This is a genomic window from Shewanella piezotolerans WP3 (assembly GCF_000014885.1).
GTDB lineage: Bacteria > Pseudomonadota > Gammaproteobacteria > Enterobacterales > Shewanellaceae > Shewanella > Shewanella piezotolerans.
This window is the reverse complement of sequence record NC_011566.1, coordinates 3,836,955-3,894,625: the sequence shown is the minus strand read 5'-3', so window position 1 is coordinate 3,894,625 and position 57,671 is coordinate 3,836,955. Positions and strand designations below refer to the sequence as shown.

At 43.0% G+C, this 57,671-nt stretch carries 48 protein-coding genes and 1 pseudogene (2 of these 49 cut by a window edge); 20 read left to right on the top strand and 29 right to left on the bottom strand.

Annotated elements, in window-relative coordinates; genetic code table 11:
* The 8 genes from SWP_RS16400 to SWP_RS16365 all read right to left on the bottom strand — a co-directional run.
* Window positions 1–1,592 carry the 5' portion of a DUF885 domain-containing protein gene (locus SWP_RS16400; protein ID WP_020913712.1) on the bottom strand. It extends 253 nt beyond the left edge of the window, so 1,592 of the gene's 1,845 nt are visible here — the first part of the coding sequence; the start codon lies at window positions 1,590–1,592; its stop codon lies beyond the left edge, outside the window.
* Between the two features lie 125 nt (window positions 1,593–1,717).
* Entirely contained in the window at window positions 1,718–2,854 is a 1,137-nt protein-coding gene (hemW, locus tag SWP_RS16395) for a radical SAM family heme chaperone HemW (RefSeq protein ID WP_020913711.1), read from the bottom strand.
* Window positions 2,854–3,453 (bottom strand): RdgB/HAM1 family non-canonical purine NTP pyrophosphatase, encoded by a 600-nt coding sequence (gene rdgB, locus SWP_RS16390; protein WP_020913710.1) that lies wholly within the window; start codon window positions 3,451–3,453, stop codon window positions 2,854–2,856. The genes hemW and rdgB overlap by 1 nt, the downstream gene beginning before the upstream one ends.
* 222 nt (window positions 3,454–3,675) lie before the next feature.
* Window positions 3,676–4,110: a DUF4426 domain-containing protein gene (locus SWP_RS16385; RefSeq protein WP_020913709.1), complete on the bottom strand. Its 435-nt coding sequence runs from the start codon at window positions 4,108–4,110 to the stop codon at window positions 3,676–3,678.
* Between the two features lie 83 nt (window positions 4,111–4,193).
* A complete protein-coding gene (yggU, locus tag SWP_RS16380; RefSeq protein WP_143711207.1) occupies window positions 4,194–4,481 on the bottom strand; it encodes a DUF167 family protein YggU in 288 nt (95 codons plus the stop codon).
* Entirely contained in the window at window positions 4,481–5,029 is a 549-nt protein-coding gene (locus tag SWP_RS16375; RefSeq protein ID WP_020913707.1) for a YggT family protein, read from the bottom strand. The genes yggU and SWP_RS16375 overlap by 1 nt, the downstream gene beginning before the upstream one ends.
* 31 nt (window positions 5,030–5,060) lie before the next feature.
* On the bottom strand, window positions 5,061–5,879 hold the full coding sequence (gene proC / locus SWP_RS16370) for a pyrroline-5-carboxylate reductase (RefSeq protein ID WP_020913706.1): 819 nt from the start codon (window positions 5,877–5,879) through the stop codon (window positions 5,061–5,063).
* A gap of 119 nt (window positions 5,880–5,998) precedes the next feature.
* Window positions 5,999–6,736 (bottom strand): YggS family pyridoxal phosphate-dependent enzyme, encoded by a 738-nt coding sequence (locus SWP_RS16365; RefSeq protein ID WP_044556010.1) that lies wholly within the window; start codon window positions 6,734–6,736, stop codon window positions 5,999–6,001.
* Window positions 6,737–6,771: 35 nt separating this feature from the next.
* On the opposite strand from SWP_RS16365, the gene SWP_RS16360 reads away from it, so the two are divergent.
* The 3 genes from SWP_RS16360 (at window position 6,772) to hemH (ending at window position 10,363) form a co-directional block, all read left to right on the top strand.
* Window positions 6,772–7,809, top strand: coding sequence for a type IV pilus twitching motility protein PilT (locus SWP_RS16360; RefSeq protein ID WP_044556009.1), 1,038 nt, complete (start codon window positions 6,772–6,774; stop codon window positions 7,807–7,809).
* Between the two features lie 13 nt (window positions 7,810–7,822).
* Entirely contained in the window at window positions 7,823–8,935 is a 1,113-nt protein-coding gene (locus SWP_RS16355; RefSeq protein WP_020913703.1) for a PilT/PilU family type 4a pilus ATPase, read from the top strand.
* Between the two features lie 414 nt (window positions 8,936–9,349).
* Complete coding sequence (gene hemH / locus SWP_RS16350) at window positions 9,350–10,363, top strand: ferrochelatase (RefSeq protein ID WP_020913702.1); 1,014 nt, start codon at window positions 9,350–9,352, stop codon at window positions 10,361–10,363.
* A 782-nt stretch (window positions 10,364–11,145) separates the two neighbouring features.
* On the opposite strand, the gene SWP_RS16345 is transcribed toward hemH, so the two are convergent.
* The 5 genes from SWP_RS16345 to SWP_RS16325 all read right to left on the bottom strand — a co-directional run bounded on the left by SWP_RS16345 (window position 11,146) and on the right by SWP_RS16325 (window position 17,713).
* Window positions 11,146–11,535: a DUF3192 domain-containing protein gene (locus SWP_RS16345; RefSeq protein ID WP_020913701.1), complete on the bottom strand. Its 390-nt coding sequence runs from the start codon at window positions 11,533–11,535 to the stop codon at window positions 11,146–11,148.
* Between the two features lie 106 nt (window positions 11,536–11,641).
* Window positions 11,642–12,409, bottom strand: coding sequence for a flap endonuclease Xni (gene xni / locus SWP_RS16340; RefSeq protein WP_020913700.1), 768 nt, complete (start codon window positions 12,407–12,409; stop codon window positions 11,642–11,644).
* Window positions 12,406–13,758 (bottom strand): nucleotide 5'-monophosphate nucleosidase PpnN, encoded by a 1,353-nt coding sequence (gene ppnN / locus SWP_RS16335; RefSeq protein WP_020913699.1) that lies wholly within the window; start codon window positions 13,756–13,758, stop codon window positions 12,406–12,408. The genes xni and ppnN overlap by 4 nt, the downstream gene beginning before the upstream one ends.
* A gap of 78 nt (window positions 13,759–13,836) precedes the next feature.
* Window positions 13,837–15,393 (bottom strand): GGDEF domain-containing protein, encoded by a 1,557-nt coding sequence (locus SWP_RS16330; RefSeq protein WP_020913698.1) that lies wholly within the window; start codon window positions 15,391–15,393, stop codon window positions 13,837–13,839.
* Window positions 15,394–15,544: 151 nt separating this feature from the next.
* Window positions 15,545–17,713, bottom strand: coding sequence for a tetratricopeptide repeat protein (locus SWP_RS16325; RefSeq protein WP_020913697.1), 2,169 nt, complete (start codon window positions 17,711–17,713; stop codon window positions 15,545–15,547).
* 132 nt (window positions 17,714–17,845) lie between these two features.
* On the opposite strand from SWP_RS16325, the gene SWP_RS16320 reads away from it, so the two are divergent.
* Window positions 17,846–19,651: a M61 family metallopeptidase gene (locus tag SWP_RS16320; RefSeq protein ID WP_020913696.1), complete on the top strand. Its 1,806-nt coding sequence runs from the start codon at window positions 17,846–17,848 to the stop codon at window positions 19,649–19,651.
* Between the two features lie 59 nt (window positions 19,652–19,710).
* Here the strand turns inward: SWP_RS16320 and SWP_RS16315 are convergent, their stop codons facing one another.
* Entirely contained in the window at window positions 19,711–19,965 is a 255-nt protein-coding gene (locus SWP_RS16315) for a YfhL family 4Fe-4S dicluster ferredoxin (RefSeq protein WP_020913695.1), read from the bottom strand.
* A gap of 492 nt (window positions 19,966–20,457) precedes the next feature.
* On the opposite strand from SWP_RS16315, the gene SWP_RS16310 reads away from it, so the two are divergent.
* The 3 genes from SWP_RS16310 (at window position 20,458) to SWP_RS16300 (ending at window position 23,886) form a co-directional block, all read left to right on the top strand.
* Window positions 20,458–21,837: a metal-dependent hydrolase family protein gene (locus tag SWP_RS16310; protein ID WP_020913694.1), complete on the top strand. Its 1,380-nt coding sequence runs from the start codon at window positions 20,458–20,460 to the stop codon at window positions 21,835–21,837.
* 108 nt (window positions 21,838–21,945) lie between these two features.
* Complete coding sequence (locus SWP_RS16305; protein ID WP_048908473.1) at window positions 21,946–22,632, top strand: DUF3299 domain-containing protein; 687 nt, start codon at window positions 21,946–21,948, stop codon at window positions 22,630–22,632.
* A 39-nt stretch (window positions 22,633–22,671) separates the two neighbouring features.
* Window positions 22,672–23,886 carry a carbohydrate porin gene (locus SWP_RS16300; RefSeq protein WP_044556008.1) on the top strand — a complete coding sequence of 405 codons (1,215 nt, stop codon included), beginning with the start codon at window positions 22,672–22,674 and terminating at the stop codon, window positions 23,884–23,886.
* 124 nt (window positions 23,887–24,010) lie between these two features.
* On the opposite strand, the gene trhP is transcribed toward SWP_RS16300, so the two are convergent.
* Window positions 24,011–25,378 carry a prephenate-dependent tRNA uridine(34) hydroxylase TrhP gene (trhP, locus tag SWP_RS16295; RefSeq protein ID WP_020913691.1) on the bottom strand — a complete coding sequence of 456 codons (1,368 nt, stop codon included), beginning with the start codon at window positions 25,376–25,378 and terminating at the stop codon, window positions 24,011–24,013.
* 381 nt (window positions 25,379–25,759) lie between these two features.
* Between trhP and SWP_RS16290 the strand changes: the two genes are divergently transcribed.
* Both SWP_RS16290 and SWP_RS16285 read left to right on the top strand, forming a co-directional pair.
* Window positions 25,760–26,602 carry an HDOD domain-containing protein gene (locus SWP_RS16290; RefSeq protein WP_020913690.1) on the top strand — a complete coding sequence of 281 codons (843 nt, stop codon included), beginning with the start codon at window positions 25,760–25,762 and terminating at the stop codon, window positions 26,600–26,602.
* A 462-nt stretch (window positions 26,603–27,064) separates the two neighbouring features.
* Window positions 27,065–28,552 (top strand): putative bifunctional diguanylate cyclase/phosphodiesterase, encoded by a 1,488-nt coding sequence (locus tag SWP_RS16285; protein WP_020913689.1) that lies wholly within the window; start codon window positions 27,065–27,067, stop codon window positions 28,550–28,552.
* Window positions 28,553–28,561: 9 nt separating this feature from the next.
* Here SWP_RS16285 and SWP_RS16280 read toward each other — a convergent pair whose 3' ends face one another.
* Window positions 28,562–29,008, bottom strand: coding sequence for a thioesterase family protein (locus SWP_RS16280; protein WP_020913688.1), 447 nt, complete (start codon window positions 29,006–29,008; stop codon window positions 28,562–28,564).
* Between the two features lie 259 nt (window positions 29,009–29,267).
* On the opposite strand from SWP_RS16280, the gene SWP_RS16275 reads away from it, so the two are divergent.
* The 3 genes from SWP_RS16275 (at window position 29,268) to SWP_RS16265 (ending at window position 34,637) form a co-directional block, all read left to right on the top strand.
* A complete protein-coding gene (locus SWP_RS16275; protein ID WP_020913687.1) occupies window positions 29,268–29,711 on the top strand; it encodes an OsmC family protein in 444 nt (147 codons plus the stop codon).
* A 322-nt stretch (window positions 29,712–30,033) separates the two neighbouring features.
* Window positions 30,034–33,132, top strand: a complete 3,099-nt coding sequence (locus tag SWP_RS16270; RefSeq protein WP_020913686.1) for an EAL domain-containing protein — start codon at window positions 30,034–30,036, stop codon at window positions 33,130–33,132.
* A gap of 164 nt (window positions 33,133–33,296) precedes the next feature.
* Window positions 33,297–34,637, top strand: a complete 1,341-nt coding sequence (locus SWP_RS16265; protein WP_020913685.1) for a DEAD/DEAH box helicase — start codon at window positions 33,297–33,299, stop codon at window positions 34,635–34,637.
* A gap of 71 nt (window positions 34,638–34,708) precedes the next feature.
* Here the strand turns inward: SWP_RS16265 and SWP_RS16260 are convergent, their stop codons facing one another.
* The 5 genes from SWP_RS16260 to sigZ form a co-directional block, all read right to left on the bottom strand.
* On the bottom strand, window positions 34,709–34,999 hold the full coding sequence (locus SWP_RS16260; RefSeq protein WP_020913684.1) for a hypothetical protein: 291 nt from the start codon (window positions 34,997–34,999) through the stop codon (window positions 34,709–34,711).
* 509 nt (window positions 35,000–35,508) lie between these two features.
* Window positions 35,509–35,658: a hypothetical protein gene (locus tag SWP_RS24235; RefSeq protein WP_187148509.1), complete on the bottom strand. Its 150-nt coding sequence runs from the start codon at window positions 35,656–35,658 to the stop codon at window positions 35,509–35,511.
* Between the two features lie 65 nt (window positions 35,659–35,723).
* Window positions 35,724–36,893, bottom strand: coding sequence for a MalY/PatB family protein (locus tag SWP_RS16255; RefSeq protein ID WP_020913683.1), 1,170 nt, complete (start codon window positions 36,891–36,893; stop codon window positions 35,724–35,726).
* Window positions 36,894–37,057: 164 nt separating this feature from the next.
* Complete coding sequence (locus SWP_RS16250) at window positions 37,058–38,518, bottom strand: glutathione synthase (RefSeq protein WP_044556007.1); 1,461 nt, start codon at window positions 38,516–38,518, stop codon at window positions 37,058–37,060.
* 201 nt (window positions 38,519–38,719) lie between these two features.
* Window positions 38,720–39,256, bottom strand: a complete 537-nt coding sequence (sigZ, locus tag SWP_RS16245; protein WP_020913681.1) for an RNA polymerase sigma factor SigZ — start codon at window positions 39,254–39,256, stop codon at window positions 38,720–38,722.
* Window positions 39,257–39,522: 266 nt separating this feature from the next.
* Here sigZ and SWP_RS16240 point away from each other — a divergent pair, with 266 nt between their 5' ends.
* The 3 genes from SWP_RS16240 to SWP_RS16235 all read left to right on the top strand — a co-directional run bounded on the left by SWP_RS16240 (window position 39,523) and on the right by SWP_RS16235 (window position 40,783).
* The gene (locus SWP_RS16240; protein ID WP_020913680.1) at window positions 39,523–39,975 is read left to right on the top strand and encodes an energy transducer TonB; all 453 of its coding nucleotides are present in this window, start codon (window positions 39,523–39,525) and stop codon (window positions 39,973–39,975) included.
* Window positions 39,976–40,137: 162 nt separating this feature from the next.
* Window positions 40,138–40,311, top strand: coding sequence for a hypothetical protein (locus SWP_RS24510; protein ID WP_228371076.1), 174 nt, complete (start codon window positions 40,138–40,140; stop codon window positions 40,309–40,311).
* A gap of 124 nt (window positions 40,312–40,435) precedes the next feature.
* Window positions 40,436–40,783, top strand: coding sequence for a hypothetical protein (locus tag SWP_RS16235; RefSeq protein ID WP_228371075.1), 348 nt, complete (start codon window positions 40,436–40,438; stop codon window positions 40,781–40,783).
* A gap of 35 nt (window positions 40,784–40,818) precedes the next feature.
* On the opposite strand, the gene SWP_RS16230 is transcribed toward SWP_RS16235, so the two are convergent.
* Window positions 40,819–41,715: a mechanosensitive ion channel family protein gene (locus tag SWP_RS16230; protein WP_020913676.1), complete on the bottom strand. Its 897-nt coding sequence runs from the start codon at window positions 41,713–41,715 to the stop codon at window positions 40,819–40,821.
* On the bottom strand, window positions 41,716–44,073 hold the full coding sequence (locus SWP_RS16225) for an AAA family ATPase (protein WP_020913675.1): 2,358 nt from the start codon (window positions 44,071–44,073) through the stop codon (window positions 41,716–41,718).
* Window positions 44,074–44,280: 207 nt separating this feature from the next.
* Here SWP_RS16225 and SWP_RS16220 point away from each other — a divergent pair, with 207 nt between their 5' ends.
* A complete protein-coding gene (locus SWP_RS16220) occupies window positions 44,281–45,348 on the top strand; it encodes a CobW family GTP-binding protein (RefSeq protein ID WP_020913674.1) in 1,068 nt (355 codons plus the stop codon).
* A 165-nt stretch (window positions 45,349–45,513) separates the two neighbouring features.
* Window positions 45,514–46,626: an energy transducer TonB gene (locus SWP_RS16215; protein WP_020913673.1), complete on the top strand. Its 1,113-nt coding sequence runs from the start codon at window positions 45,514–45,516 to the stop codon at window positions 46,624–46,626.
* A 93-nt stretch (window positions 46,627–46,719) separates the two neighbouring features.
* On the opposite strand, the gene SWP_RS16210 is transcribed toward SWP_RS16215, so the two are convergent.
* The 6 genes and pseudogenes from SWP_RS16210 to nadK form a co-directional block, all read right to left on the bottom strand.
* A complete protein-coding gene (locus tag SWP_RS16210; RefSeq protein WP_020913672.1) occupies window positions 46,720–47,289 on the bottom strand; it encodes a LutC/YkgG family protein in 570 nt (189 codons plus the stop codon).
* 4 nt (window positions 47,290–47,293) lie between these two features.
* The gene (locus SWP_RS16205) at window positions 47,294–48,667 is read right to left on the bottom strand and encodes a lactate utilization protein B (RefSeq protein ID WP_020913671.1); all 1,374 of its coding nucleotides are present in this window, start codon (window positions 48,665–48,667) and stop codon (window positions 47,294–47,296) included.
* 8 nt (window positions 48,668–48,675) lie between these two features.
* Entirely contained in the window at window positions 48,676–49,419 is a 744-nt protein-coding gene (locus tag SWP_RS16200) for a (Fe-S)-binding protein (RefSeq protein WP_020913670.1), read from the bottom strand.
* A gap of 414 nt (window positions 49,420–49,833) precedes the next feature.
* The gene (locus SWP_RS16195; protein WP_044556004.1) at window positions 49,834–52,653 is read right to left on the bottom strand and encodes an FAD-binding and (Fe-S)-binding domain-containing protein; all 2,820 of its coding nucleotides are present in this window, start codon (window positions 52,651–52,653) and stop codon (window positions 49,834–49,836) included.
* A gap of 93 nt (window positions 52,654–52,746) precedes the next feature.
* Window positions 52,747–54,390: pseudogene (locus tag SWP_RS23585) on the bottom strand (L-lactate permease).
* Window positions 54,391–55,061: 671 nt separating this feature from the next.
* A complete protein-coding gene (gene nadK / locus SWP_RS16185; RefSeq protein ID WP_143711205.1) occupies window positions 55,062–55,940 on the bottom strand; it encodes an NAD(+) kinase in 879 nt (292 codons plus the stop codon).
* 99 nt (window positions 55,941–56,039) lie between these two features.
* On the opposite strand from nadK, the gene grpE reads away from it, so the two are divergent.
* The 3 genes from grpE to SWP_RS16170 form a co-directional block, all read left to right on the top strand.
* On the top strand, window positions 56,040–56,642 hold the full coding sequence (grpE, locus tag SWP_RS16180) for a nucleotide exchange factor GrpE (protein WP_020913663.1): 603 nt from the start codon (window positions 56,040–56,042) through the stop codon (window positions 56,640–56,642).
* Between the two features lie 217 nt (window positions 56,643–56,859).
* Window positions 56,860–57,489, top strand: a complete 630-nt coding sequence (locus tag SWP_RS16175) for a hypothetical protein (RefSeq protein ID WP_044556003.1) — start codon at window positions 56,860–56,862, stop codon at window positions 57,487–57,489.
* Between the two features lie 21 nt (window positions 57,490–57,510).
* Window positions 57,511–57,671, top strand: the 5' portion of a protein-coding gene (locus tag SWP_RS16170) for a hypothetical protein (RefSeq protein ID WP_020913661.1). 883 nt of this gene lie beyond the right edge of the window; only the first 161 of its 1,044 coding nucleotides appear in the window; the start codon lies at window positions 57,511–57,513; its stop codon lies off the right edge, out of view.

The following is a 57,671-nucleotide window of genomic DNA, read 5'->3' as shown; positions in this document are numbered from 1 at the left end:
TAGTTTATAGATTGTTCACGGGTCCATTTTTTAGCATGAATACCGGTATCAACCACTAAGCGGCAGGCACGCCATAGCTCCATTGCTAAACGACCGAAGTCAGAATATGGGTCGGCATACATTCCCATCTCTTTAGGGAAATATTCGCTGTATAAACCCCAGCCTTCAATGTATGCAGTGTAACCGCCATACTTACGGAACTTAGGGACTCCCTCGAGCTCCTGTGCAATCGCTATTTGCATATGGTGCCCTGGAGTACCTTCATGGTAAGCCAGCGCCTCCATTTGGTATTTAGGCATTGCTTTCATGTCATATAGATTGGCGTAGTAGGTTCCTGGGCGACTTCCATCAGGTGATGGATTGTTATAAAAGGCTTTACCTGCTGACTTTTCTCGAAAGGCTTCGACCTGCTTTACTATCATCGGTGCCTTTGGCTTAACCTTAAATACTTCATCAAGTCTGCCACTCATGGTATCAATAAGTGCTATAGCTTCTTGCAAGTAAGCCTGGCGACCTTGATCGGTATCGGCATAGTAAAATTGTTGGTCATCACGCATAAAGGCGAAGAACTCTTGAAGACTGCCTTCAAAGTTAACCTTTTTCATTATATCGCGCATTTCACTGTGAATTCGTGCCACTTCAGATAGGCCAAGCTTATGGATCTCGCTGGCGCTCATATCTGTTGTGGTTGTCCGTGCTAGTGCATTGTTATAATAAGTTTCGCCCTGTGGAAACTTCCATGCGCCATCGCGTGTGTCAGCTTTGGTTTCTAGCCTACCCATGTATCCAATAAGCTTGTCATAGGCAGGTTTTACGTCATCAACTAATGCTTCTTTAGCTGCAGTTAACAATTGCTGTTGTTCATCTGAACTGATTGATAAGGCGCTGACTTTTCGTTTAAAGTCTGCCCATAGCGCACTGTCTTCACCCTCATCAAATGGAGCACCTTTAACAATGTTTTTGCTATCAGAGATAACATATGGAAAGACAAATTTTGGTGCAATAATGCCCTTTTTGGCACGTATTTCAAGTGCTGTTTGCAGCTGTGAAAGGCGTTTAGGTACACCGTTTAGACGACTAATATAGGCTTTAGCATCTTTAATATCGCTGATCTGATGTTGGTTGATCAAGAATGACGCTATTTGTGAGTGGCCACCATACATCTGGTTGACAGGGTAGCTATGGTAACGCCACTGATCATCTTTTATCTCTTGCTCAAGCTTTTGAGTCAGTAGTTGATAACTCAATTTTGATTGTCTATCGAGTTTATCTACATTGAGCATATTTAGCTGGGCTAAATGTTTTTTGGTGCGCGCTAACTTTGCATCTGTTGCCGCATCGCTCATCTCATCCCATTTGTCATAATCGGTTTTTATACCGAGATAGGTTTGAGATATTGGGCTGGCCTGCACATTTTCCATGAAAATGGTTTCAAACAGCGCATTGGCTTTTTCTGATTCACTATTAGTTTTTTGAGCCACTGGCTCACTTGGACTTAAATAGGGAGCTGACGTCGGCGCAGCATATACTGCAGAACTTAAGCAAATAGAGAGGGACAGAGCGACTACAGTTATTTTTGTTTTTATTGGCATTTTTAGACTTCCTTAGAATTATGATTGTTATCCTAAAGAAGCCTAGAGTTAATTTTTTGATCTAAGTGTTAGAAAATGTTTCTGTTGAGCTGTTTTGTTTAGTAATGACGAATATATTCAATGCTTTATAAGAATTGTGACAATAAGTCATTTACAAACATATGCCCTCTAGGGGTGAGTTGCCAATGCTCTTGGCTTTGTGTCATAAGCCCTTTAGCACAAGCTTGTTCGATTCCTTGAGAAATAACACTTCGCTCCAAGCCAGTTCTTTGTTCAAACTCTTCCTTAGGGATTGGAGTCATCAACCTCAAACGATTCATTAGGTATTCCAGCGGTCTGTCTTCCTCTTCTACAATAGTGGTATCAGAGGTGTAGTCACTTGCTGCTAGGTAACCTTTTGGGTGTTTAATTTTTACCGTTCGCAGTATTTTGTTGTGCTTGAGTTGAGTAATTTTTCCGTGCGCACCACAGCCTATACCTAAGTAATCACCGAACTGCCAGTAATTAAGGTTGTGTTGACACTGGAACCCTTCTTTCGAATAGGCCGATATCTCATATTGAACGTAACCTAGTTCAGCAAGCCTTTTCTGCCCTTGCTCGTAGATCCGCCATAGTTTTTCATCATCGGGTAGCTGCGGAGGTTTGGAGTGAAACAGCGTATTAGGCTCGATAGTGAGCTGATACCAAGACAGGTGCGGCGGGGCAAGTTCTGCAGCGGTTTCTATGTCGGCGAGTGCCTCATCAAAGCTTTGATTTGGCAGGCCATGCATCAAGTCCAGGTTAAAGCTGTTATAACCAGATGTCTTTGCTTTTTTAGCTGCGACCTGTGCTTCTGTTTTATCATGAATACGACCAAGCAGATTGAGTTTATCACTGGAAAAACTCTGAACTCCAATTGATAAGCGTGTAACGCCTGCTCGCTGATAAGCCTCAAAATCATCATGTTCTAGGGTGCCAGGATTGGCCTCCATGGTGATCTCTATGTTGTCTTTAAACTTAATCAGTTTATCAACCTCTGTGAGTAAACGCTTTATCTGCGCAGCATCAAACAGAGAGGGGGTGCCACCACCAATAAAAATGGTATGTAGTTGCCGACCTTGGACATAGTGTAAATCCTGTTTTAAGTCGGCAATAAGCGCGTCGACATATTCCGTCTGTGGTAGCTCTCCATGTTGACCATGGGAGTTAAAGTCGCAGTATGGGCACTTCTGTACGCACCAGGGGATATGAATGTACAAGCTTAATGGTGGCAGGGTTAACATTAGCTAAAAATACCTTGTTGCTTCATTGCTTCAATCAGTAAAACCAACGCTTTACCACGGTGGCTCAATAAGTTCTTCTCATCACTACTCAGTTCTGCAGCACTACACTTATGTTCAGCAGGAATAAATATAGGATCGTAGCCATGACCATTGTCACCAAGTGGGCTAAAGCCTATGCTGCCCTCCCAAGATGCTTGGCAAATGATAGGAGTAGGATCTTTAGCATGGCGCATATACACCAATACACACTGAAAGCGGGCACTGCGTTGTGTTTGGTTATCTAGAGCTTTCAGCAACTTGGTATAATTTTGCTGATCTTTAGCTCCTTCGCCTGCGTAGCGCGCAGAATATATCCCTGGTGCACCTTGCAGAAAATCGACCTCTAGCCCTGAATCATCAGCAATCGCCGCATGACCCGTTATCTCTGCCGCATGTCGCGCTTTTATAATGGCGTTCTCGACAAAAGTGGTTCCCGTCTCTGCAACTTCAGAAACGTTAAATTCACTTTGGGCGAGGATCTCTACACCATAATCGGCCATCAGTTCGGAAAATTCTTTGAGCTTACCTTTGTTGCCACTTGCGAGGACGATTTGGTTCATGGGGGGCCTTCAATCTGTCTGAAAATATGGCGGCAATAATAACGAACCGTGCCATTAAATGCATCACTTAAATCTGGCTGAAAAGCTATAAGGCTGGGGATATGAAACTTCTGGCTTGCTGATGATTAGGTTATTGCAATTTCCACTGCTAGCACATAGCACCTTCATTCAGCTGAGCTGCAAGCTTGACAGATAGAGTGGGGGATCGCTCCCCCTGCAAGACTACTCAACGTAGAACTTTTGTTTGAACTTAAGCTGCGTATTGAGTTTAGAACCATGTTTAACTGCGATGTTAAAGTTTATCTCTTGATCATCACGATAAGGCACTTCAGCGATGTAATAGATTGATTCGCCTTCGCGGATCTCCCTGAACTTCAATTCTACCCGTGCATCGAGCAGGTTGTTGGCTATGCCAGTGATTTCAACCGGTACCGCTGGATTTCCGTCAACACTGGTATCTAACACCGAAATATTTAAGATCCCTGAATAACTACTGCGCTTGATGCCGTAGGATTTGGCAATGCTGGGAGTTAAAAAGGTGCTACTGAGGGCGATATAATGAATATCATAGTTGCCGACTTTTTGTTTCTGTTCAGCAAATGCGCTACTGGTTAGGCATAGACTGAGCAGCATAACGGCTATTAGTGAGCGGAGCATATTGGCTTTCCTTAGGTATTAGCTTTGTTATTAGTATAGAACTTAAGTGTGGTAAACGCCTTATACTTCTTATAAGTATAAGGTTACAAAAGGTTTTGTATTTCAGGAGGGATAACCTTGGGCGAGGAGATAAGCACTTGCTTATGACGTCCTGTGAGGCCTTTAAGTATGTCAATGTCGCCCTTTGGGACCTTGAATGCTTTAGAAAGATATTTAGCCAGATGAATATTCGCTTTGCCATCAATAGGTGGTGCGGTAATGGCTATTTTTAGCTCGTTGCCATGCAGCCCGACTATCTGATCTCGACTAGCTTTAGGCTGAACGTAAAGTTGAAGCAGCAGGTTTCCCTGCTGCATACAGACTGCTACCACTATACGTTTGCCCAGAAAGGTACGTATTGGGCAAGTAGGATGTTGAGGAAGTTCAGAATAATCATCATCACTAATAGTGATAAATCTAAGCCACCCATTTGTGGCAACATGCGACGTATTGGCGCTAAAAGAGGCTCTGTTAATTGCCCCATGACCATTTCTATAGGATTGTGGCCTTGGCTCACCCAGCTCAATATTGCCCTTAGGATCAGCATCCAAAACAGCAATACTCCTGCTTCTTTGAGCACTGATACTAGTGAAACGAGTAAGATTGTTGCTATATCTATCGCAGCGCCAGCCATCAAACTAAGCAGTACGAATTTGGCAACCACGACTGTAATTGCGAGTACAAATGAGGCTGTATCAAAGTTGCCAAATGAGGGAATAACACGTCTTAATGGGCCTACGATAGGGTGCGTTGCTTTTACGATAAATTGGCTAAATGGATTATAAAAATCGGCTCGAGCGAGCTGTAGCCAGATCCGTAAAATGACCACCATTAAGTATAAATCGAATACTGTACTTACTAGAAAACTAAATGCATTCATCTGTTTACTCTACTTATCACGTTTAATAAAATTAGTATTGCTTTGCCATCTCTTGCGCCCGCGCAATGCAATTTGTCATCGCATCATCAACTAGGCCTCGTATATTACCCTGTTCAAAAGTGGCGATCGCCTGCGCTGTAGTGCCGCCTTTTGAAGTGACGTTATTTCTTAGTTGCGTTAAGCTCAAATCTGGGTTCTGTTTAACCATTAATGCTGCGCCCAATGCCGCTTGTTGTGCCATCTCTCTTGCACTAACTTCAGCCATGCCACTCTTAACGGCACTTTCAACCATAGCTTCTAAAAACAGGAAGAAGTATGCAGGTGAACTTCCTGCTAAAGCGATGACCTGATTTAACTCTTCTTCTTTGTTGACCCAAAATACTTCACCACCGGTTGCCATCAGTGTTTCGCATAAAGTTTTATCTTCGGCAGAAATATCATCCCCCGCAAATAATCCCGTTAAGCCTACACCTATCTGAGTTGGGGTATTAGGCATAGTGCGTATTAATTTGATCTCTTGCTTAAAATAATCACTATAGCGTTTAGCTGTTACACCTGCAGCGATGGTGATTATCAACTTATTTGAAAGATCTAAATCACTTAACTGCTCACCAACTAATGCCATTAAGTGCGGTTTTACACCTAATACGATGACATCAGCAGATTTTGCGGCTTCTATATTATCGTTAGTGATGTTAATGCCAAAATCTTGTTGTAGCGCATCAAGTTTAGGCTGGCTTGGGTTGGCAGCCGTAATGTGCTTAGGGGAGTAACCACTTTTCACTAAACCACTTACGATGCTGCGTGTCATGTTACCAGCACCAATAAAACAGACATTTTTTTGTGACATTGAGTTCTCTTTTTATTCTAGTTAGGACGACACATTTCTACGACTCGAAAAATATTACCAGTATAAAGCTTAATATTTAGCTAAGGTAGCCCAATAACAAGCCCTGTCGTTATTAAACATTATTTATCTAAGCGTTGAGCTTGATTGCTAATGGCTCCATTTTTGGGGTAATCGCGTGCGCCAAATATAGCGCTACCGATCCGTACCATGGTTGATCCATGGGCGACTGCCAATTCAAGATCATTACTCATGCCGACGGACAAAGTGTCTACACTCGGGTATTTAGCTGACAAACGCTGATATTGCTTTTGTAACTCGGCAAGTTCTGCGATTGCAGTGACATTATCAACGCTGGCTGATGGGATTGCCATTAACCCACGCAAGTTTAAATTAGGCAGTAAGTGGATTTTCTCTGCTAAGGCCGCAATTTCAGCCGTAGTCACTCCTGACTTACTGGCTTCTTGACTGATATTGACTTGAATGCAGACATTCAGTGGGCTCATGTGTTCAGGTCGTTGGTCATTTAGCCTGCTAGCAATTTTCTCTCGCTCAACGGTGTGCATCCAATCAAAAAGGCCTGCAATTATTTTGGTTTTGTTTGATTGCAAAGGGCCAATGAAGTGCCACTCGATATCGGGGTAATCTTGACTTAGGCTTTTTACCTTTTCCTCCCCCTCTTGCACGTAGTTTTCACCAAAACGTCTTTGACCTGCAGTATAGGCCTCTATGATCTGCTCATTTGGCTTGGTTTTGCTCACCGCCAACAGTTGTACACCTGCTGGGTTCCGTGAAGAATTTTGTGCTGCTTGTTTAATCCTGTGCTGGGCGAGCGCTAGTCTGTCTGTTATTGTTGTCATGTTGTATATTTTTGGTTGAATGGATATCCCAAACTATGGAAATCACAGAGTTACTTGCCTTTAGTGTAAAGCACAATGCATCAGATCTACACCTTTCTGCGGGGGTTTCTCCTATGATCCGTGTTGATGGTGAAGTGAGGAAGATAAATCTTCCCGCTTTAGACCATCAAGGTGTTCACAGTCTTGTGTACGATATTATGAATGATAAGCAGCGCAAAGATTATGAAGAACATCTAGAGATAGATTTCTCATTTGAAGTGCCTGGCCTTGCCCGTTTTCGTGTTAATGCCTTTAACCAATCTCGTGGTTCTGCAGCTGTATTTCGTACCATTCCAAGCGATATCTTAAGTTTAGAACAGTTAGGGGCGCCAGAGATCTTCAAGAAGATATCGAGTTTCCCGCGCGGACTGGTTTTGGTAACCGGCCCTACGGGGTCAGGTAAAAGCACCACCTTGGCTGCAATGGTTGATTACATTAATGAGAATAGACACGACCACATATTAACGATTGAAGACCCGATAGAATTTGTACATCAAAACAAACAATGCTTGATCAACCAACGAGAAGTGCATCGTCATACTCACAGTTTTAATGCTGCTTTGCGTAGTGCATTACGTGAAGATCCAGACGTTATTCTCGTCGGTGAAATGCGAGATTTAGAAACCATTAGACTGGCAATGACCGCTGCTGAAACTGGTCACTTGGTATTTGGCACCTTGCATACGACCTCTGCCGCAAAAACGATTGACCGTGTAGTCGATGTATTCCCTGAAGGTGAAAAAGGCATGGTAAGGACTATGCTATCCGAATCACTGCAAGCGGTGATCTCTCAAGCGCTGATCAAAAAAGTGGGTGGTGGTCGAGTTGCTGCGCATGAGATCATGATGGGCACACCAGCAATACGTAACTTGATCCGAGAAGATAAAGTCGCGCAAATGTATTCAGCTATTCAAACGGGGATGGCACATGGGATGCAAACATTGGATCAGTGTTTACAAAACTTAGTCAATCGCGGCCAAATTAGCCGTGAAGACGCGCTGCTCAAGAGTTCAAATAAGCAAACCAATTTTTAATAGGTAAATACTTATGGATGTTCGTCCTTTTTTAAAGGTCATGATAGATCGTAAAGCATCAGATCTGTTTATTACAGCGGGTTTCCCCCCGAGTGCAAAGATAGACGGTGAACTACGCCCTCTTAGTGAGAATGCATTTAACCCTGCACAAGCATTGGAGTTTGTTGAGTCACTTATGACCGACGTGCAAAAAGTGGAGTTTCATGAATCTCGTGAGTGTAACTTCGCATTTGCGGCTAAAGATTTAGGCCGGTTTCGTGTCAGTGCTTTTTGGCAAAGGGAGGCACCAGGTTGCGTAATGCGCCGTATTGAAACTCAAATCCCAGAAGTTGATGATTTAATGCTGCCGCCTATCTTGAAAGATTTAGTAATGAGTAAGCGTGGCTTAGTCATTATGGTGGGTGGCACAGGAACGGGTAAATCGACATCGCTGGCAGCACTGGTTGGCTACCGAAATGCACATGCGCGTGGCCATATTCTGACCATCGAAGATCCTGTCGAATTTGTTCATGATCACCGCCAAAGCATTATTACCCAACGGGAAGTGGGCATTGATACTGAATCTTTTGATGCGGCGCTTAAAAGTTCACTGCGTCAAGCGCCGGATGTGATCCTCATTGGTGAGATCCGTAGCCAAGAGACAATGGAATTTGCGCTGTCTTTTGCTGAAACGGGTCATCTTTGTATGGCGACACTACACGCCAACAACGCTAACCAAGCACTTGACCGTATTATGCACCTAGTACCAGAGAGTAAGCATCATCAGCTGTTATTTGATTTGTCGCTTAACTTACGTGGGATTGTGGCGCAGCAACTGGTACCTAAAAGTGATGGAACCGGGCGTAGAGCTGCAATTGAAGTACTCATTAATACGCCGCGAGTGGCGAGCTTGATTGCTAAAAACGAACTGCATTCGTTAAAAGAAACCATGTCTAAATCTAACGAGCAGGGGATGCAAACGTTCGATCAGGCATTGTTGAAGTTATACAGTGAAGGCGAGATTAGCTACGCTGATGCATTGCACCATGCTGATTCACCCAATGACTTAAGGCTAATGATTAAGCTGCAAAGCTCAGATACCACGAGTACATCATCAATGGATGGCGTCACACTTAATCTTGATTAACAGCAAAATGTTATTGATTTGAGCTGTTAGGCACTAGAGATAAGCGTAATACACCTATGGTAAAGACTAGGGGGGGGGATCTTTCGAGCTTAGTTTTTGTTCAATTCAATGCTGCTAGTGCAAGGCTTGAGCTCTTCGCTTAGTTAGCTAAGTGAAGAGTTCATAACGCAGTAATAGAAGCAATGAAACGAATCCAATGGCCAATAAATTGCTGTAAAAACAACCATGAAAGATCAACAGACCCTAAGCTGGCAATATACTGTATTGGCAGCTTTTTATTGTAAAAAATTGATCTTTCTATGTATCTGAACGTAGTCGTTGTATCAGTAACGCTAAAATGCGTTAGGTATTAAAATACCACTGCTATTCTTGTTTCGGCTTTCTATTTCAACATTAAATTTTTAAGGAGTTCTCTTGGCTAAGTTTTCTGGGTTATCCAAGGAAGAAGGGCATAAAAAACGCGGTAAAACAGGTGTGTTGCTAGTCAATTTGGGGACGCCAGACGAAGCGACACCATCGGCGGTAAGACGCTATTTGGCAGAGTTTTTGGCCGATCCACGTGTTGTCGAAATTCCAAAGTTAGTATGGATGCTCATCCTACACGGTATTATTTTGCGAGTGAGGCCTGCCAAATCAGCAGCACTGTACCAGCAAGTTTGGACAAAAGATGGCTCACCATTGATGGACATCACTAAACGTCAAACAAAGAAGTTAGTGGAGCATTTTGAACGTTCTGGAGAGGATGCCTCTGTGCGGTTCTGCATGCGTTACGGCCAGCCGTCTGTGGCATCGACCTTACAAGATATGCACAAAGAGGGGATTGATAAACTAGTCGTATTACCGCTCTATCCGCAGTACGCTGCACCAACTACGGCTTCAGCGTTTGATGCGATAGCGAAGGAACTAATGACTTGGCGATATTTACCTGCCTTACATTTTATTAATACATACCACGATAACCCCGATTTTATAGATGCACTTGCTGCATCTATATCTAAAGATTTTGAGCTTAATGGACAACCACAAAAACTAGTATTGTCATACCACGGTATGCCCGAGCGTAACCTTCATCTTGGTGATCCCTATTACTGCTTTTGTATGATCACCACTAGGTTGCTGGTTGAAAAACTAGCACTAACTGAAGAGCAGTATATTACGACGTTCCAATCTCGTTTTGGTAAAGCAAAATGGTTGATGCCATATACTGATGCAACCATGGAGTCATTGCCTAAAGATGGCATAACTGACATTGCGGTAGTGTGTCCGGCTTTCAGTGCTGATTGTTTAGAAACCTTAGAAGAGATAGCTGGAGAGAATAGGCTCATTTTTGAAGAGGCTGGTGGTAAGAGTTTTAGGTATATTGCGGCTTTAAATGACAATGATGACCATATTAAAATGATGGCCAATATCGTTAAACCTCACCTTTAACGCAGGAGCGGTACTAACTCTGACAAGTTTAGTTGAGAGCTTGTCAGAGTGTATCTACCCATCCCGCTTGAAAATGCTCGTTTCAGAGGTGTTGTGCTAGTTCAATGCTAGGCGCGTTAACGTGGAAATGGTTATTCCCTTTTAATACCAATTGCATTAAGTATTTGACCAGTTCAGAGCCCCCTCAGTCTTTTCAATTCAAAGCGCTTTGGTAAAGAAATGGTCATTCCCTTTTAAGACAATGCAAAGCAGAAGTGGAAAGACTGAGGTGCTCACGAAGTGCGGGTTTCAAAACGTTGTATGCTTCATTATAGGATTTGGATATACGACTAAATGGATTTAGGAGGTAGAGCGAAGCAGGATGCCAGAGCCGAGAATAACTATTAGCTCAAATCCCACTACTTGCCTACAGCATTTTGAATTCCCGCTGAATGGTCAAACTTTTAATGCAATTGGTATAAGTTGCCGCAATAACGAAGTGGGCTTGCACAACCCCTTCTTCGATGGGCGTTTCTTATATAAAAAGCTTGGGCTTTACTCTGTGTTATTGATTTTACCAAGGGAGCGACCATTAGCTGCAATCAATGCCTCGCCTACATGGCCTAGTATGTTCCTGACATGCTCAAGGCATTCCCTCCATCCCTGGAGGCCAGATGTAGGTGCTTAGGTTCTGCATGGAGCAATGAACCTGTGACTAAAGCCCATTAAACTCCCACAAATCCTGCATTTTCAGGCAGGATGGGTATATATTACCTGTGAAATGTTAACTTTAATGCTTGGTATTACAAACTGTCTATTCGGCTAGTTAAGTATTGCTGATAGGTATCTTCACCCCATGCAACAAGACTTCCTTGCTTAAATAGTAGAGGAGTACATTCCTCCTTCGTTGTTTCACCATCAGACTCTTTGTGATGAGTGCGGTAAAATAGTATCTGCAAATTTTGTTGGTTTGAGATCTTAGCTTCGCTGAAATCAGCTTTACCAAACATAGCTTTTATTTCATCGATACTCTGTCCGATAGCAAGTTCTGTCATTTGGGCTCGATTGTAAGCTTGTCTATCTTCCCAATCCATTTCATCTGGAGTTGGGTCATAAGAGACCATAATGACAGCCACAAAGGCAATATAGGCAACAAATATAGATCCTATGATTACGGGGACTTTGGATTTCATTTGTACTCGGGTTCCTTGAGAGGCAATTCCAATTACTGGCTACGATACTATGCAAACTCATTGTGGTAAACGCAAAAAGACAACTTTTTGTTAACAGTTGTAAGTGTTAGCTATTAGCTTTTGGTAGTCTAAATTGCTTTAGGTTAGCATTAAGCGGCATATCTAATTGAAGTTGCACTAATTTATAACTCAGTCTAGCCAAGTGTTTGCCTGCTTCGAGTTTTTTCGCTTGTTTGGAGCCTACCTGTTCGATAGAACTGTAAATGTTAGCGAGTGATCTAAATATTTTTAACAATTCAACGGCTGATTTCGGCCCAATGCCAGGCACTCCTGGGATCTTATTACCGCTATCTCCAGCTAGTGCGAGGTAATCGATAAACTGCTTGTGCTCTACTCCGAGTTTTTGCTCCATTGCTTCAACTGTCATATAGGTTTGGTTAAAGTGATCCCATTGTTTAATGTTGGGGTGTTTTAATTGGCAAAAGCCTTTATCGGTGGATACTATGATAGCTTCACCGCCAATACTGACGAGCTTAGTGGCTAAGGTCGCGATAACGTCATCGGCCTCGGAATCCGCCTCTAACGAGGCTATATGATGTTCAGCAAGGTAGCTTTTTATATCACCGAGGCCGTTAGATAAGGCTTCTGGCATGGGTTTACGACCTTTCTTATAATCTTCATATAACGCTTTACGCCAAGAGATCGCGTTTCCATCCCAAACTATTGCTACATGAGATGGTTGGTGGAATTTCAATAGTTTCTTACAAGCGCCATGAACTCGCTCTTTGAGTCCACTTATATCTGCTTCGTTAGGTTGAGCGGCGTGGATGCGCCGCACTAAATTCATACCGTCTAGAATTAAAAATTTGTTCATTTAATTACTTTGTAGCAGGGAACGTAAGCGCTTCCTGGTAACTTCATTCGTTGTTGTGAAACAAAAGCGTTAAGGAGCTGATCCATTAATGCCATGAGTTTAGGCTCGCCTTTTAGCTCAAAGGGACCTTGTTCTTCAATTCTCTTAATGGTTTCCATTTTGACGTTGCCAGCGACAATACCGGAAAATGCTTTTCTTAGATTGGCCGCAAGCTCAGCCTTGTTGGATTGTTCATGTAGATCCAAATTGCTCATCACCTCATGAGTCGGCTCAAAAGGTAGCTGAAATTCAGGTTCTATTTTTAATGACCACTGGTATTGATAGGAGTCGCCATTATCTTTACGAAATACCTTAATTTTTTCCATCGCTTCTTTTTGAATGCGCGCCACTTCAGCTGGATTATCGATCACTATTTGATATTTGCTTTGTGCTTCTGGTCCGAGTGTTGCTGCAATGAACTCATCGATACGAAGGAAATATTCTTCACTCTCTTTTGGACCGGTTAACACCAGTGGGAAGGGAATGTCTTGATTGTGCTTGTTCAGTAAAATACCCAGTAAATAGAGTAACTCTTCTGCCGTGCCTGCACCGCCAGGAAAAATGATGATGCCATGGCCAAGTCTAACAAATGCTTCTAAACGCTTTTCAATATCCGGCAAGATAACCAGCTCGTTTACGATCTGATTTGGTGGCTCTGCAGCAATAATACTAGGTTCTGTTAAACCGATATATCTCGCATGGTTGACCCTTTGTTTAGCGTGGCCAATTGCAGCCCCTTTCATCGGACCTTCCATTGCACCTGGTCCACAACCTGTACAGATGTCGAGTTTACGTAAACCGAGCTCGTAACCGACTTCGCGAGTATATTGGTACTCTATGGCGTTGATGCTGTGCCCTCCCCAACATACTACGATATTAGGATCAAACATTGGCATGGTTCTGGCGTTACGTAATATATCGAACACAACGTTTGTGATGTGATTGGCGTTGGTGAGGTTGATATGTTTTAAGTTCTCATATCTGTCATAGATATAGACAATATCGCGTAAAACTGAAAATAGATGTTCCTGTATGCCCGCAATAATTTCGCCATCAACAAAGGCTTCTAAAGGGGGATTGGTGAGCTCTATTTTTATGCCACGCTCTCGCCTTAATACGTTGATGTTAAAATCAGAAAATCGGCTAAATAGGTCTTTAGCATTATCGCTTTGCAAGCCTGAGGCTAGTACAGCAAGCGAGCAGCTGCGATAGAGCTGGTAAAGCTCACTTTTTGCATTTTGTTTGAGACGGTCAACTTCGAGTTGCGAAAGCTGATCTAGGCTTCCTCGAGGACTTATTTTCACTATCATAGCAGCTCCTTAGCAGTGATAGTTTGGCTGTCCCTCAAAGATAGCTGGCGTTAAGAATGGGAAACGCCTGGGGAAAGCTTATGAGTCAATGATGACCCTATCTCTGCTTTGATGTTTGGCTTTATACAGCGCTGCGTCAGCTCGTTCAAAGGTTTCTGTAATGAGCTCATTTTCAATAATTTGTGCTGCGCCTATAGATACTGTAACTGTAATTCTCTGATTTTTAAACTTAAAGGGAATACTTTTTACTTTTTCCCTTACTCTATTCAGCAAAGGTTTGATATCACTTTCGCTAACATCTGGTAGCAGAAATACAAATTCTTCCCCCCCAAATCGCGAGACAAATTCAGTTTCTCTTAAAGAGTTTTTAAGAGCCATAGCAATGACTTGCAACGTTTTGTCGCCTGTACTGTGGCCAAAACTATCGTTAATCGATTTAAAGTGATCAATATCCGCGACAGCAACCCATAAAGGCTGTTTAGTGCGTTTATAGTTGCGGTATTCTATTTCCATACGTTCTTGCAAAGCAGCTCGATTTGGCAATTGCGTTAGCGTATCGAGTAAGTTTAGCTTTTGCTGTTCGAATAGACGTTCTTTATAGTTCTCTGTTTCTTTACTCAGTTCGTTAAGCTCGCGGCGCAGTGCATCGACTGATTGCCTTAACTGGATCTGCTCTCTATTTTCTAGCGCTTCTTTCCGGCTTAATGCAGTTCGTAGCGCCAGTAACTGCTCTGTTACTTGGTTTTTCAAGTGATTGATGTCATTGATATCAGTCACAGAACCATCGATATTATCTACTTGGCTATTTATCTCGCCGTTGAGTTTCTTTGCAACTTGAAAACTTTTGACTGAATGGCTGTATGAATCGGTAACGACTTCTCGTACGTTGCTTAGGGCGCCGTTGAGTATGTAAAGGAACTCTTGAGATGCGGTTTTCTCTTTAGCGATATTATCGAGCAGTAGACTGAGAACAACTTGATACGCGCTTAATAGCGTGTCGAGTTCGAATTCATCTGTTAACGATAACTTTATTGAAGAAATCTGCTCTTGTTGCTCTTTTCTAAATTCGATTTCCGACAACATTTGAGCCAGCTCTTGAGCTGATTGGCGATGTTTAGGTAACACTTCAAATTTGTCACCGAGCTTTAGCTGCTCGTTAAGGATCTCATTGTAGAAATATACAATTTTTTCAACTTTAGGAATGTAATCCCAATAGGTATGGAAAGGTTTTACTAGCTCTTTTTTAAAATAAGAGATCTCTTTCTTTAGCTTAATAGGAAGAGAATCAAGTCGCTGGATTTGGCTGATAATACTGGATAAGGAGCCGCGGCTTTCTTCTAGTTGCTGCATTACCCGGCCATATTGTTGCTTCAATATGCCATCGACCTCTTCGAGATCTGCTAGGGATTCATCTATTTGGTTAAAACGACTTAACTTGTGACGCAGTTTGGCGAGCTTGTTGTCCAGCTCAATATTTTGCCCTTTACACGCTATGCTTAATTGCGCGATAAATTGCAAAAGTAGTTGTAGCTTTTCATTGTAGTCTTCACTCATATCATCAAGGGCTTGCCTTGCTGAATACAGTTTTTGCTGTAATACACTTAGCTGAGACGTGCTGGCGACTGCGTCCTTCATTTAATTAGATTTTCCTTTATCAACACGTATAGACTCAATTTACAATTGCTTCATTAACAACTATGGCCGTTGTTTTTGAAGGCTAAATGTATATTTATTTTAACAGTAGTTCCCTGTAACTTAAATGCAAATTGGCTTTACATGAGATTGATTAATCTAACTCTGTGCTCAAGTTGACATTTTTATGACTTTTCCACCTTGGCCAAACAATATCACTCTTATGGCCATTGGTCTCTATTTTGATGATGCCACGTATTATACTTTTCTCAATATTGAGATATAGCGGCGGGACAAATATACCTGATGATGCAAATTTAAGCGGTTTTAATGTTACATAATAGTCTTTATCACTGCCAAGGGTAACTGCGGCCGATAGCATCATCTGCAAAGCGCCAAAATGTTGCTCTGCAGAAAGCTTAAGCGCTGGGTTGGTCAGCAAAGGCAGACTGACCAATCCCATGTGTAAGCTCGTATCGCCATAGTTATCATGTAAGCTATTTCTAACATTGCTTAATAGCGTCTCGGGGTTAACGTTAATATCGAAATTAAGCAGAAAAATTCCAGGGCGAATGAAGTAAATAATGCATCCTAAGTCATTAGACAGGGCGGTTAGCTGCTGTTTATTCATTTTGGTATTACATTCATACCCTTGAGCGAGGTCAGAGTTAAGCTGATCCGTTAACGATATTAAAGCGAGCGTCTTAAAGGTATTGCTATAGTAGCCAAAGTCGCGGATAAAGGCGGCATGGTTAGCTGTTTGGGTTAACGGGTCTAATAGGCTACTTCTCTCCAACTTAACAAATTTTGTTCTTAAGGTTTTCTTAATACGCCATAGATATAGAGATAGCATCGTCATTAAAGATAATGTTAACAAAGTGAGAATAAGGACTAGCTGACTGTTTGATAGCTCATCTTTTGTTTTTTGTAGGTCGCTCTTAGTTTGGCTCTGTTCAAGCTTTATTTTTTGCAGCTGAAATAGTGTTTTTGCCTGATCTTCATCATTTGCTACATGGGTATCTTTGGCTTGCAGAGTCGATATTCTTTTAATATGTTGATAAGCCGTCTTGAAGTCACCCAGTTGTTCTAAAGCCGTAGCGCTATAGTTTAATGCTTCGATATGCTCATCACTCAGTTTCATATTATCGGCTATGTTGGCGGCGGAGTTGGCGTACGTTAAAGCCTGCTCCCATTCTGAGAGGCTGCTATAAACCTGAGCAAGTAATAGATGATTGTAAACTAGGTAATGGTTACTGTTGCGCGATTCAAAGATATCACTGGCACGTAGTAGATGTGATAGCGCGTTTTTAGTGTCTTCTATTTTGTAATAAGCTTCGCCGAGGTTATGAAAGTTCAATGCCTGGGCCATATAATTGCCAAGTTTAGCGTCAATTTGTTGAGCATTTAAGTAGTAGTCAATGGTTTTATACCATTGCCCTTGCTCAGCATAAATCATTGCCATGACAGTCATCGCTGAAGATACATATGTTTCTTTGCCAAGGCGTTGATAAATATCGGACGCGCCAGTAGCGTAAAGTATTGCATCATCCCAGGACTTCAGCTCTCGATAAACCCGTGCAAGTTGCAGTTGTATATGAGCATCCTGGGTCGGATTATCCTTTGCCTTAGTATGTTTAATGGCTTCAGAGTAATGTGATAGCGCCTTTCCAAATCCTTTCTGTTTGTAATAGTACTTTCCAAGTACAGACTCTGCATGAGCACGCATATAGGGATCAGATAGCTCTAGCGCAACATCTCTTGAGCTTATTAGATACTGAAGAGCGGGCTCTTTTTGCCGCAATATCATATGGAGTACACCTAAGTTCTCATAGATGGTGAACAGCAAAACTTGCTCTTTGATATTTCTAGCTGCTGACAACTCATTGGCTGCTTGCTTATATAGCTCAATTGCAGCTTTAAAGTCCTGTTTGTTTTTGCCTGTGTAGCGACCATTTAACATCAGCACGTAACTTCTATCAAAGTCACTTTTAGCTACCAGTTCGAGCTGTTCAATGATTTTCTTAGCTGTTATATATCGCGCATTGTCTTTAGATGATAGATCGAGTGATAACCTAGCTAGCAAGCGTAATTCTTGCTCTACTTCAGCGACAGAAACACCTTTTTGAGCTGCAAACTGACGAAGTTCATTTTCATCGGTAAATTCGGGAATAATAGGCAGGTTTTTATTGACTGATTGGCGTAGTTTATTTGGATATTCTCTAAATTCCCGTTCCGTTGCAACAGCATCTCGGCTTATCGCATAAGCGGATTGGCACAGGGAAAATGATAATATTATGAAAAAGAGGGTGAACAAACTTCGCATGGGAACGTAATTCCTTGCTCTAAGCATCTGCTAAGGAGCTAAATATTTTTGTTATTTTAATTGGTGTAATTAAGCAAAATGTTATACTTTTCGGCTTAATTAAAAAAACAATAATAACAGAAGGAAGCGAGAGTGAAACCAGTAGTCCCCCTAATATTAACTTTTAGCGCATTAATTTCTCCAGCAGCGATTGCAGACGTTGATTACACAATAGATTTACTTAATCCTGAACATCATTTAGCTAAGGTCGAAGTAAGCTTTCCTAAAACATCATCATCTGCGCTAGTGGTAAATCTTCCAGTTTGGCGAACAGGTAAGTACGAAGTGTTGCCTCTGGCCGACTCTGTAAGGCTTTTTAAGGCTAAAGATGCAAGTGGAAGTGAGCTCCCATGGACAAGAACAGCAAGTGGAGAGTGGACAGTTGCGCTTGATAAGCCAACGGCGGTGACGGTTTCTTATCAATTGTACGCCAATAAACTAGGTCAAAGAGTCAACCATATTGATGCATCCCATGCATTTCTTGATGCGAGTGGTACATTTGTTTACAGCCCTGAATTTAGAGGCGAACCTATCAATGTAAGTTTGTCAGTACCTACCCAGTGGAATAGTTACTCTGGTATGGATAAAGGACAAACTGCGCATAGTTTTGCTGCTGCTAATTACGATATTTTGGTTGATTCTCCAATAGAAACTGGGATCAGCGAACATAGAGAATTTAAGGCTGACGGTAAGCAATATGAGTTGGTTATTTGGGGGGAAGGTAATTACGACATCGATAAGATGGTTGAAGATTTGAGCAAACTAAGTGGCCAAGCAGAGGTCATTTGGGACGACTATCCTTTCGAACGATATGTTTACATGGTACATGCAACCAGCGGAGCTCGTGGCGCTACCGAACACTTGAACTCAACCATTATTCAGCGTCCACGCTTCAGCTACCGCGATCGTAAAGATTATCTTGGTTTTATTAAGACGGCTTCCCATGAGTTTATTCATACCTGGAATGTCAAAGCTTACCGTCCACAAGGGTTAGTGCCTTATGACTACCAAGAGGAAGGGATTACACAATTGCTTTGGATAGCGGAAGGCTCTACCAGTTACTTTCAAAGCCAATTGCTGTTGCGTGCAGGTGTCATAACCGCAAAAGAATTTTTTGAAGATTTAGCCAAAAGAGTCGCGCAAAGCGAACAAACGCCAGGGCGAGAGATCCAGTCAATTGCCAGTGCAAGTGCCAACCAATGGGCAAGTACTGGTGGCGATTATGCTGTAAACCACAGCACCAATATTTATTCTGAAGGCTATTTGACATCATTAGCGCTTGATTTTTCATTGCTAAGTGAAACTAAGTTAAAGCATTCATATCGAGACGTTCATCGAGAGCTGTACCAATCGCATCGTATTCCTGCGGGGTATAGCATTGAAGATGTGAAGAGCATCTTGAAAAAAGTGTCTGGAACAAGCTATGAGAAGTGGTGGCAGCAGCATGTTAATTCTCCTATAAGTTTAGATTTTGAGTCTATGCTGAAGCAAGCTGGATTAATTGTAGGCTATGGCGAGGACGCGAAATCAGAGCCTTTTGTTGGGGTGACGCTGGCATCAGATAGTTTGATATTGTCACGCGTATTACGCAACGGGCCAGCATGGAATGCAGGTATCGTGCTTGGCGATGAAATCGTTGCTGTTAATGGCTTAAAAGTGACTGCTGCAGGTTTTGACTCTCGTATCAAAGACTTTAAAGCTGGTGGAGAGATCACCCTGACTTTGTTTAGTAATGACAGACTAAAAGAGGTCAAACTGACACTAGGCGAACAGAAGAGCGGCAAAATGGCGATTAGTAGCGTTGCTAAGCCAAACCGTGCTCAGAAGGCATTCCTTAAAGCCTGGTTAGGAATTGATTGGCCGTTTGATAAGGATGGGAAGTTAACAAGCGTTGACTAACGATAAAAAGGCGCCCTAGGCGCCTTTTTTACTTAAATAACTGGCTGATACTACTGGTATCAAATCGTTTTTCCGGTAATTATTTGGTATTTTACTAACAACTCCTCATCAGATTCTTTGTTGTCTGGGTCGACGGCAATACAATCGATAGGACAAACTGAAATACAAGTTGGTTTGTCGTAATGGCCTTTACATTCAGTGCAAAGTAGCGGTTCAATCTCATAGATCTCTTCGCCCATGGTAATAGCTTCATTTGGACATTCAGGTTCACACATGTCGCAGTTAATGCAGCTATCGTCGATTAATAATGCCATTGCTTGGTAGTGCCTATTTGATGGGGATAAAAAGTGTTGTTAGTACTGCTTGGCCAGTTTTATACCGAGCAGCTGTTAATTATACCACATTGCCTGCACTGTACTATCGCTTCCAATCTTTGCTGAGATTTAAACATCTTTTCTGAGCTTTGAGGCACACAATGTCGCTCCTCTTAAGCCAATATTATCCTCGATAGCAGATTGCTCTTGTGTGAATTTAGGCTCTATTTCACACCAATTCGCTAAATGAACCGCGGTTTACAGCAAAAGCCTTCGTTCGAGTGTATTAAATTACAAATGACTCTACTGTCGTCAAATGGCAAATTGTTAATCTTGCAACATGATAATATTCGTTCTAACTTGTAAGGTGTTAAATAATTGTTATTTTTCGTAACTGGCTACCAATTTGATTCATTTTAATAACGCTTACTTAGTATTGAATATTACGCGAGGTGAAACATTCACTGCGCTCGGACGATTAAGGTGTCAATAATGAAATATCAGTCTCTAAAGCTATCGGCTATTGCTCTATCATGTTCAATCGCCGTTTCTGTTCAGGCAGCTTCTACCGTGTTTATTAACGTAAACGTGTTTGACGGTAAGCAGGATAAGCTCCTTGAAAATTATCAAGTATTAGTGGTGGATAATAAAATTAATCAGATCTCTAATGGAGTTATTTCAGCACCGGGTGCTGCGGTAATTGATGGCAAAGGAATGACCTTAATGCCTGGGCTTATCGAGGGACATGGACATTTGCAGATGAATGGTAACTCTCTGCCTGATATTGAGAATAATCGTAACTGGGAGGAGTTAGCTGCTCGCTCAGCTGCACGTGCACAGTCAGCATTGATGTCCGGATTTACGACATGGCGTGATGCTGGAGGCATGGGAGCTGGACTGAAAAAAACGATCGATAGCGGTGAGTTGATCGGTCCTAGAATCTACCCATCTGGCGCATTCATTGGTCCTACGGGTTCCCACGCTGATTTTCGTAACTTCACGACACCGAACGAATCCTTTTACGGGCGTAACTCTTCCGGCGGGCGCTTAGGGATGAGCTGCACTGCTGACAGCATTGGGGATATCAAAGCATGTGCCAGACAAAACTATATGCAGGGAGCGACACAAATTAAGTTGATGTCTAGTGGTGGTGTTGCCTCCTCATTTGATCCTTGGCAGCTGAACGCGTATTCATTAGAGGAGCTTGAAGCAGCCGTCGAGGTTGCTGATGCTTATGGCTCTTATGCTATGTCTCATGCTTACAGTAAGGTTTCGCTGTTACGTAACTTAGAAGCGGGTGTGAAAACACTAGAGCATGCGTTTATGTTTGATAAGGATGTCTACAAAGCAATGAAGAAAAACGATGCGTACATGACGACTAATATGACCGCATTTTCACCTTATTTGGGGCAAATTGAGGCTATTAACTCGAATCCAGCTTCGGCACGGAAAGCTAAAACTGCTCAAGCAGCGTTTGGTAATTATATTGATAATGTAAACAAGTATCAGCCCAAGCTTGGTTTTCATGTTGACTGTGTTGGGGGAGTAGCGGCTTGTGAGCAACAATCTGATCACTCAATTTATCTGAGTGGGAAATTCCTTGGCAACCACTACACATTGTTATCGATGACATCGGTTAATGGTGAAATCGTTAAACTTTCGGGGGAGGTTCTCGATCCCTACTACGAAGGTAAACTCGGAGTCGTTGAGGAGGGAGCTTATGCCGATCTTCTATTAGTTGATGGTAATCCACTGCAAGATCTTTCAGTTATCGGCGCTAATGAGAAGTGGTTTGATGCGCCTAAGCGTGATGGTATTGAAACAATGAAAGTCATTATGAAAGATGGCGTTATCTACAAAAATACACTGTAGATATTAGGGGCTATTGCTCTTTCGAACAAAAGCAAAGCTCGAAAGAGCAACCGTGCCTAGCTAGAAACCCAAAAGGCAGCCCTTACAGGCTGTCTTGTTATAGGAGTCATGATGAAAAGACTATTGTTATTTTGTGTGTTGAGCGGTTCCGCCGCAGCAGAATATGAATCTTTGGAATGGTCGACATTAGCGCCTGCTATCAATGAACCAAGAGTTATACTGCCTGAAGTTAATGACACTCAAAAGCGCATGCTGGGCTATGTATTACAGCTGCAAAGTAAAACCGACGAGGCATCAATAGCTGATGTGAACAAGATTAAGAGCACACTGAAAAAACAGGGTATTGATGCCGATATTGCTCTGCAAGCAAGAGCAAACTATATGATGCTTGAACAACGAAAAGCCGAATCTCTAAATACGACATTGAATGGACAAAAAGTGCGTTTATCTGGGTTTGTGGTACCGATTAAATTTGCAGGGATTAAAGCTGTTGAATTCTTGTTTTTACCCCATGCTGGTGCGTGTATTCATATGCCTCCGCCTGCGGCTAATCAAGTTATAAAACTGCAATACTCCCAAGGTTTTGAAGTCAATAATGTGCAATACCCTGTTTGGGTCGAAGGCACAATAAAAGCAGATTTGAGAACGGAACGAGTGGAACTGGTCGATGGGGAAATGCCTGTCACTATGGGTTACATGATGGAAGGGGTAAGCATAGAGCACTACTATAGTGCACAAAGTAAACACCAACGACAGGATGCTGACACTTCGCTATCTCATCGTCATCAACACTAAAGTGTGAGGTTACTTATGCTCGGTAGTAAACAGAGATATATGGGGTACCCTTTAATAGTCTTGCTTGCTATTTTAGGGTTTAGGGTCAGCGCAGAGACCAACTTTGGTAGTCCCAACACTGTTGAAAATACGATTAAAGAGAATAAACGCTCGAAACAAAGTTGGCGTGAGCTGTTAGAAAAAGATCACCAGTTTACATTTGGTTTGGATTATCAGGTGTTAGGCTTATCGGCATCTAGCCCTACTCAAGGTGGCGAGGATAAAGCTGCTGGTGGCGTCGTGCGTTTATACGGTGCTTGGGATCTTATAGGACTTGAATCTGTTAATCGTGGTGGGCTCGTTTGGAAAATTGAGCACCGACATGGATATACCGATAGCTCACCAAAAGAGTTTAGCTTTATTGATCCCGGCCTGGGTTATATCGGCATGATAGGGTCTGCCTATAGTGATCAGGGGGGAAGATTAACGAACCTCTACTGGAAACAAAAGTTTAACGAAGGAAATACCGCGATTATTGCGGGATATTTGGACACATCTGACTATGTTGATACCTATGCTTTAGCTAGTCCGTGGACAGGGTTTACCAACTTGGCTTTTAGCACCGGTGCAGGTGCAATAGGGTTACCCGATGACGGTGTATTAGGTGTCGCTGTTGGTCATATGTTGAATGAAAGCCTTTATATTATTGCGGGAGTTGCCGATGCTAAAGGAAGATCGGATAAGCCTAGTGATGGTTTTAACACACTTTTTAATGATCACAAGTTTTTTAGTAGTTTTGAACTAGGCTGGACAGCTTCACAAGATCAAATCTATACCGACAATGTTCATATGACGGTATGGCATATTGATGGGGAGACACAGCATAACTTAACGCAAACCGAAGACGCCCATGGGATAAATTTTTCTGCGAGCTTCTTTGCTACACCTAGATTTATGCCCTTTATTCGCGCTGGGTTCTCAGAAGGGGACGTCGCTCTATATGATAAATCGCTCACTATAGGACTAGGTTATTTCGGATTGCTTTCGGAGAACAATAATTTGGGTTTTGCGATTAACTTTAGCGAAGTGAATGACAACTTAGCGAAGGCATATGGCGCGGCAGATAAGAAGCAGTTTACCTCTGAATTGTATTACAACATGACTATTGGTGAGTTTATTCAGCTTACTCCAAATATTCAGTATATAGATAATCCTGCAATTTCAACCGAAGAAAACACTTGGGTTCTGGGCTTAAGAGCTCGATTTTTTCTATAATAAAAAGCTCGTCTTAGACATTCAGCCATTAAAAAGGTCCCTGATATGGGACCTTTTACACGCTGTGATAAAAACTGCGTAATTAATATATCAGGCTAAAGCTAGCGCCTTGTTTATAAGTTTATTAAGCAGTAGGTTGATGTGGATTACGGGTATCTTGCCCCTGTGGCAGGTTACGCAGTAATACCGCTTTATCCAGTTCAACACCCTCTGGTACGTCTAAGAAGACAAAGTGTCCTGAACCTAGACCCGCCTCAACGCTCTGTCCTTTACGGTTGATTAGGCTATCAACTTTAATGGTTAAGTTCCCCTGTGGAGTCATCACTTCGACACTATCGCCGACTAGAAACTTGTTCTTTACATCAACCTCTGCAAGGCCTGCTTCGTTACGAACACCTGTAAACTCACCGACAAACTGTTGGGTGTCGCTAATGGAGTAGCCATAATCATAGTTTTGGTACTCATCATGCACGTGACGACGCAAGAATCCTTCGGTGTAACCGCGGTGCGCTAGTCCTTCAAGGTTATGCATTAATGTTCTGTCAAAGTCTTTACCCGATGCTGCATCTTCTATCGCTTGACGATATAGCTGCGCTGTACGCGCAACGTAGTAGAAAGACTTAGTACGTCCTTCAATTTTTAGTGAGTCAACCCCCATTTTTGTAAGGCGGTCAACATGCTGAATAGCACGCAGATCTTTAGAGTTCATGATGTAAGTGCCGTGCTCATCTTCAAATGCTGGCATGTATTCGCCTGGTCTACCGGCTTCTTGTAATAGAACCACTTGGTCTGAAGGCTCGCCAGCACCTAATGTTGGCGTTTCAATTTGCACGTCTGGGTTAACGGCAATAATGTCGCCAGTGTCAGTCTGCTTTGCTTCATGAACATCATATTTCCAACGACAAGCGTTGGTGCAAGTCCCTTGATTTGGATCGCGCTTATTAATATAGCCAGAGAGTAAGCAGCGGCCTGAATACGCCATGCACAATGCACCATGGACAAACACTTCCAGTTCAATGTCTGGGCAGCGTTGACGGATCTCTTCAATTTCATCGAGAGAAAGTTCACGAGATAGAATGACACGCTTAATACCCTGTGACTCCCAAAACTTAACCGAGGCCCAATTGATAGCGTTTGCTTGTACCGATAAATGCACCACTTGATCTGGGAAAGCTTCTCTGACCATCATGATAAGACCTGGATCAGACATAATCAGTGCATCTGGCTGCATAGCCACCACAGGCTCCATATCTTTGATATAGGTTTTTAGTTTAGCGTTATGCGGGGCAATATTACTCACCACATAAAGCTTCTTATCTAAGCTATGCGCCTCTTTAATACCTGCTGCAAGGTTTTCCATTTTGAAGTCGTTATTACGCACGCGAAGACTGTATCTTGGCTGACCTGCATAAACTGCATCAGCGCCATAGGCAAAGGCGTAACGCATATTTTTAAGTGTTCCGGCTGGGGACAGTAGCTCAGGTTTAAACATAATAACTTCTCTGTTAACGGGTAAGGTTTAGGCAAACGGTCGCGCATTTTACTTAATGCAAGGGGACTAATGCAAGGCGCAGGTATGCTTATATTAAGCGTTAATGTCGCCAAACAAGTTGTTTATCTTCAAATCTTGTGACTGCTTCTGCAATTTTCGCTTAATAAATCTTCTTTTTTAGCCGCTATATAATTTAACTGCTTGGGTGTCTATCCATCATACTGAACCCTGCATCTTCAGGTTGCATCGGTATAAGTATTAACCCTGTGCTGGTCTTTTGCACGTTTCTATGCTCAAACAACATTGAAACCTGCACTTTCAAGAGGCTTGGGTATATACTCGACCAGCCGCAAATTAATACGAATAATATAGGGAGTAAAGATGTCAAAAGAGCATCAAGTATTAGTTGGTTTGTTGAGAAAGTTAAAGGCAGATTCATTAGTATTACCGACCTTGCCAGAGGTCGCTATGAGGGTACAAGAGGTCGTAGGTCGCGACGACACTAGCCTAAAAGATGTTGCCGATATTATTGGGCAAGATCCTGCTATTTCAGCACGAATTATTCGAGTGGCAAATAGTGCTATATATTCACGAGGGATCCCAGCTGCTACCGTCAATGCTGCGATTAGTCGAATTGGGCTTGGCCAAATCAAGACGATAGCGACCTCTATTGCGATGGAGCAACTCTTTATTTCAACCAATGAGTTGGTATGGGAAGTGATGGATGAGGTATGGCGAACCTCAATTGATGTCACCTCCGCCGCGGTCGCTTTGTTGCAACTCTATAACCGCAAGCATCCTAATAGTGGACTAAATGCTGATACTCTGACACTTGCAGGCTTAGTGCATAATATTGGGGCTTTACCTGTATTGACTGAAGTCGAGGCTCACCCAGAGTTAGTTGATGATGTTAAACAGTTACGTTTATTAGTGCGTAAATTGCAAGGCCCTATAGGTCGTGCTGTTCTTAAAAACTGGGCTTTTTCACCAAGCGTAATGGAAGTTGTTGAGCGTTGGGCGGACCTGTCTTACACCAGCGAAGAGGTGGGTTATCTTGACTTTATTCGCGCGGCTGCACTATATACCGGCGAGCTACGGTCGGGTAATGAGTTAGAGGCTAGGTTGGCAGTTTTTAGCGCTAAAGCAATCCCAGTATCTCCTTCAGAGTTAGCAAGTGATGAATTTCTAGAGATTTACTACTCAATTAAAGCGAGTTATGAGTAAGCGGCTTATTAAAGGCTAGGCTATAGTTTAATACCAATTGCATTAAGTATTTGACCAGTTCAGAGCCCCTCAGCCTTTTCAATTCAAAGCGCATTGGTAAAGAAATGGTTATTTCCTTTTAAGCCAATGCAAAGCAGAAGTGGAAAGACTGAGGGGCTCACGTAGTGCGGCTGAGGTTAAACAAATTGGCAAACGCTGTATGCTTCACTATGGGATTTGGATATACGACTAAATGGATTTAGGAGGTAGAGCGAAGCAGGATGCCAGAGCCGAGAATAACTATTAGCTCAAATTCCACTACTTGCCTACAGCGTTTTGAATTTCCGCTGAATGGTCAAACTTTTAATGCAATTGGTATAAGGCAGCTTTAGAATGAATAACATCAGGTTTCCTTACAGCATCAAATTCATGAGGAACAGGCGATTAAAATGCCTAGGCAGATAACGGTTAAAGTTATATTGAATGGATAACGTTGAGCTACTCTCGATCGCATGTATGGTACTTGTGCTGCTTTTGGCTATCGCTTTTTGGCGGTTTCTGCTTTGCCGGCGCCAACTCAAGCAATTGTACTCGTCGGTAAGTCACTCTTCAGATGAACCTTATCTGCTTAATGTTTCATTAGAGAGTTCGCCACAATCACTCTCGCAAGTTGAGGAGATGGTTTCTCAATTAAAACAGCAATTGCATCAAGCTGGATTCGATAAATTAACCGGGCTAAGCAATCGCTTAAGCATGAAGCAAAAGTTGGCTAGCATGATGCCGCTCAAGCAGGGAAGTTTAGTCTTACTTGATATATATCGATTCCGTTATGTGAATGACCTTTTTGGATTTAGTTTTGGTGATGAATTGCTAAAGCAAATTGCTAACAGGATTGAAGTGGATGTCCATTCTAGTTCTGCTATCGCTAGAATGAATGAAGACGAGTTTCTGATCTATTTTCCAGATGGAATAACAGAGACTGAGCTTGATACCTTTATTGAGTATTTGCAACAGCCCTATAGTGTATTTGAAAGTCCTATTACAGTTAGAGTTCAGGTTGGTCATTTGGGGCTGGAGCGTTTTCATGGTGACATCAGCACCATGTTGCGCCGGTTAGATTTAGCCCTTAAAAAAGCTAAACAGCTCGATAGAACCATTGCTCATTATGAACTTGGTGATGACGCGGTGCAGTTGCGTGAAGTATCGATTATTAATAGCTTAGTCAAAGCGCTTCAGGACGGCGAGCTCTATATGGTCTATCAGCCTAAACAAAACTTTCAGCCACTAGGGTGTAATCAAGTTGAAGCGCTAATGCGCTGGCAACACAAAACTTTAGGCAATATCTCTCCCGCTGAGTTTATTCCGCTCGCAGAGTATGCCGGAATGATCGATTTAATTAGCCAATGGGTGCTTGATCAGGTTGTTATTCAACAGGCTAAGTGGCGTGAATTGGGGCTCGAGCTGCAAGTTGCTGTAAATTTATCGACTCAAGATTTGAAGAACCAGGCGCTTATTCAAGAGATTGAAGCTAGGTTATTCAAGTACCAACTTCCTGCTAATGCACTGTCAATAGAGCTCACAGAGAGTAAATTGATGGAAGATATTGATGGTGCTGTTCTTGCTATTAATCGATTACGCAGTATTGGGGTTGATATCGCTATTGATGACTTTGGTACAGGCCATTCTTCACTCGCATATTTGAAATACTTACCCGTTGACGAAGTAAAAATAGATCAAGCTTTTGTTGAAGGACTAGAAACCGATCCGCAAGCAAAACACATTATGGATACCAGTATTCGTTTAGCAAAAGGTTTGGGGTTTAAGGTTACTGTGGAAGGCGTTGAAACGGAGGTAGTTAAACAGATAATTGTTCAAATGGGCGTAGATAAAATTCAGGGGGATGTGTTTGCAAAGCCGCTGACTCCGGCCGAACTCGAGGTTAAGTGGCCGAAGTTGTCATCAGTTATCTAGTCGCGTTAATTAAAAAGTAACAGGCTCTGAAAATGCTTCGCCAAGTCGATTGATTAATATCTGAGGCATTGGACAAAGTTGACGGTTCTTGTTCATACATATCATCTCGATTTGTGCCGTTACTGCAGGCTTTTTAGCGTTAGGCCGCCAGATTTCTTGTTGCCAAACTGTGCGATATTTACTTTCAAAATAGAAACGAGTTCTAATATCGATAATGTCAGCAAACTCTACGCCGTCATGACAAAGCATGTCACTGCGATAAACTGCAAAACCCAAGTCATGCTCATCCCATAAACTCGCTAAGCTCTTAGCACCAATCACATGTTCACGAGCACGCTCAAAATACTTTAAGAAATTAGGGTGGTACACAACACCAGAAAAATCGGTATCTTCATAGTAGATCTGTACCGGAAAGTTAAAGGTTTTACTCTGTTGTACTGATTTAGTCGAGGGCATGTTTATTGTGGTCTAATGATAAATATTGATAAAAGTCGCACCAGTTTAACATACCTAAGTGCAAACCACTTGCTGTGGTTGATTTCAATGACTGCTTGCACGTTCAACGGTGACATAAACAGTGCTTGGCGCTAGCGTAACAATCAGTGAAATCGAGTGACTTTTAGTTGAATGTTAAAACTGTGAGACTAATTTGAGTTTTTGCCAGTAAATCTATTAGAATAACTCATTGAAATAAATCTAATGGAGTGGTGTAAAAATGGCGAACAAGACTATTGAAGTAAATACACACATGTCGGAAGGTTGGAAAGTGACGGCGGACATTCGAGAGCATCAGCTTATCATTGATCAGCCAACCGGCGGCAATGAAGGAGCTAACCCACTAGAGACGTTCATTTTCTCATTGGCTGGCTGTATTTCAACCATAGCCAAAATGGTTGCTAGAGAGCAAAAAATAGATCTGCAACAGTTTAATGTGTCGATGAAAGCACAACTTAATACTGCTGGGTTACTCGGTAAACCTTCTGAGGATCCTGTTGGTTTCAAATTGATAGATGTTATCGTAGTCATGGATGCTCAAATGAATGATATTCAGCTTGACGATGAGCAGAAAAGTCTATTTTTGGATACTGTTTGCCATCGCTGCCCTGTGCATGAAAATCTACTGAAACCTACACTTGTTAATCATAGTGTTGGTGAGTAGCAGCTAACTACACATGGTTGAGTGAGTGTGGCTTACTCCCCACTCATTCGGCTTTGCAAGGGTAACTTTTCATTCTATTATTACCCAGCCCTAATGTAATGGATACTTGTGCTGGTAGTGCTAAATATTAGCCTAACGTTAATAGCTTAACTTTCTGACTAGATACCTACTCCATTGCATTAGCTATTAGCCTCTAATTACAGTCTGCTGCAAATTGCACTTCGGAAAGTAAGGGTAATTGTAAGGTAGTATTAATTACCCCTTAATCTGCTAGAATATTGTTCAATTAGATGTAAGTTAATGCACGGACGAACAGTTCTTTATGGATCAAAGTTTATTTTTCTCGCTTATTCAAAATGCAGCGCTATTGCTAGCAATGGTGTTCGTATATGACGCGTTCCCGCGCAGTCATAAGCGAGAGTTAGATGTCCTCTGGAGAGTGGGTATTGGCGCCCTTGTCGGTGTTATTTCTATTTCGGTAATGTTGAGCCCTTGGGAATATACGACAGGCGTATTTTTTGATTCAAGAACGGTGATCCTTGGGATCTCCGGTATGTTTTTCGGTGGGATCCCGACACTTGTCGCTGTGGCTATTAGCGGCCTGTTCCGACTTAGTGAAGGAGGTGTGGCTGCATGGTCAGGGATAGGCACAATCATGACTTCGGGCCTAGTCGGCTATTTATGGGGTAAGTACCGTAAAGGCGATATTGGCGATATTCGTTTTAGGGAACTGCTGATCTTTGGCTTCAGTTTACACATTCTAGCGCTACTTTGGGGCTTGGTGTTACCCTTTGATGTTGCATTGTCACTGCTTAAACAGATCACTTTACCTTTCCTTATTATTTTCCCTATTACCACGGCTTTACTGGGAATGCTGCTATCTCGGCGCATTGAGATCCAGCGAGACCAAAAGATAAAGCTGCAAGACCACCTTTTGTTTAAATCTCATTTTCAAGCGGGCAGTATGGGCATTGCTATCACCGATGTTGATCATCAGTGGATCAAGGTGAATCCAAACCTTTGTCAAATGTTGCAATATAGTGAGCCTGAGCTACTTGAGTTACTTTGGGCTGACCTTCTACATCATAGTGACTTTAATCTTTATAGCCACTATTACGCCGATATGCTAGCGGGAGAAACCGATGAGTTTGAACTCGATATCAGACTTATTGCTAGCGACGACTCTATTGTTTATACCCATATGACTGTGGCATGCCAACGCAACCAAGATAAAGTTGAACTGGTTATTGTTGGTTTGCTTAACCGAAGCTCACAGAAACAAGCTGAAATGGCCATGCTGGCTAGCCAGGAGCAACTCGCGCTGGTGCTAGGTAGTAGTGAGCTGGGGTTCTGGGACTGGGATATTGTTAATAATAAGGTAGAGCGTAATGAACTCAGCGCTAACTTGCTGGGCTGTGATGTCACGACACTTAATGAAAACCCTAAGCTGTGGACGCGTGCAATTCACCCCAATGATAGAGTGAAAGTGCTCCGTTCTATAGATGAGCACCTCAGCGGTGTCAGCGAACAGCATAAAATAGAGTACCGAATGTATGCTCATACTGGGGAAATTCGCTGGATTTTGGATTCAGGAAAAATCGTTAGTCGGGATGAAAACAATAAACCGTTGCGTATGTGTGGAGTGCATTCTGATATCACTGATAGTAAGCGAGTCGAAGAGTCTTTAAAATTAGCTGCATCGGTTTATAACAACAGTAGCGAAGCGATGAGCGTGCAAGATGAAGCTGGTGTTATTATCACCACTAACTCAGCTTTTACCGATATTACTGGTTATAGCGAAGATGAAATTAAACAGCAAAATATTCAAGTTCTGCAGTGTAAACGTAATAATTACAGCGTATATGAACAGATTAGCTTGTCAGTAGAGGAGACGGGACGTTGGCAAGGGGAGATGTGGCTCAGACGAAAAAATGGCGAAGAGTTAGTGGTTTGGTTAACAATAAATACGCTATTTGATTCAGAAGCTCAAACAGAGCGTCGAGTGGCGCTATTTTCCGACATTACCGATAAAAAACAGGCTGAACAGATTATCTGGAAACAGGCTAATTATGATCCTTTAACTGGTTTGCCGAATCGCCGCATGTTGCTTGATTATCTTGGTAGCGAAATTTTAAAGTCAGATCGACGAGAAAAACACTTCGCATTAATGTTCCTCGATCTCGATTATTTTAAAGAGGTAAACGATACGCTTGGTCATGATATGGGAGATTTACTGTTAACTGAAGCTGCTAAGCGCCTAAAGAGCTGCATTCGAGACAGCGACGTGGTTGCCCGTTTAGGCGGTGATGAATTTACTGTGGTGCTTTCTGGGATAACAGATATAAAAGGCGTGGATAAAGTCGCCCAAAATATTTTGAATCGCCTAGCAGAACCTTTTAGCCTTGGAGAAGAAACTTCTTATATCAGTGCAAGTATTGGTATTACTCTTTATCCCGATGATGCCAGTAGTATTGAAGGGCTACTCAAACATGCTGATCAAGCCATGTATGCGGCTAAAGATCAGGGGCGTAATCGATTCCATTATTTTACACCGTCAATGCAGCGAAATGCCAAGTACCGGATGCGCTTGATCCAAGATTTACGACTTGCGGTGACCAACCAAGAGTTTGAACTTTATTATCAGCCAATAGTATGTTTAACGGGGGATCCTAGCGTTAAAGCTGAAGCGCTTATTCGTTGGCATCACCCTAAGCGTGGCCTAGTGTCTCCCATCGAATTTATTGCTGTTGCGGAAGAAACTGGCTTAATCGTAGAGATTGGTAATTGGGTTTTTCAACAAGCTGCGCGTCAGTGCGCGCTTTGGCGTGATAGATTCGGAATTGAAGTACAGATCAGTATTAATAAATCCCCGGTACAATTTAGAGATGAAGGAGAAAGTCTTGATTCTTGGGTTGCACTGCTTAAAACGCTAAACCTTAGTCGGAACTCTATCTGCGTCGAAATTACTGAAGGTTTATTATTAGATAGTAACCAGGCTATTTACAGTAAGTTAGAGCAGTATCGCAATGCTGGCATGCAAATATCACTGGATGATTTTGGTACTGGATACTCCTCTTTAGCATACCTTAAAAAGTTCGATATCGACTTTTTAAAGATTGATCAATCTTTTACGCGAAACCTCGACAGTAATAGCGATGATTTTACCCTTTGTGAAGCGATAATTGTCATGGCACATAAGCTCGGTATGAAAGTGATAGCCGAAGGAGTAGAAACAGCCTATCAGCGTCAGGTGCTTGCAGATGCGGGTTGCGACTATGGTCAAGGTTATCTGTTCTCAAGGCCCGTTACAGCAGAAGAGTTTGAGGCTAGCTGCATCACAGCCGCTTTAGAGCATGAGCAAAATGCATCGCCGCAAGAGAGTCATTCAGACGCAATCGTGACAGTTAACAAAAGTAAGTAATTAGCATTCAGCTAGATGCTTTAGCTTTTATGCCTAATGGCTTCGCGGATAAATAGCTAGTCCCCACCGCTTTGCTGAACTTGGTAGTATTATCTGTGCTGGGTTTTTGATAGACTCCGCGCTCACTTTTACTCCTTCATTTTATAACCTGTATTGAGCCGACCATGAACTTTGATGCATTTGATCTACACCCTCACATTTTAGATGCTGTATCGAAACGCGGCTATAAAGCGCTAACCGAAGTTCAGTGCCACGTGTTACCTGTTGCAATGCTTGGGCAAGATATTATGGCTTGTGCACAAACTGGTACAGGGAAAACGGCTGCATTTGCACTCCCCTTACTCAATACCCTTGTTGGGCAAGCATTGCAGCAGAGCAAAGTTGCTGAAGAGGATACCTTTAATCAATACAGGTCTGAGTTAAAGGTTTTAGTGTTAACACCAACTCGTGAGCTTGCCATACAAGTCGCAGATAATATTCAAGCTTATGCCCAGTGTTTACCTTTTAAAACAGCAGCGGTTTATGGCGGCGCCAACATGAACCCACAGCGTAAAGCTGTACAAGCTGGAGTTGATATTTTAGTTGCGACACCTGGCAGACTGTTCGATCTAATCGGTCAGTTCGGTTTGGATTTAGGCTGCGTCACTCACTTAGTGGTTGATGAAGCCGATCGCATGCTAGATATGGGCTTTGTTAGAGATATTGAAAGAGTGAAAAGGCTGGTGGCCGTTGAGCATCAAACACTATTTTTCTCAGCCACTTATAGTGAAGAGGTAAAAGCTTTAGCGCAGAAGATGTTAGTTGCGCCTGAGTGGATCGATGTGACTACCGCAGCCACTGCCAGTAAAATAGCCCAAGAGGTTTACTTAGTTGATAAGCGTCGTAAAGCTGAATTGTTATCGGAGTTGGTAGGCCGTAATAATTGGCAGCAGGTACTGGTTTTTGTCAGTAGTAAAGAGAGTGCTGAACACTTGCATAGCGAATTGAAGCTCGATGGCGTAAAAAGTGCTGTATTTCATGGTGATAAAACGCAAGGCTCTAGAAACCGAGCATTAGAAGAGTTTAAAAACGGTAAGTTAAGAGTCATGGTCGCCACTGATGTTGCCGCGCGCGGGCTGGATATTGAGGCTTTGCCATTGGTGATTAACCTTGAGCTGCCTTTTGCAGCAGAAGATTATGTCCATCGAGTAGGGCGTACGGGACGTGCGGGCCTAGAAGGTCGAGCCATATCATTTGTATCTCCGCAAGATAAAACGATGTTGAGTGAGATTGAAACGATTATTGAAATGACACTACCTTGTATTACATTGCCAGGTTATGAACAGGGCGCCCCTTTACCTGCACGCTATCGCGATGTCACCACAAAGCCGGTGAAAGAGAGAAGCCATAATAAGCGTAAATATCAAGAAAAACGCCGTAGTGAGTCAAAATCGGGTCAAGCTAACGCGACTAAAAGTAGCGGTGATAAGAACCGTTATGGGCGTAGTAAGAATCGAACTAAGTAACGGTTACTGACAATAATGATGAGCTTGCTAATTAGCCTCATCATTGAGTCATGTCGTAGTTGAAGCATAATTTATCGCTCTTCTGCGGACTCGTCGGATAAATTAAGGATCCACCCAGCGATCTCATTAATTGAAGTTTGTTTGCCATTAAATAAGCGCATTGTTAGTCCACCATACAATAGTGCGTAAGCTTGATCAGCATTAGCTTCGCCGACAATATGCCCAAGCTCATTAATAAACTTGCTGTCGGCTATCCTCAATGCATTATCATTAGCGATATCTTGGCTGCTTTTGTTTTTTATATAATCGAGTAGCAGAGTCAGCTCACCTGTAAAGCGTTCATCTAATGCCGTGATCAACATGATGATCGCTTGCTCCTTACTTTCGGGAATAGCACTTTCTTCTTCAATTCCGTATCGCTTCTTGGGTTCCAGCGCCAACTAGGTGCAAGCGAAGGTAAACATCAAACTTAATATTAGCAAAGTGATATGTTTCATCATTAATTGCTTTGATTACTTTAATTCCTTTGATTACTTTAATTACTATCCTTAGCGAATAGACTAGCGCGTGTGAGTTATGCTCTTGTATATCGGTACTGTATGAGCACAAATTGAGGATAGTAAACAACTTGATAATTGCAAATTGGTGGGGTTATAAGGGGCTAACTGGTGAGTTATGGATACTGCATTTCCAATAACAATACCCAATGCAGCCCCCTCATATATTCACTGAATTGGGGAGATGAGCATATTTATATGAGCACAGCTTGCCGAGACAAGCTGCGCTGTTATCGGGTGATTTTGATGACTAGGGGCTGTTGATCTTTCGAGCTTAGTTTTTGTTCGGTTCTTTACCGTAAGGAATAATGCTTCTAGTACAAGGCTTGAGCGATAAAGCTTAGCTGGCTAAGTGAAAAGCTCATAACACCGTAATAGAAGCATTGAAGCGAACCCAAAGGGCCGCGTTTCTTGGCTATTTTTACTGTGTTGTAGACTATTTGTGGAGAATAACTAAACGGCATAGCCTCCGCCTTGTCAAAATAGCCAATAAACTGCGGCAAAAACAACCGTGAAAGATCAACAGCCCCTAATGATTAACAGCTGATTTTAGCTGCTTCAGAGAAGCTTGCACTTGCTCTAAAGGGGAAGCAAAATTCATTCGATAGAAGTTTTCATCTGCTTCGCCAAACCAAGTGCCAGGGGTTAATGCCATCTGCGCTTGCTCTGTTAATAGTGCTTTTAGCTCTGTTGATGAAAGTCCGAGTCCACTAAAATCAAACCAGATCTGATTGGTACCTTCTGGGACGAAGGTTTTTACCTGAGGCAGCTGTTTTGTCATAAACGCGACAATCCAATCTCGGGTATTCTGGGTATAACTTAGGAAAGAATCAAACCACTCTTTACCCTGCTGATAAGCGGCAATTGTGGCGTAGGTTGTAAATGCATTTCCGTGGTCAAGTGACATTGATGTTGAGGTCGCTTTGATTTTTTCACGTAATGCTGTGTTATCGCTGTAGATATAGCCATTAGATATACTGTTTAGTCCGAAGTTTTTCGCGGGTGATCCAATAATAGTTAGGCTGTTTTCATAATCTAATGCAGCCATACTGGTGAACGTCGAACCCTTAAAAATAATATCGGCATGTACTTCATCACTGATGATAATTGTTTGATATTTCTTAGCGATTGCGACTAACTGTTGCAGTTCTGGCTCCGTCCATACTCGGCCTACTGGGTTGTGTGGATTGCACAAAAGCACCATTTTTACTTTTCCGCTTTGCAGCTGTGCTTCAAAATTTTCAAAGTCGATGACATAACGGTCGTTTTCAATCTTCAGAGTGTTGTTGACCGCAGTGCGGCCAGCAGACTCAATTAAACGGCGGAACTGGTGGTAAACAGGTGTTTGAATGAGGATGCCATCGCCCTCATTGGTAAAGTCGCGGATTAGCATGGCGATAGCACTTAACACACCAGGCACTTGAACAAAGTGCTCAGGGTTCAACTTAAGGCCGTGGCGATCTTGGTTCCAGTCGGCAATAGCATTGAACACCGTTTTGGAGTCGAACTCATATGAGTAAGTTTCTCGGCTTACCAATTGCTGCATTGCATGAGTAATGGGGGAGGCGATAGGAAAATCCATGTCAGCGATCCAGTAGGGGATTACCTCTTCAGTGCCGTAGATTTGCTTAAGCATATTGCTATCACGTTTGATAAATTTATCGCTGATTTCAGTTTGTTTGGCTGTGACTTGGAACATTTACTCTCTCCGATTATTAGGAACTGTTGAGCTTTGGAACAAAAACTAAGTTCGAAAGGTCAACAGTTCCTAAGGTTTATACTAGTAAGACGTTGTAGGGTGAGCAAAGACGCAAATAAAGTGATTTATTAGTCGGAAACATTTTACTATTGAGATTTCTCCAATCATTCAACCAGCGTAAGTGAGTCTAGAATGCCTTTACCACTGTGAATACCACCTTCATTTTCACAGGCGGGTTTGCTGCGGATTAAATACCCTGCGTAACCATTTAATTGCGTCACCGGTTTTGAGTCGAAATAGGCACTAAATAAACCAATTTCACTGATGAGATTATCTACTTGCAGTTGCTTACCGTTACGAACAGCTAGGGTCGGTTGTTCACGTTCATGGGGATATAAACGTAGCATTAGTGCCCATGCGTCATATTCTTCAGGATCTAGTTGCGCTAGCTTTTCATTTATATCGTCACCAAATATACAGTGACCACCGCCTTCACCTTGGTTTTTTAGCACCCAATCTTGTTTGATAGCCTTACTGTTAAACCAAGCGATAGTGTCAGCGTTAATAGGTTTCATCTCAGCTAAAACCTTTTTGACTAATCTCGCTTCTGCAAGATTAAGCCCCCATCGCGCGTACTCCTCAATAGGCGTTTGAGTGAGTAGCATCTGCATGGTTTTACTGGTTGCGAGTTGCTGGCTGAAAGTCGCGTTAACCGCTACATGGTGTTGCTCTATAAATAGTCTAGTTTCACTTAAGGTTTGGCAGCATATCGACTTGTCGAGCTTGGGAACATGGTAGTCTGAATATTGATAGCCAGCACGTAAATACACCATGTCGATAGCGCCCACACCTTGTAATATTAAGCGCTGTTTTGTGCCGCTTGAAAGCTGTGAACTTAACTGTTTGAAAGTACGTCTAACGGTGCGTAGTCCAAGCTTTTGTAGCTCAACTTCAAGTAGGTGTTGATCGTAAACGTTGTCTTCATTTTCTTGAACCACCATTAGAAAAGTCGGTTTACCTGATTCTTTAAATGCAGCTCTAACCTTGGTGGCTGCTAACTTGATGGCATAGGAAAGTTGTTCAAGCCCATGGTTTTCAGCTGGGGTTGCACGCTTGTTTTCAATCCAATCATGATAAATATCAGGCCATTGACTGTGCATATAGCGGTGAAACTCGGTAGCGCGTTGGCCAAAAGGCGCCATTCCTGCTGCGATACTATTAAACTCGATAACCTTAGCACCAAGTTTACGGTCATCCATAAAATCAGTACGCATTAATAACAGCGGTTTGCGGGCAGGGTGAACTCGAGCGTTAATTTTGCCATGAGCTTGCTGATGCAGAGATAACAGTCGAGCAAAAAACGGATCGGCTTTAGCTACGCCTAACAGTGATGCCTGCAGAAAGTCGTGATCTTCAGAAACGTTATTAATCAATTTGCTCAATATTGGTGTCACTTCTACTAGCTGCTCAAATGTTTCGCTCTCCATTGTTATTGGAGCAATGCTAAAAGGGCAGTGTCTAGCGCTGTTATCAGCTTGACGAAAAGCGACTCCATGCATGATGGCCCACTCGGTCGCATCTTCAATGACTTGCTTTGTTAACAAGGAGTTGGCGTTATTGTGCATGACTTTTAATCCTATCTGTAGAGCGGCTCTATCATTACTGTTTTGCTGAGACTGCTCGATGCTAGCAGGTTTTAGGGGCGCAATAATTCGTGCGCTACTTGCTAGGACGCAGGAATAACAGAAAGGATGCAAAAATTGACAATAAATGCTGAACTAGTTATCTCTTTAGTAGATTTTGCTATGGGCTCTATCTATTGAGGATTAACATTTACTGCATTCAGGCTTTTTAGGCATGTAATCGATAATACCTTGTTGCCCTATTTCAAAGTCACAGCAAGCCATCATCTGCTCTCTAAATTTAACGCGGCTTCTTTGAACTCTACTTTTAGCGCCTGATAGCGATAACCCTAGCTCATCGGCAATCGCTTGTTGCGATATCCCTTCTAGTTCAGCCATACGCAGCGGAGTGGCATATTTTTCTGGTAATTCGTTAATTAGTGGCCGTAAACATTGGGCTAACTCTTTATGTGCTTGCGTGCTTACATCTTCCTCTTCAATCGCAAGTTCTTCTGGCAGCGCATCGAGAGGTTGGCGAGCCCGATAAAAATCCATGATGGTGTTATAAGCGATGCGATAAAGCCAGCCTTTAAGGCTTCCTTTAGATTTGAGTTGGTGCAAGTTACTACTGGCTTTGATGTAAACATCTTGCAGTATATCGTCCACCGCATCAGCATCGTCAATACGTTTGCTAACGTAGCTGCGAAGCTGCGCCTTGTGGTTTTGCCATTCAGATAACATAAAAACTGCGCCTTATAATCAATATTACATTCTAACTATGACGTTGAAATGCCGAAAAAGATGCAAAAAGTTTTATTTAATTTGTCTATATAGAGTTTTAACATCTGAAACCAAATATGTATTTTGTATTGCCTGATTAAAGAGAGTATATGGCCTAAATAGTGAAAATAACTAATGAACATCAGTCTGTGCCAACTTTGTTTTCTGTGAGATATTCAACGTTAAATACTCGAAAATGAAACAATCTCTAATCTAAAGGAATGATTTTGAAATTTCTAATTATAGTGCTCATACCGCTACTTTCTGCGTGTGCTGCCACCTCTAGTCCATCTACTGATAATACATCCGCTCAACTAGACTATATTGATTTAACCGCAGAGCTTAATAAAGAGAGGCTGGATAATTACTGGGTCTCTTATAAGAAAGTCGAACCAAGGTTCCCACTTTCTGCCGCTAAAAAGGGGATTTCTGGCTGTGTTGATTTAGTTATAGGGATCAATTCAGAAGGAAAAGCGCAAGGTTACAAAGTTCGCTCCTCCTATCCAAAGGGAGTGTTTGATAAAAGTGCCGCGGCGGCCATAGCAAAGTGGCGTTGGAAAGCTGCTGAAGCAAACCCTGAGAGAAAGCCGGTCCTTACTTCTTATCAACTGGATTTCACTGTAAATACGACACGGGACAGAGAAAAGTACATGGCCCACTGCGTTAAAGACAAGGCTTAATGAACACGTTATAAACGAACATTTTATTAATGAACATTGTGAGTTAAGAAAAGGAGTTGTCATTGCAATCTAAGTTATTAAAAATAAAATTGAAAGCTAACTCACGTACTCCGCTGGCTGCACTTATTAAATATATTGAAGCTCATATAGCGCAACCAAAGTATGAGATGCAGCAAAAAAGGCTATTACTGGGATTCGCTATTTATTGAATCTAGCTCAGAGTGTGATTTTTTGCATATGGTGAGTAAGGCCGCTGACTTTTCTACCATTTTGATTAATGAAGATGAACCTATTGCGACTCCATTTCGAGCGGTTTATGAAGACTTTCGTCGTTAGTGCTGGGCTGCTGATGGTAACACTGATATTGAAGAGGTCGCTTGCTTTAATAGTGCTATGGTGTTTGAAGTTTGTCAGCGTTAAGATAAATAATATTGTATTACTTCTTCGAATGGCGGCCATATTGGAAACATGCGATCGATTGAACCAAACAAGCACCAATCAGTATAAGAATAAGCTAACAAAACTCTTTAGCTATTTGGGCACTAAAGCCTTGTTTATTCTGCTGTGTGTGTATGTTGTTGCTTGTAGTGATACTCAGCCACAAAAGCAAGTTTGCTCAGAGGCGTGGTTTGAAAAAGTAGATAGGCAAATAACCAGCGGTGATGGTCAAGGTCATGGCCCTGATTTAGGTTCTCTGGAGTGGCGCTCAGTGGTGGAATTTAAGCTCGGAGTCAGAGGTGATGAATCATTACCTGCTGCTGACTCTGAACGCTGGTGCGCTTATATCGACCAGCATTTTATCAACTAGTACTTTTTTCGACACTAGACTTGCAGATTAATCACTTAACGAGTGAGTCTAGTGCTTTGCATGATTGCGGGCGGGCAGATTTGCTGCTTTTTAAACTCCTGCATGACTTTAAGGGTGATATCTGTTTCAAATAGCTTTTCATATTTAATGTCTAGTACGTATGCCTTTAACGTGAGTTTAATGGCAAAGTAACTGTCGCTAATATCCTGTTTAACTAACACCACGATAGGTTTTGGTAGATGAATGTAGCGACTTGAAGCTGCGGCTTCTCTAATGATGTCGGTTGCTAGTGACAAGTCTTGATCCAATGCGACATGAAAGGGGATCACCACTTGCATGTCCAGCGCACCATAATTGCCACTGACCACCACATCACTTAAAAATTTACTGTTGGGGATAGTGATAATATCGTCAGTTAAGGTGCACATACGCACAGAGCGTAGGCCGATAGCGATAATGTCGCCATAATGCCCCTCAAAAGTCACTCTATCACCAACTTGAAATGGCCTGTCTATCATTACCGTTAAGCCAGCTATAAATGAAGCTGCAAGGTCTTTCATTGCAAAGCCAACCGATACTGCCAGCGTTCCTCCGATTAACGTCAATACTCTGTCGTCGACTCTAAAGCTGAGCATAAATACTGAAATCCCTGCCGTCATATAGACAAAAAACTGGAAGAAAGATTGTAGCTTTTGCGCCAGCATTCGCCTTTGCGCAAATTGGTTACTAATCGAGTCAACGATATTTTGCGTAAATTTCAGCATTAACCAGGCAACAAACAGTACTAACATTGATATAAATACACCGCTCCAGCGGATAAGACTGGCTATTTCGGTAAGGCTATCTAGGTTAGGCGATAGCGCTTCTGCCTGCGTTTGAAAACTACAGAGTAACGTCAGCAGTATGAGCGTTGAGTATGCTTTTATTTTCATCTACTTCACCAATAAATGTTGGTTATGCAAGGTATTGGTGATGTACCTAAACCAATGCGAAGATATTTTTGCCTTGTCGTCAATCAGTTCTATAAAGCCTCGGTTCTGAAAATAACGCAGAGTATTAAGTACCTCTGCAAAGCCCAGTTGGGTACAGGCCGCTAGCTCTTCTGCTGAGGCCACCTCTAGTTGCACGATGGCACGAAGAACGGCGAGCATAGGCTTTGGCATGCTTTCGAGCTCTTTGGCATCAGGGGCCTTGAAGATCCGTACAAACACTTCGCCGGTGGTTTTATCTTGGTGAAGAGATTGTCTGAAGAAACGCAGTGCAACACTCGGGTTGCCATCGGAGTAGTCCCATAAAATACGGTAAAACCCTTGTTCCGCACGCTCTATCTCAGACAGCTCCTGTTCATCCCATTGATTAGGTAGCTTTAAGCCTGCAAAACTCAAGATATTGTCGCCATCAGTTGCAATACGGCTACTGAGTAGGGCGGCAATTTGGGTCTCATTCCAGCGTGGCATTGCAATGACTTTATCAAACAGCAAGCGTTCTCCGCGAGCGCGGTCAACGAAGCGCCAAGCTGACTGTTCAACGCCAAGCAACATGCCATGTTGATTGCGACCTCGGCGGAGTAGTTTAGATAGTTTCATTAAGTTATTTAGTCCGCCGACTTTGGGGCTAATGATGCGCTGGCAATCATCGACACAAAAAATATAGCGTTTGTCGGTATTGCGTAGCAGTTTAATTAACTCAGTTTCATCGGCATCTTCAGGTAAGCCAACAGCGCTGTTAATCTGTGCTATCAGTGCGTTGAACCCTGCATGGGGGCAATTGATGTAAATAGCATCTTCTGACTGAGCGCGGTAGATGACCCTTTTTAATAGTGTCGTGAGTCCGAGTCCGCGCTCGCTGTAAATTAGTGCCATTGCTGGGGTGGGCGCTAATACATAGCGCGCGATTTCATTGAGTTCATTGCTGGCATAATCTTCAATGAGTTCACTCTCTTCATGGCCAGGAGTAACAAATTGATAGGTTTCATCGCCTTTAATTCGCACCATATTGGCGTTCTCTTTGTCAGCCTTACTTTGTTTTGCAACCTCGACTCTAAAGAAGTAGGCCAGTGCATGTTTAACGTTTTCGTACTTAGAAAGCTTGTTAAAAAGAGCTTGGAATAGCCGTTGCGAAAACAGTCGGTATACACCGATGAATGTGGCTATTGGCGCTAAAAATAGATTGTTGCGCTTTGATATAGCCCATAAAACGTAAGTTGGTTGCTCCTCACACTGAGCTAGCTGCTTAAAGACAATGTTACGCCAATCTCTTAATGTCTTTATCAGCAGAAGCAGTAATATAAGTGTTATTAGCGTTTTAACCCAAGCGTATATTGTTCCTTGGTAAACGCTCATTGCCGTAGCTTTTAATACAATAGCTGCTATCACAATAGTCCATACCCAATGCTTTACAGTGCGAACTCGTAGCTCAACAATCTCTGACTGATTATTGTAGTGGCTATGATGTGAAGCAAACTCGGTGATGATTCGAATAATAATGACGGCGGCAAAGCTCCAGTTAATCACCACGCTGAGATAATTGATGCTATCAAGGCTAGGTAAACCGACTAAGGTATTGAGCACAACTGAAAGGGTGATAAACCAAGCTAATGGTGCCTGTATTTTATTAAGGTAACGCCAAAAAGAGTGACTAATCGGTTCGCGAGTTAGTGGTTTGCATTTAGTGTGTTCGAGTTGAGTCACTATTAACTTTGGTGCATGTTTGAGCCACCATGATAGTAGCATTGCGATTAAAGCGAGCTTGAAAACTAATACTAATAGCGGGAAAGGGGAGACTTTAAGATCCGCTATGAATGTGGCTAAGCTTCTGAGCTGGAATACGAGTTGATAGTTGATGATGGCTTCAGTGACTTGAATCTCTAATAAAAGCTGCCTGACGCCATCGGGGCCAAATCCAGTAAAGCGTTCATTAACGCTAGCTGGCACATAAGCTAAAAGATACGCTTTGTTCTGGCTAAGACTATCAAGTGAAAGCCTCGTTTGTTCAATGCTATGCCAATTTTTGTCAGTGCTAGACTTTCTAAACTGTTGCAGTCGTTGATTAAGTGCTATTGCATGAGATTGTTGCTCCTCAAACGTGTCGATGAGTATGCTAGTTGCATGCTTTTGATCTCGAACTGTCGCAATGTGCTGTTCAGGCAATGCCTTGGTTCGTTGCGCGATTGATTGACTTTGTTTAGTTAATTCGGGCGCTTCAAAAGAAGACCAATTAGCGAAAAGATAACTAGGGAGCAGTGATGCTGCAACAAATGTTAGCCATAGCATGAGCTGTTTAGGTCGCATAGAAATGTCACACTCCATAGGCAAGTTTTTGATTTGTTACCTATAAAACCTAGCAGAAGCTACAAATTTTGCCGACGTTTTCCGTTGATAGCGCTTCTGCCCTGAAAGAGTGGCATGCGTTTCGGTTGATGATTCACACATCAGTGGTGACATGGACCTCCATTCCCGATTAGAATCTCGAGCAACTTGCGTTTAAGAGCAGCCGTTATGATCCAAAAAATAATCCCGACCAATGTGATTACCGGTTTTCTCGGTGTAGGGAAGACCTCATTCATTAAAACGTTACTAAGCCAAAAACCAGCTGATGAAGTGTGGGCGGTATTAGTCAATGAATTTGGCGAAGTAGGTATTGATGCTGGCCTGCTGGGTAATGATAACCAGCAAGTAGAAATTAAAGAGGTTGCTGGCGGCTGTATGTGCTGCGCAGCAGGTCTGCCGATGCAGGTAGCAATCAATCAGTTGATTGCTAAGGCTAAGCCTGACCGTTTATTGATTGAGCCGACTGGGCTGGGTCACCCTCAAGAGGTGCTAAAGGTGTTAACTCAGGCTCATTATCAGCAAGTGTTATCAATGAAGTCATGTATTACCTTAGTTGATGCGCGAAAGCTCAGCGATAGCCGCTATACCCAGCATGAGATCTTTAATCAACAATTGCAGGTGGCTGATCTGGTTCTTGCCAGTAAAGCTGATTGCTATGATGAAGCGCTTGTTGGCGAGCTGCAAGATTACCTTAAGACTAACGTTGAAAATCAAGCCATGGCGGTAGAGCGCTGGAGTTATACGCAGCATGAAGCGTTAATGCCTGCGATTCTAACATCAATCAACTTGCCTCATAAGCTGTCTGCTGCGACAAATGTCCCAGTCGCTCAAGCTGTTACTACTGCACCCAAAACGCGTTTGCTAGATATCAACTACAGTCCGCTATTTTCGCCAGATACCAGAGCGCAACAACTTGAGTTTGATGAGCGTGGGTTAGTATGTAAGACCAAGCAAGCCGATGGTTTTTACAGTTGTGGTTGGATATTCGATGTCAGCTACGAATTTGATTTTGATAAGCTGCTTGAACTTGTAAAAGGTCTCGATGTTGTTCGTTTGAAAGCGGTGATGATCACCAATGAAGGTATCGCTGGCTTTAATGGCGTCGAGTCTGAGTTATCAATTGTTGAGCTCGATGATGCGATGGCCTCTAGAATAGAGCTACTGTCTATGTCGGCTCTCAATCGTGAGCAGGTTGAGGCGGTATTGATAGCTGCAAGTAAAAGACTTGGGTGCTAGAGATAGTTCTAAAAATGAACAGCCCCTATTTATTCATAAGTATGACTTGTATAAGCATGTCATAAAAAAGTAAAGTAGCAAAAGGAATCGTTGTTATTGCGAAATAGCAGGCCCGTATACAGGTCTTAAATTTCCAATATGAGTTTATAAAACAGGATGTTAAAAATGAAATTATTCCACAAAGCTATCTTAACTGTAGCGTTATCTACCTCAATGTTAATGGTAAGTCCACTTTCAGCCTCTGAGTTTAGTGATGCTTATAAGGCTTACAAAGCCGCTGTAGTGGCAAAAAACAGTGCTGATATTGAGCAATATGCACTGCAAGCTTATCAGCTCGGTACACAAAAATTTGCCGCCGATAGTCTCGATGTTGCCATGTTAGCGCTTAATGCTGGCGATGCATCAATTAAAAATATGCCGGCTAATACCTATACTGAAGAAAATAAAGCTAAGGCTAACGCGCAACAAAAGCAGGCGTTTGCGCTGTATAAAGTTGCACTGGTTAATTACACCAAAGAGTATGGCGCTGACGCTGTTGAGTTAATCGATCCATTAATGGGCTTAGCTGATTCCAGTAGTAAGAAAGATGCTCGTGAGTACTTAAATGATGCCATAGATATTGCTGAAGACTCAGAAAATGCAATGCTGCTGGCCGATACGCAAAAAGCCTATTTCGAAATGCTGTCGAACAGTCGTTTCTATACTCGTACCGTCCGTAATTATATGCTTGATGCTTATAAAACCTACCAACAGTTACTACCTGAAAACTCGATGACGCGAGTATTAGCTGCTTACACAGTCGGTTCAATTGAATATGCCGAGAAACATTACGATAAATCAGAAACGGCATTGTTATATGTGATTGAGCAATTCGAAGCGCTTGATTTTGATCACCCCTATGAATTGGCTGCACACGCTAAGCTGGTTGAACTTTATGAAAAGCAAGGCGAGAGTGATAAATCAACTCAGCACTGTATTGCGATTGGTAGTATGCAGCCATGGAGTCCGGAGCAGGAGCAAACCCCTTTATACCGAGTCGCTCCTGACTATCCTGTATCGTATGTGAAAAGAAGAAAAGAAGGTTCGACTCAGATAAGTTTTACAGTTAATGAGATGGGCTTTGTCGTCGATCCGGTAATTATAGGTTCAAAAGGTGGCTCGGCATTTAGCAAGACCTCACTAGAGGCATTAAAAAAATGGCGCTATGCACCTAAGTTTGTTGATGGTAAAGCGGTAGCTGCAAAGTCGAGTGTTCAGCTCGATTACACGATACAGTAATTTCATTAATATAGAGAAATAAGAAAATGAGGTGACTCGATATGAGCACCTCATTTTTTATTAGCGATAGCCAACTTAAATTGGCCTAAAAAGCTAGGTCAGATAGACATTTAAACTACAGGCACCGTGAGCACCGACAACTAAAGCTTGCTCAATATCAGCCGTTTTAGAGGGGCCTGCGATATAAGTGCCAAACTCTCCCGGTGCTAATGTCATTAGTTTCGCCGCTTGATGCATATTGGCAACAATGCTTTTGGCTTCAATGACCAGTAGTAAGTTCTCACAGATAAAAGGCGTGACTCTATGGCCAAGACTTTTATTGTTAACCCAGATAGCACCATTTTCAGCGATGCCTAGATCACCTGGGATCACGGCATAATCAATATCTTTAAGCTCATGAGCTGTATCACTGACTTCACGATTACCGATAATGCCATCGACCATGGAGATGATCTGCATGCCCTTTGCAATATGCTCATCAACCGTAGTTTGCAAGGCGCTTAGGCCACCATCGCGGTGTAGAGTACCAGCAACGGTATTTAAGCTTGCTTCAAATTGACCCACTAAGTCATCGATGCGCGGCGCGATATCAATACATGGCATCGCTTGCGGGGTGATCGCGGCACTTTTAAGTGCATTGAAAATATCCTGTTTGCTCGACATGTTATTAACCTCTGTTTTTCTTAAACCAAGCTTCAAAACTTGAGTTTGGTGCCACTGGTAACTCGCGATATTTACCCCATGCTCCTGAGAAGGGCTTAAGCACACTACCTGGTAGTATTTTTAATGCTGTACGGGCGATGCCCATTGAACAGTTAAGTGCCGTTTCACTGGCCATAAACTTACCCACTAATGGCATGTAGCTAGACTTACCGTAAGGCAGTTTTCCAGCTTCCGATTTCAGTCTTCTATGGTGGTGAATAATCTTGTCCAGTGGCACTTTTGTTGGGCATACATAGGAGCAACTGCCGCATAATGTACAAGCCCAAGGAATGGAGTTGGTATCATCATTTTGCGCGCCAACGGCAATACCAATCGGCCCTGGAATGGTGTAGTTATAGCTGTAACCACCAGAGCGGCGATAAACCGGGCAGGTATTTAGGCAGCCACCACAGCGAATGCATTTTAGAGACTCTGCTAAGATCTTATCTTTAAGCATCTCAGTGCGGCCATTATCGACAATAATGACATGCATCTCTCCGCCTTGCTGTGGGCCGCGGTAGAAAGAGCTATAGGTAGTTATTGGTTGACCAGTAGCATTTCTTGCCAGTGTTCGTAGCAGCACGGCAGCGCTATCAAGATCGGGTACGACTTTGTCGATCCCCATTGAGTGCAGTTGCAACTTAGGTAAGTTAGCGCCCATATCGGCATTACCTTCGTTAGTACAAACCACCACTGCACCTTTATCAGCTACCGCCATATTGACGCCTGTCATTGCCGCATCGGCAGACAGAAACTGTTCACGTAGATGGCGGCGCGCAGCCCGGGTTAAATAAAGCGGATCGGATGCGCCAGCATCGGTGCCGAGCTTTTCATGAAATAGGTCGCCCACTTCCTCTTTTTTCATGTGGATCGCTGGCACCACAATATGCGATGGCGGCATTTTAGCAAGCTGAATAATTCGCTCACCTAAATCGGTATCTATCACCTCAATACCACGGTCTTCCAAATAGGGATTCATGTGGCACTCTTCGGTGAGCATCGATTTTGATTTAACCACTTTTTTGACTTGGTGCTTGGCCAAGATTTGATGCACTATTTTATTATGCTCTGCACCATCTTTTGCCCAGTGAACTTTGATGTTGTTGGCGGTACAGTTTTTCTCAAACTCTTCTAAATACTCAGTTAAATGCGTCAGAGTATGCAGTTTCATTTCTGAGCCAATTTGGCGCAACTGCTCCCACTCAGGCAAACTTCCTGCCGCTCTGTCACGTTTTTCACGCAGCATCCAAAGGGCCTTAGAGTGCCAATCTACCCGAGACTCATCTTTACAGAAGATCTCCGCTTTATGGGCATGAACGTTAGATTTTGAAGTCGACATGTCTGCTCCTATAGCGCTGCATTAATGATCTGCGCGATGTGGCGCGTCTCAATCGGTAATTTTTGGCGTCTCACCATACCGTCAATATGCAGTAGGCAAGAGGGATCAAATCCAACGGCGTATTTAGCGCCGGTTGCCGCATGAGCTTGAGCTTTATCTTTACCCATCTTGGCTGATACAGCGCCTTCATCGACCGCAAATGTGCCACCGAAACCGCAGCACTCATCGCGTCTATTGGGGTAGACAATATCAATCTCAGGTATGGCAGCCAGCACAGCTTCGAACTTGTTCATGCGCGGTCCCATCTGCTCACTCGGTGTGGCCAAGTCCAGCATGCGAATACCATGACAGCTCATCTGTAGGCTAATTTTGTGGGGGAAGGGCTTGCTAAATGCCGGAATAGGCGCGACATCATGCAAGAACTCTGTTAATTCATATAGTTTTGCTATAACAGCTTGCGCTTCTGGGCTGTCATCAAACTCATGAAAATTTTCTTTTGCAGCGACTAAGCAAGATGCAGCAGGGCAGACGATGGCATCGCATTCAACACCTTTAAAGGCATTGAGCAGTTTTAAAGTGGTTTTTTTGGCTTCGTTAAAGCAGCCTGAGTTTGTCATTGGTTGGCCGCAGCAGGTTTGACCGCTAGGCAGGATGACTTGGTGACCGAGTTTCTCTAGTAGTTCAAGTGTCGCGATCCCAACTTCTGGGACCATTTGGTTCACTAGACACGGAATGAAAAGTGCTATCTTCATTGTGCTTTCTCTTCTATTTGCAGACATTATTATGCGATTTAAGAGCCGCAAAAAGCCTGCACGAAGCGGACTTTAACTTAGCTCGATATTCGCTTTAGATTTCCTCACCCGATTAATATAGGCGCATAACCTTATAAAAAGTAGTGCTAATTTAGTAAATAAGGAGGGGGACTTTTGCAAAAATGAAAATAAGCTAGGTAACTGTATAATATGGATATATTGAGTTAAAGCTCTAATCTTGTAAATCTTATATTTGAAAAGTGGAGGGAGTGAGGTTGAGAATGGTATGTTAATGAAAAGCAAAAAGAATTAGAGGCTGAGATAGCCTCTAATTCTTTACCTTTATCCTGCTAAGCTTAAGTTTGTTCGCTGGTCACCAACAGGTGAAGCTAAGCAAGTTATTTAATGCTGATACTATCGGCTGCACTCTTCTAGCAAGTACGCTAAGTGGCGGTATGACACACCGCTGTGTTGAGTTAAGCCAACTTCACACATGCGGTTAGCGTAATAGCCCTCTTTTACATCAACAGGAATGAGCTTTTTGATATTACGTAGCGCACAGGCATTGATTTCAGGCTTATAAAGCCCTTTCTCACCCGCGTAACCACAGCAATCAATACCCGCTGGACGTATCACTTGTGTGCTACAAGCATCGACAATCGCTTGCATTTTTGGCTCAATCTTCATCTTACGTGCGCTGCAACCAAGGTGCAGTGCCACTGCAGGTTTCTTAGCGGTTATGGTTAACTTATCCAACAGTTTGTCATGGATAAAGTCGACCATGTCAACAATCTCGACCTTATCGGTTAATGAGCTATCAGCAGCAAGAGTGCGATAAGTACAAGATAATGCATCAATAATGACTGGCAGTTTTCCACCCTGCGTCATAGAGGCGACCGCTTCAATCAGCTCTTTACGTTTTGCATCGGCGTTCTTAAAATCGCCCTTTGATTCCCACATTTGACCACAGCATAGGTCACGGGTTTTCTCTGGGGTGATGACGTTGTAACCTGAACGTTCTAGCAAGGTCACGACCACTTCTGGCAAGGTTCTATTGTCGGGATCTTTTGGCGTCGGACCAAAGGTGCGGCCACCACAGGCGGGGAAGTAAACTACGGTTTCTTGCCCTGGAATTGGCGCTGAGAGCTTAGGTAGCTTGCCACCTTTAGGGAAGTCTGGATTCCAGTAAGGCACTTCTTTAGTGACGACTCGCCCCGCTTTCATTATCGCTCCGGTGACGGCGCTACCAGTGATCTTGTGGATAGTGCCTAATACGTCAAAGCCTGTGCTAATAACTTGGTTAACTGCGCCAAAGTGCTTAGCTTGGAAGTCGAGTACTTTTTGCTCTGTGGTGCTGATGTAAGGGGTTCTTAACTTGCGCACTAACTGACCCATGCTGTTGTCAACAGGGCAGGCGATAGTACATAGCTGACAAGCTGCGCAGGTATCAACTACATCGTATTTAGCGGCTGCACGCATTTCGCTGGCAGCTTGCTTATCACCAGATTGTTCTAAGCGCTCAATTTCACGCAAAGTCGCAATACGCTGTCGTGGTGACATATTAAGCGCTGATGTTGGGCAGGTTTTTTCACAGAAACCACATTCAATGCACTTGTCGACGAGATCATCAACAACTGGGCAGGGCTTAATATTCTTCACGTGAATCTGGCTATCGTCGTTAAGAATAACGCCAGGGTTTAGCAAACCTTGTGGGTCAAAAATCTGCTTAATACGTTTCATTAAGGTATAAGCATCGCTGCCCCATTCCATCTCTACAAAGGGGGCCACGGCACGGCCGGTGCCATGCTCTGCTTTCATTGAGCCGTCATACTTGTTGATCACCATTTCAGCGACATCCTGCATAAAAGCATGGAAGCGCTCAATGTCGGCTTGCGAGTTGAATGTTGGGGTGATGATAAAGTGGAAGTTTCCGGCTAAGGCGTGACCATAAATCACGCCTTCTGGGTAGTTGTGTTTATGGAATAGCTCGGTTAAATCGTGAGCAGCCGCCGCAAGATGTTCTAGCTCAAAAGCAACATCTTCAATGATGACAGAAGTCCCTTTTGGTCGCTCGCCGCCAATAATTGGGAACAGTCCCGAGCGCATCGCCCAATACTGACCAAATACTGCTGGGTCGTCACTAAAGGTGATAGGGCGCTCAGTATCAATATGGGCAAGTTTTGCAATAACATCTTGGGTGTAGCGCTCAAGCGTCTCTTTATCGTTAGCACGGGATTCAATAAGCAAAATTGAAGCGCCTTCAGGTAGCTCTGACAGCCATAAAGGCATGCCTTGTTTACCTGTGACAGACTTAATCGATGCCCAATCCAGCAGTTCGGCAGCGGCTACACTATCGCCAACTAACGGTGGAATCGCTTTTGCCGCATCTTCCATGTTGAAAAATACCGCCATTGCCGATGCTTTAAAGCGCGCTTCATCGACGGTGTTGTAGGTCACCTCTTCCACAAAAGCGAGAGTGCCTTCGGCGCCAACAATCAAATGGTTGATAAGCTCAAACGGATCGCTAAAGTCGACCAACGCATTAAGGCTATATCCGGTAGTGTTCTTAATAGAGAATTTTTTGCGAATTCGGTCAGCTAACGTTTGATTGCTAACGGTCATTTCAGCTAAATCGAGTAGCGATTTTATCAGCTGTGGATGAGACTCACTGAAGGCTGCTTTTGACTTTTCGCTGCCAGTATCAAGTTCACTGCCATCCGCAAAAAGTAACTTTGCAGATGCAATGGTTTGATAGCTGTTTTGCGCAGTACCACAACACATGCCAGAGGCATTATTTGACACAATCCCGCCTATTTTTGCTGAGGCAAGTGTCGCTGGGTCGGGACCAATTTTCTTATTTAGCGGTTTAAGGGCTGCGTTTGCATCAGCACCTATCACCGCTGTACCTAACGTAATTTGCTCTGCATCATCACTGACTCTTAAGGTTCTGAATCCATCATGGCCCAAAATGAGCAGAATGCCCTCACCAATGGCTTGACCTGAAAGGCTAGTTCCAGCCGCTCTAAAGGTGACTGGCGCGCCGTAAGTACGCGCAATTGCCAGTGTACGCTTAGCTTGCTCTATCGTGTCAGCGTGGACAACTATTTCTGGCACAATTCTGAAATAACTGGCGTCAGTTGACCAAGCAAACCGGCGCACAGGATCATTTGTTGCTGCGTCTTCACCGACTTGCCTACGTAGATCTCTTAATACAGCTTCATAATTAATTGACATCAATTCTATCTCTACACACTTTTTATAAGAGTGGATGAAAGCCGTTCTATGCGGCTTTCTCAATTATTATTGTTATTAATTTTTAGCTTGGGACTAGAAACCGCCCCACAGCGCGGCAATTGTACCAGCGACTAAAGCATAGCCTAGTGCGACGGGCATGGTTTTACGAATGATCTCTGATTCGCGTCCTGCCATACCTACAACGGTTGCAGCAGCTACCACATTCATCACACACATCATGTTACCAGCGTTAGCACCAATACCTTGCATGGCTAAGATTAGCGCATGATTTGCACCTATGTTATCGGCAACACTGTACTGCAGCCCTGAAAACATCATATTTGAAAAGGTCGCTGAGCCCGACAAGAATGCACCAAATATCCCTACAATGGGGGAAACCCAAGCCCAAACTGCGCCCATGCTACCAGCTAGTGTGTCAGCCAATGCAACAGGCATAGAGGCAAGCCCTGAGGCGTTTTCTCCCGAGTTAAGGAAAATTTTCACCATAGGTACGGATGCACCTAACGAGATAATGGTCGGCACCATAGATTTACAAGAAACTGAAATAGACTCTTTAATAGCAGACGATTTCATTCTAAACAGGAAGAAGCCTAAGATACACACCAACACAAAGAACGCGCCGGGAGCATAAAGTGTTGCAAAACCCGCTTTTAGCTCTGTCCCCAGCAGGCCAGTCCAGCTGATATTAAAGCCCGTTAACCAAGCTTTAAGAGGTTCAACTGTACGTGATAGTACTAGCAGTGCGGCCATAATAATGTATGGAGACCAAGCCGCTACTTGCGAGAATTGAGTATCAGTGGCAACTTGTTTGCGCTCTTGGCCATCATTTTCGGCAAAATCATTCCAAGGCTCTTTTGGTAGTAGGTACCCTTTCTTAGCGACAGGGATCACAATTGCCATCCCGACAAGCGCACCAATTACTGATGGGAACTCCGGGCCTGCAAAGTAGTTAATCAATCAAGCTGGAATAGTGAACGACAGACCTGCGAATAGCGCAAACTTCCAGATAGCTAAGCCCTCTTTAAATGACTTATTACGACCAAAGAAGCCAGTAAGGATGGCGACCATGGTTAATGGAATAAGCGTGCCAGTGATTAAATCTATGGTGATCATGTGCATGGCAATAAACTGCGCGTAGTCGGCAAAGCTGCCACCGTGCTGAGCAATTTGTTCTGCAGCCATGTTGACACCGCCTTGAGTAAGGCCTTGGTCCATACCGAACAATACGGGGAGACCAATTGCGCCGAATGATACTGATGTTGAGTCAGCAATTAGCGCGACCACCGCTGCGGCAATCGGAGGTATACCCAATAACACTAATAGCGGGGCACCAATTGCCGCCGGAGTACCAAAACCTGCCGAGCCTTCAATAAACGAGCCAAATAACCAACAGATAATAATGACTTGTACGCGAGCATCAGCACTAATGTTGGTAAATCCTGCGCGAATAGTATCCATTGCGCCAGAATATTTAAGGGTATTAAGTAGGAAAACAGCACCAAAAATAATGGTCAATGGCGTTAAGGCTGAAAGCAGACCTTCAACCACAGAGGCGGCCAGAAAAGTGGTATCCATTTGCCAAACAAAGACAGCTGCCAGTCCGGTGAAAACCATGGAAATGGGCATTGCTCTTGATGCTGGCATCCGTAAAAGCACCAAAAACAGCATTACACTGATTATCGGAGTTAAGCTTGCGAGTAGTTGAATAAAGGTCATGCGAGCCTCGTTTTTATTAGGTGGCGAACTTCAATTGTGTTACCCGGCTATTGTTTAGTTTTTAATACAAGCGGGTTGAGGTGTGTACTAAACGTTAATTAGGCTAACGCTAATATGATCTAGATCAGTTTGTACCTCAATTGTGGTTGATAATGCTAGTGGTGAGATGCGCCGAGGTTTGTCAGATTTTTTGAATGTGATCCAGATCACGTTCACTTTTCTGCAAAATGCAGAAAAAGTTATATAAAAAGCTATTGACTGCATTTTTATGATAATTCGTCTGGTAAAACAGTGGGAAATAGTAAGTAGATAGCATTGTTTGATCTAATACTTTCGTTTCTTAGTGTTAGCTTTGGTTGCAGCAACAAAAGCTAAGTGTGATCTGGGTCGCAACTCTGGCGTGGCGCAACCTAAGCCTCAGGAAATAGTTAATGTAATCTGTTGATACTGTTGGTTTTGATTCTTTTTAGATGAGGTTTTATTATTACTTTATTAGTGATGCGTATTATTATTAATGCCGTGATTATGTAACCAATAAAGATGTTAATAACGGCATTAATGAGTGACTTTGGTGGCTGGAACATCGACTTGTTACAACACTGTTGTGATTTTAAGACGCTGCATAAGGGAGGGCAGAGCCTGTAGCATTACTACCGACTCTGAAGCCGAGATTAGAATAGCTTACTACCCCAGCCTAACTTGGTTCGTAATACATGGAAATAGTTGTGACCTTTAGGGTGGATTAACCTTAACGTATCAGCGCTACGCTTAACGATAATCTCATCACCAGGGAGCACAGATAAATTGACATGTCCATCACAGCTCACCTCTAAGTTGTCACCATTGTGTGGTGACACCACAAGTTTAATAATACTGCAGGCATCGACCACTATTGGTCTACAAGAGAGAGTATGCGGAAACATGGGGACTAAAATCATCGCTTCCAAGTTAGGTGTGAGGATCGCGCCCCCTGCTGATAACGAGTAAGCGGTCGAGCCAGTTGGCGTTGATACAATCATACCGTCAGCACGCTGGCTATACATGAATTTGTCATCAATATAGACTTCAAACTCAATCATATGGGCAATTTTGCCTGGGTGAAGCACGGCTTCGTTGACTGCGGTGTTACTCGACTTAAGCTCACCATGACGGTGCACCTCTGCTTCAAGCAAGAAACGCTGCTCAGTATCAAACTCCCCCTCTAGTACTTTTGATAAAGCTTCCTCAAAGGTGTCTGGTGGCAGGTCGGTTAAAAAGCCTAAATTACCTCGGTTAACGCCAATAACGGCGATATCAAATCTCGCGAGTACCCGCGCGGCGCCAAGCATATTACCGTCACCACCAACAACAATCGCTAAGTCACAATTGGCGCCGATCTCTAACAGATCAACGCTATGGGTATGTGAACCCACGTCACTTGCCACCCGCTCTTCAACCAAGACGCTGTAGCCTTGCATGGTTAACCAATGATGCAATCTCTTTAGGGTGAGATTGGTTCCTTCATGGTTAGGTTTGCCAATAAGTCCAATAGTGTGAAAGGTATTGCTCATATTTGTGTCAGATCCGGCTTTAGGCCTTGAAACCTCAAAATTGATCCCCATAATATGCCCAGAGCATGCAGAAACAAAGCATTTTTAGCTGGAGCAAAAATGAGCAACGAAACAAATAAAGCACAAGATAACCAAATTGATGAGCAAGTTGAATCGATTGTAGAAGGTGAGCTACTGACAGAAGGTAGTGATGAAGCCTCTTTAATGGATGAACTGACTCAAGCGAACTTTCGTGTTGAAGAGCTAGAGAAGGCTTTGCAAGAAGCGCAATCAACTGTGGATTCACAAAAAGACTCAGTGATCCGAGCGGCTGCTGAAGTGGACAACATTCGCCGCCGTGCAGCGATTGATGTCGAGAAAGCGCGTAAGTTTGCGCTTGAGAAGTTTGCCAACGAACTGCTACCTGTACTCGATAACATGGAGCGAGCGCTTCAGGGAACCGATGCAGAAGCTGAAGCGACTAAAGCGATTTATGAAGGCGTTGAGCTAACCGCTAAGAGTTTTGTTAGCGCAGTAGAGAAGTTTGGTTTAACGCAAGTTGACCCTCAAGGTGAAGCGTTTAACCCTGAGCTGCATCAAGCAATCGGTATGCAGCCAAGCACTGATTTTGCAGCCAATACTGTGATGATGGTGATGCAGAAAGGCTACACCCTTAACGAGCGTTTACTGCGCCCTGCAATGGTGATGGTGTCACAAGGCTAGTTGCCAAATAGGCTTACCCAATAAAGTGGCCAAATAGACTGACCTGATTAAAAAAGTTGAAACGCCAGTAAGTGAAAGCTTACTGGCATTTTTTATGCCTGAGCTTCTCGCTCAACATCACCATTCATCAGCTTATATCAGCTTATATCGCTAGGGAGGCGCTCTCACTATAGTTATATTCTGAGTCGTTAATTTAAATGAAAAGGACTTCAAAGTTATGCGATACAAAGCAGCCTATATGGTGCTAGGGGGAGTTTGCATGTTTACTTCGGTAGAACCAACTCGAACCATTGGAAAGGAATCTTGTACTATTAGTTCAACCGATATCATGCAATGGTCATTGTCAATGACCAATACAGTTTATGCCGGCACGGATGGAAATCATCGGCCACCCGATTCAGCTGAGCCAGGCGCAGAAGAGGAGATGGAAACAGTTGAAACAGTAGGGTTATATGATCCTCGTCGGGATATAGACTGGGAAGATGAATGGCGCAGTGACAGAGATGACGAAATAGATACCAGTGTGCATTCATCTGACAGAGGCTTACACCCGGATGGCCGACCGAACACCAGCAAGAAGCCGAAGAAAGAAACTAAAAAAGAGTGTCAGGAAGATCAGGAACCAGTGTCTACTTGTAGAGTTAATGTTGTAGACGCTTATAAAACAGATCTTGCTAATGAATGCTCTGGTCCTCCTTCTGTTTCAGTTGGTGTAGGTCGCGACATTGGGTTTGAAGTCTCCTATGATTTCTACGAGCCATGTGTCGAGACTGAAAAGGCGGACAGGGATTTGGGATATGAAGCGTGTGCTGACGATGAAGCAAAACGTGTTAACGCTTGCAAGTAATTGCAGTAAGGGATGAATAATATGAACAACAAGCTTTCATTTAGTACTTTAGCCGCAGCAGGGTTGTGCCTTGTCGCTAGCGTGGGCTTTTACTACTTTTATCAAACTGAGGAAACAGTTGTTAGCAGCAAACTGGACGTACAGTCGGCAAATACTGATGACTTGGCAGCGCGGCAAGCTAA

Bases quoted from the DNA above. Each gene is read 5' to 3' on its own strand.
- SWP_RS16195 (WP_044556004.1), bottom strand. From the start codon at position 52,653: ATGTCAATTAATTATGAAGCTGTATTAAGAGATCTACGTAGGCAAGTC.
- SWP_RS16275 (WP_020913687.1), top strand. From the start codon at position 29,268: ATGGCGAACAAGACTATTGAAGTAAATACACACATGTCGGAAGGTTGG.
- sigZ (WP_020913681.1), bottom strand. From the start codon at position 39,256: ATGTTATCTGAATGGCAAAACCACAAGGCGCAGCTTCGCAGCTACGTT.
- SWP_RS16215 (WP_020913673.1), top strand. From the start codon at position 45,514: ATGAAATTATTCCACAAAGCTATCTTAACTGTAGCGTTATCTACCTCA.
- SWP_RS16205 (WP_020913671.1), bottom strand. From the start codon at position 48,667: ATGTCGACTTCAAAATCTAACGTTCATGCCCATAAAGCGGAGATCTTC.
- trhP (WP_020913691.1), bottom strand. From the start codon at position 25,378: ATGTTTAAACCTGAGCTACTGTCCCCAGCCGGAACACTTAAAAATATG.
- SWP_RS16210 (WP_020913672.1), bottom strand. From the start codon at position 47,289: ATGTCGAGCAAACAGGATATTTTCAATGCACTTAAAAGTGCCGCGATC.
- SWP_RS16260 (WP_020913684.1), bottom strand. From the start codon at position 34,999: ATGTTGATCACGGCATTAGATGAACGCTTTACAGGTGAGCTGACTCTG.
- proC (WP_020913706.1), bottom strand. From the start codon at position 5,879: ATGTCACAAAAAAATGTCTGTTTTATTGGTGCTGGTAACATGACACGC.
- nadK (WP_143711205.1), bottom strand. From the start codon at position 55,940: ATGAGCAATACCTTTCACACTATTGGACTTATTGGCAAACCTAACCAT.
- xni (WP_020913700.1), bottom strand. From the start codon at position 12,409: ATGAACAAATTTTTAATTCTAGACGGTATGAATTTAGTGCGGCGCATC.
- SWP_RS16385 (WP_020913709.1), bottom strand. From the start codon at position 4,110: ATGCTCCGCTCACTAATAGCCGTTATGCTGCTCAGTCTATGCCTAACC.
- SWP_RS16305 (WP_048908473.1), top strand. From the start codon at position 21,946: ATGATGAAAAGACTATTGTTATTTTGTGTGTTGAGCGGTTCCGCCGCA.
- SWP_RS16225 (WP_020913675.1), bottom strand. From the start codon at position 44,073: ATGCGACCTAAACAGCTCATGCTATGGCTAACATTTGTTGCAGCATCA.
- SWP_RS16345 (WP_020913701.1), bottom strand. From the start codon at position 11,535: ATGAAATCCAAAGTCCCCGTAATCATAGGATCTATATTTGTTGCCTAT.
- SWP_RS16265 (WP_020913685.1), top strand. From the start codon at position 33,297: ATGAACTTTGATGCATTTGATCTACACCCTCACATTTTAGATGCTGTA.
- SWP_RS16270 (WP_020913686.1), top strand. From the start codon at position 30,034: ATGGATCAAAGTTTATTTTTCTCGCTTATTCAAAATGCAGCGCTATTG.
- SWP_RS16310 (WP_020913694.1), top strand. From the start codon at position 20,458: ATGAAATATCAGTCTCTAAAGCTATCGGCTATTGCTCTATCATGTTCA.
- SWP_RS16325 (WP_020913697.1), bottom strand. From the start codon at position 17,713: ATGCGAAGTTTGTTCACCCTCTTTTTCATAATATTATCATTTTCCCTG.
- SWP_RS16375 (WP_020913707.1), bottom strand. From the start codon at position 5,029: ATGAATGCATTTAGTTTTCTAGTAAGTACAGTATTCGATTTATACTTA.
- SWP_RS16200 (WP_020913670.1), bottom strand. From the start codon at position 49,419: ATGAAGATAGCACTTTTCATTCCGTGTCTAGTGAACCAAATGGTCCCA.
- hemW (WP_020913711.1), bottom strand. From the start codon at position 2,854: ATGTTAACCCTGCCACCATTAAGCTTGTACATTCATATCCCCTGGTGC.
- SWP_RS16330 (WP_020913698.1), bottom strand. From the start codon at position 15,393: ATGAAGGACGCAGTCGCCAGCACGTCTCAGCTAAGTGTATTACAGCAA.
- SWP_RS16280 (WP_020913688.1), bottom strand. From the start codon at position 29,008: ATGCCCTCGACTAAATCAGTACAACAGAGTAAAACCTTTAACTTTCCG.
- SWP_RS16300 (WP_044556008.1), top strand. From the start codon at position 22,672: ATGGGGTACCCTTTAATAGTCTTGCTTGCTATTTTAGGGTTTAGGGTC.
- ppnN (WP_020913699.1), bottom strand. From the start codon at position 13,758: ATGATAGTGAAAATAAGTCCTCGAGGAAGCCTAGATCAGCTTTCGCAA.
- SWP_RS16220 (WP_020913674.1), top strand. From the start codon at position 44,281: ATGATCCAAAAAATAATCCCGACCAATGTGATTACCGGTTTTCTCGGT.
- SWP_RS16360 (WP_044556009.1), top strand. From the start codon at position 6,772: ATGGAAATCACAGAGTTACTTGCCTTTAGTGTAAAGCACAATGCATCA.
- SWP_RS16365 (WP_044556010.1), bottom strand. From the start codon at position 6,736: ATGACAACAATAACAGACAGACTAGCGCTCGCCCAGCACAGGATTAAA.
- SWP_RS16255 (WP_020913683.1), bottom strand. From the start codon at position 36,893: ATGTTCCAAGTCACAGCCAAACAAACTGAAATCAGCGATAAATTTATC.
- SWP_RS16230 (WP_020913676.1), bottom strand. From the start codon at position 41,715: ATGAAAATAAAAGCATACTCAACGCTCATACTGCTGACGTTACTCTGT.
- SWP_RS16250 (WP_044556007.1), bottom strand. From the start codon at position 38,518: ATGCACAATAACGCCAACTCCTTGTTAACAAAGCAAGTCATTGAAGAT.
- SWP_RS16175 (WP_044556003.1), top strand. From the start codon at position 56,860: ATGCGATACAAAGCAGCCTATATGGTGCTAGGGGGAGTTTGCATGTTT.
- grpE (WP_020913663.1), top strand. From the start codon at position 56,040: ATGAGCAACGAAACAAATAAAGCACAAGATAACCAAATTGATGAGCAA.
- SWP_RS24510 (WP_228371076.1), top strand. From the start codon at position 40,138: ATGAGATGCAGCAAAAAAGGCTATTACTGGGATTCGCTATTTATTGAA.
- SWP_RS24235 (WP_187148509.1), bottom strand. From the start codon at position 35,658: ATGCCGTTTAGTTATTCTCCACAAATAGTCTACAACACAGTAAAAATA.
- rdgB (WP_020913710.1), bottom strand. From the start codon at position 3,453: ATGAACCAAATCGTCCTCGCAAGTGGCAACAAAGGTAAGCTCAAAGAA.
- SWP_RS16315 (WP_020913695.1), bottom strand. From the start codon at position 19,965: ATGGCATTATTAATCGACGATAGCTGCATTAACTGCGACATGTGTGAA.
- SWP_RS16290 (WP_020913690.1), top strand. From the start codon at position 25,760: ATGTCAAAAGAGCATCAAGTATTAGTTGGTTTGTTGAGAAAGTTAAAG.
- SWP_RS16285 (WP_020913689.1), top strand. From the start codon at position 27,065: ATGGATAACGTTGAGCTACTCTCGATCGCATGTATGGTACTTGTGCTG.
- SWP_RS16355 (WP_020913703.1), top strand. From the start codon at position 7,823: ATGGATGTTCGTCCTTTTTTAAAGGTCATGATAGATCGTAAAGCATCA.